Source organism: Helicobacter heilmannii (genome assembly GCF_001283065.1).
GTDB lineage: Bacteria > Campylobacterota > Campylobacteria > Campylobacterales > Helicobacteraceae > Helicobacter > Helicobacter heilmannii.
On the sequence record NZ_CDMK01000001.1, the window covers coordinates 301,163 to 358,833 of the forward strand.

The following is a 57,671-nucleotide window of genomic DNA, read 5'->3' on the forward strand; positions in this document are numbered from 1 at the left end:
ACTTTGCGGCTGAAGTGGCGGCACAAATGAAATAAACGCAGCAATGCGATCACACAATAAGGAGACTCATGAGCTCTTATCTTTTCACCTCTGAGTCGGTTACAGAGGGGCATCCGGACAAAATGGCCGATCAAATCAGCGATGCCGTCTTGGATTACATCATTGAGCGGGACAAAAACGCCCGTGTGGCATGTGAAACCTTGTTGGCCAACGGGTTTTGTGTCATCACGGGCGAGCTAAAAACCAATATCTACGCCCCCATGCAAGAGATTGCAAGAGGAGTGGTTAAAGACATTGGCTACACCGATGCGCTCTATGGCTTTGATTACCGCAGCGCAGCGGTGCTCAATGGGATTGGCGAACAAAGTCCGGACATTAATCAGGGTGTGGACCGCTTGGATGGCGAAGTGGGAGCGGGCGATCAGGGGATCATGTTTGGTTATGCCTGCGATGAGACCCCACAGCACATGCCCCTGGCCATTAGCTTAGCGCACGCCATCACTTTAGGGCTTGCCAATGCCAGGAAAAGCGCAGTCCTGCCCTTTTTACGCCCTGATGGCAAGGCGCAGGTTACCATCCGTTACGAGGGCTATGAGCCCGTGGGCATCGACACAATTGTAGTTTCCACCCAACACTCCCCCGAGATTGACCAAAAGCACTTACGAGAAGCGGTGATCGAAGAGGTCGTTTATAAGGTCCTACCCAAAGAGTTTTTAAACAACAACATCAAATACCACATCAACCCCACCGGTAAGTTTGTCATCGGCGGACCCCAGGGAGATGCAGGGCTTACAGGGCGTAAGATCATCGTGGACACCTATGGGGGTTCTTGCCCACATGGGGGGGGGGCGTTTAGCGGCAAAGACCCCTCCAAGGTGGATCGCAGTGCCGCCTACATGGCACGCTACATTGCCAAAAACTTGGTGGCTAGCGGGGTGTGCAAACGCGCCACAGTGCAATTAGCCTATGCGATCGGTATTGTGGACCCCGTGTCGGTCTACATCGACGCTCAGCACACCAGCATCCATAGCCCCCAAGCCCTCGAGGCATGTGTGCGTGCCCTCTTTAAACTCACCCCAAAAGGGATCATCGAAAGTTTGGGTTTACTGCGCCCTATTTATCGCAAAACCGCCACTTACGGGCACTTTGGACGCGAAGAATTTAGTTGGGAAAAGACCGACAAAGCTACAGCGATCGCTGATTTCTTAAGCAAATAACCAAAGTCCTTAGATTTTAAGGAGTGGTGGAGTGTAGGGGGATCGAACCCCTGACCTCAACGCTGCCAGCGTTGCGCTCTCCCAGCTGAGCTAACACCCCAAAAGCAGGCATTCTAGCACAACTTTTATAAAAATGCAAGTCTAGCCATTGAGTTCTTTGTAGTGTTTTTGGTACTCGGCTTGCATGTCCTGTTCTAATTTGGTGTACCAATCGGTACTTAAATCGGGGGTGAAGGCGGGCATGAGCACCATACGCAGATGTGTGGTGTGCGATTCGATGGGCTTAGTGTTGAAAATCTTGCGGGTATTGAGTAAGAGTATGGGCTGTATTTTCAAATACAATTTCTCCGCCAACACTCTAGCCCCCGGCTTGAAGGGCAAAAACTTTTCATTCCCCCGCCCCCGCGTCCCCTCTGGAAAGATCACCAGGGGGCGGTCTTGATCTAATTTTTCTTTGGCAATTTTAAGCAAGGATGCAAGTCCACGGCGGTCTTCTCTGTCGATTAAAATCATTTCGGGGGTTTTGAGCGCATAGCCGTAGTAGGGGATGTCGCCTAATTCTTTCTTAGCTACCCAGCAGATGTTGCGGGGGTGGTAGGCTTCTAGGCAAATGATGTCGATGATGCTTTGGTGGTTTAAGACGATTAAATTGGCACTCAAGTCAAACTCCCCGATCTTCTCTAGGGGAGAGCCCATGAGCGAAAAGAAAGAGCGGCACCATTTACGCGTCTGTCTAGAGTTGTTGTGTTTACGGGTTAAAAAGTTCATCAAAATGATGAATCCCAGCCCCAAGCCCACGACCAAAAGCGCATAAATACCCCGAATTCTACTCCACATCTTCCTTCCTCACCCAACCGATTTTTTCATCATCTGTCATGATTTTGTAATATTTGGCATGCTCGCCTATGATTTTGATATGCAAGGCGTTTGCGGGGCTTGCCAATAAAGTGGAATTTTGTGTGGGCAAGATTTTGATCGCCGCCCCTGCCCTTAGAACCCCTGTGCGGTAGGTGGAAAGCACATTCCATAACAAGACCCCCAAGAGCACCACTGCCACGACTAAGGCCATGTTTTTGTAGCGGGTGAAAAAATAGCACACTAAAGCCACCACCACCAAGCCCATTAAAAAGATATTGGAAAAGAGCAGTAGATTATTCTTGGGTTTTAAATTGCTCTGGGTACTCACGCTCTCCTCAATGGGGATGAGCGAAAAATGCAGCTCTTTAAACTGCGCCTCCTGCAAAGAAAAGTAGTTGAAGGAAATGTTTTGCATGCTCTTTGGCAAAATGCAGTAATACACTCCGCTGGCATCCTCGCCCAAATGGCTGCTCTCAAAGCCTTGCTTGAAGCCCCCGGGGATTTTAAAGTCTTCTAAATTCGCCCCCTTGGCTTGCAATTCAAAGACTAAAATATTGTGGGCAGTGTCGTATTCCTTGACCTTGTAGCCAGTGATGCCAAAGTCTGTTGCCACCACGCCCGTGTAATTGGGGTGTGCTGAAAGATCCACCACCTGTAAAGGGATCGCCGGTGCACTGGATTTATCCAAGTAGCCTTGATCTTGTACAAAGGCACTCACTTTCAGGGCAGGGATGGTTGCTTTTGTGCCCAAGACTTTATACTCATAGGCCACGCTGTAGCTGTCTGTGCCCGAAGCAATCCAGTTTGGGGTGAAATTTAACCGCTTGAGCTCTTTTGGATCGGGCAGGCTCTCCAGCTCTGCGCCTAAGAACTTTGCTCCAGAAAAGAGTATTAAATTGTATTGCACACTGATTTTTTGCCCAACATACACGGGTTTGCTGGCTAAATCCTGTAGGTTTGTTACTTTGACATACACGACCTTGGCCCGCACATCCTCGCCCTGCAGACCCACTAGGAAAAATAGAAGGCCTAGAAGATAATGCGCTAACCGGGCCCTCACAAGCATCTACTTATGTGCGCTCTCTTTGTTGGGGGCGGTCAGGATATCCCAAACTTTTAGGGTATCTATGGCGGTTTTAAGCTGGATGTCGGCGTTGATGTCCTTTTGGGTGATGGGCTTGCTCTCTTTGTCCTCCACCTTTTTGCCATGCTCATGTTTTTTACTCTCGGACTTGCTGCTCAGCGACTGCAACTCTTGTTGCAAGTGGTGTTTTAGGTCCGCTTCTTTGATGCTGAACTTGCTCTCATCTTGGGGAACATTGCCGGGGTAAACCACAATGTCTGGTTTGATGCCTACGGCCTGGATGGTACGCCCACTGGGCAAGTAATAACGGGCGATGGTGATCTTGATCGCCTCGTCTCTGCCCACGGGGAAGGTGGTTTGCACGCTGCCCTTGCCAAAGGTGCTTTCCCCGATGATGACCGCCCGTTTATGGTCTTGCAGAGCCCCCGAAACGATCTCACTCGCACTAGCCGTGCCGGCATTGACCAACACAGCAATGGGCAGATTGGGGTAGGGGGCCTTGCCATTGGCGCGGTACTCGATGTCCTCGGCTTTGACCCGCCCTTTTTGCGACACGATGATGCCGTGCTTGATAAAGAGATTAGACAAGTCGATGGCTTGGTTTAAAAGACCGCCCGGATTGGAGCGCAGATCGAGCACGATACCCTGTAGGTTTTTGGCTTTGCTAAGCTCTGTAAGCACGCCTTTGACCACATTGCGGTCAAAGGAATTGACCCGTACATACAAGTAGTGTGTACCCTCGATCTTTTTGGCGTGTACGGATTTGATTTTGATGATGTCGCGCAGCATTTTCACCACAATGGGTTTAGATTCGTTTTTGCGCACCAAAGTGAGCTCAATGGGGGTTTTTGGTTTACCACGCATGAGATTGACGGCATTGTCGATGCTCATGTTGAGCGTACTCTCTTGGTTGATTTTTAAGATCACATCCCCAGCCTTGATCCCAGCCTTAAAGGCGGGGGTGTCGTCCAGCGGCGCGATCACGGTGAGCGCGCCATCACGGATGCCCACCGTGATGCCAAGTCCGCCAAACTCACCCTCGGTTTGGGCACGAAAATCCCTAAACTTTTTGGGTGTCAAATAGGAGGAGTGCGCGTCTAAATTTGTCATCAATCCATCGATGGCCTTGTCCACAATGTCATTGATGCTGACCTGATCCACATAATAGTGCTCCACCTCTTCCACCACATTCGAGAATTTTTTTAAGGCATTGAGCCGCTCCTGGGTGGTGGGTTTGTTGTTCTTTTTAAAGATTTTGCCATGGGAGCCGTTTTGCGCCACTTCATCTTGTGGTAGGTTGTGCGCCACCAACCACATGCCTAGAATAGACGACACAAGTCCCGTTAAAAAATACTTATTCATCATGCCCCTTGTTTTTCATTCACATTAAAAAGTCCCATTTTATCGAAAAACAGACAATTTTACTAAAATATAGACATAAACAAATAAAACACCTCTAAAACATCCTAAACTGGTAGGTTTAGTCCAAACTTAAAGCCTGCTGTGGTTGGTTACTTTGTGTAGCGTTCTTGTTTTTTCTAGGGTTCTGCTGCGCCCTTAGCACCACTCTAGCGGGATTTACAATTATAATCTCTAGTGGTAGAGCAGATCCTAGCAAGGGCTAGGCAGGGTTTTACTCGATTGCAGACAAGTCAAGGAGGCAATATGCAAGACAGATACGAACTACAACAAGACCAAAATTTTGGCATTAGGTCCAATTTCTCTGTTCTGACCTATGTTTGCGGGCCATTGATGTTGTTTGCGACCTCTATGGATGCATTCGAATATAGGTTTGGCGGGCGCGCCGAGCAAACCTCACAAATTGGGTTTAATGAACGGGCGATGGACCGCAGAAGAGGGCTTTATCCCATGCAACAATACGCCACCGTGTCCGGGTATTTGGATTTAAGCATGAGCTTTTTGCCCAAGAAATCCGCCCATGTGCTGAAAGGTGGGATCGGGGGCATGGTCGGGGGCGTTTTCTACGACAGCACCAAAAACCTCGATCGGGGCAGCCAAATCTTCAACTATTTTGGTTACTACAATGGATATCTAGACGGCAACCACAACTCCATCGCCACCGATGACGACAACCTAAAGGACAGCTTCATTCGAAAAAACTCGCGCACCTACATTTGGAGCGATGCATTTTTGGAGTACCAATACAAGAATTACTTTGGGATCAAGGGTGGCCGCTACACCTCTACAATGCCCTACAGAAGTGGGAAAACCCAAGGCTTTGAGGTCTTTGGGCAATACAAACACGCCCGCTTGGTGTGGTTTAGCTCGTGGGGGCGTGCGATCGCCAGCGGTGGATTTCTAATCAACTGGTATGCCCCTAGAACCTCTTACAGCGGGGGCTATGTGAAAAACGCCCAAGGGGGTTGGACCCCTGTAGGCTACAAGCTCTCTTACGGTACACATGCTGTGAGACTCATTTACAACCAACATAAATTATTGGCGGAGTTCTTCTACTACTTCTCGCCCAAGACTTTCAACGCCCCGGGCTTTACGCTCGGCTGGGACACCAACCCTAATTTTGACGGCAAGGGTTTTAAATCAGACACCCACATCACGGCGATCTTTCCCGTATATGAGCCTTGGATGGTCTTTGGTTCAACGGGGGCGGTGAAGTATAAATACGGCACGCCCATCACCCAAACCGGCCAAAGCCTCATCTTGCGCCAACGCTTCGACTACAATAACTTCTACCTTGTGGGGACTTTTTACAAGAACTTTGGCAACCCCAACACCTATGTGGGCAACATGGGTAACCCGGCGGGTGTGCTTTTGGGGGGTAATAGCATCTATGTGGGCACGGCGGGTACGGCTTTAAAAGCCAATGCTGTAACAGGGGCGATCGCCTATGGAGCCACGCATTTTAATAAAAAGTTCACATGGCGGATGCAATGGCAGTGGACAAGCGCACCCGTGGCATGGGAGGGCCGCTACATGCTCACCCTAGGCTACAACTTCAACCAATACCTCAAAGCAACGGTCGACCTTGCATACTATGGGGTGCACACCAACAAGGGCTACCAAGCCGGCTTGAACAATCAAATCTGTATAACTTATTGTAGCGGTGGCTATCAGGATAGAAGTGCCCTTTACACAAACATCATGGTTTCGTTTTAGACGGACAAGCAAAGGGGATACGGAGGTTTGAGATCGGGGGGGCTTAAGCAAATTTTTGCTATCCTTAGCGTACAAGGGTAAATATTCTTAGATATTTGCTTGAAAATTTTAGATTTGAGGAGAGTTGATGGATAAAATAACAATAACCTTGACAAAATCCCCACAAAGCCTTTCTTCTCTAATCATGGTCATTCTTTGCGGAAGGAGGATGATGCGCGCAATGCTCTTTTGCGCGAGGCGTACCTTCAGGGTAACACAATAACCCCACCGAGTTGGTCTCACAAGTTTCTACAACGAGGGTTCTTGGGTGTGCTCTATCCAAGGACTTCACGATAGCAAAAGGATTTAAAATGAAAAAAGTTGTGTTACTCTCTAAGAGTTTAGTGGCCTATTTTGGTCTTCTGTCCCAAGCTTCCTCCATGGATTGGAAACATTTTGACCTACGGCAATTAGAGCAGTTTGCCAAGTTCAAGGCCGGGGTCGAGTCGTTTTCTAAGATTGGGTTCAATAACAAACCTATCAACACCAATAAGGGCCTTTATCCGACAGAAACCTTTGTAACCATTGTGGGGTATTTGCAAATGGACCTTCCTGAAATGATGCCTAAGCTGGCTCGGGCAAATGGCCACCATATGTCAGGGAGTCTAGGGGGCTTTGGGGGCGGTTTGCTTTATGATGGCACTAAAGACCTCATCAACGAAGCAACAGGCAAACCCTATGGGAGCATGGCGTGGAACTACTTTGGTTACTGGGGTGGGCTCGTGGGGCAAAAGCCTTGGGCGCAGTGCTGGTATGGGGCAGGGGGAGGAAGCCAAGCATCCTACGCAGGCAAAAGTGCAGCCCAGTTACAAGCCATGTCGAATGCCACAAGCATTGGGGGGGTAAACACGGCAGATTGTGTGCAAGGCTATGCCAATAATGCCCGTAACTATGTGATCTACAACGCCTACATCGACTACTCCTACAAGAACATTTTTAGATTCAGAGGCGGACGTTATGAATCGCCAGCCGACTACATGAGTGGTTACACCCAGGGGCTGGACATGACCTTAAATCTAAACCATTTTAAGTTTTGGTGGTTTAGCTCCTTTGGGCGGGGCTTTGCTTACAACGAGTGGCTGTATAACTTCTACTCGCCCAAAACCTACACTCTCGCCAATGGTAAAAAGATCAACCCCGGGGTGCATGCCTTTTACATCACTTGGGAGTATAAGGGTTTTAGTGTTGTGCCCTTTGTTTATTTTTCACCCAACAACGAATACAGCCCGTGCTTTACCCTCATGTATGACAGTAATCCCAAGTTTCAGGGGATTGGCTGGCGTTCACAGACCGATATCACGGTGCTCAACCCCATCTACGCTAAACGCTTTTGGAACACCTACCAATTTGGGATGATTGCGCACGAGACCGCGCACAGCTTGATGATCAAGCAGCGTTTTGATTACAATAACTATAACTTTGGAGGCGGGATTTACAAAAACTTTGGCAACGCCAACTGGATGATCGGCTACCACGGGAACCGCTTGGGCTTTGACTTTTGGGATAACACGGTCTACGCCAACACCATCAACTCCCTCTCTTACATGATGGACTCGAATGCCTTCACCGCTTTTCTCTTTGGTGGGGGTGTGTATAAAAAATGGCTTTGGGGTTTGATCGGCCGTTTGACCTATGGTCCCCGTGCGGATGAACAGGTTTTTGCGTTTAACCTCGGTTACGAGTTTTCTAAGCATTTTTATGCCGACATTAAAATAGAATACTATAACCAAATCATGCATCGAGGTTATAAAATTGGTTGGAACGGGCCTTTCTTACCCGATCAGCCCGCCACTGACCAAGACAGAAGCCATATCTTTACTGAGATTAAAGTGAAGATTTAATCCCGCTAGGTGCAGTTTTTGGTTTTGCGAAGTTTTGAGCCAAGTTGAGGTATGACAGATGAGCCAGATGAGCCGTACAGGCTTGCTCTTTTATGTGTGCTGTGTGTGCCCCTTGGAGGCTTTTGACTATAAATTCAGTGGGACGAGCGAGTCGGTCTCTAAGGTGGGCTTTAACCACGCGCCGATCAATTCTAAAAAGGGCATCTTCCCCACAGAGAGTTTTGTAACACTCACGCTTAAAGCCCAGGTGGACGCGAGTTTATGGGAAAACGAAAGGAATAAAATCAGTACCGGGATCGGCGGGGGAATCGGCGGGCTGGCCTACGATTCGACCAAGACTTTGATCGACCAGAGCACGGGGCAACTTTACGGCTCTAAAATGTTTTTCTACTTTGGACGCTATTGGGGTTTTTTAGACAATGCCCCATGGGTGAAGTCCAACATTGAATCCACCCGGCGCGCCCGCCCCTATGTACTCTACAACGCTTATTTGCGCTACGACTACAACCACGCCCTGACCATCATCGCCGGACGCTACTTGTCTAAAACGATTTTTTTGAGTGGCTACACCGAAGGCTTTGAGGCCTCCTATAAATTCCGCCCTTATTTTAAGTTGCGCTGGTTTAGCTCCTTTGGTAGGGCTTTGGCGGTGGGCGAGTTCATCCGCCCATGGTACGCCCCCATCACGACTAAGAACAAGCAGGGCAAGGTGGTGGATTTGGGCATCCACGCGGTGGGGCTAAACTTTGACACCAAGAAGTTTTCAGCCGTGGGCTTTGTGTATTTCTCTCCAAATACCTACACCACCCCGGGTGTGAAGCTGCATTACAACACCAACCCCGACTTTGATGGTCTAGGCTTTAAATCCCTAACTGAAATGACCCTTATCTTCCCTATTTACGCCCCCCACCTTTACAACACCTGGTACCGTGGCTCTAAGCTGGGGCGGGGCGGGGCGAGTTTATATGTCCGCCAACGCTTTGACTATAACCAGTATAACTTTGGCGCAGGGTATTTCCAAAATATTGGTAACGCCAATGCTCGAATCAACTGGTATGGTAGCCCGATTGGCATCGACTACCGCGACAACAGCGTTTACGGTGGGCTCATGGATAACATGATTTCACCTAATGCGGTGACGGGTTTTGTCTTTATGGGGGGGGTGTATAAAAAGCTCTTTTGGGGGCTTGTGGGGCGCTTGACCTTCTCGCCTAGGGCGAATGAGCAAAGCGTGGCGTGGAACCTAGGAATCAAGTGGAATCGTTACTTTTCTACTAACATTAAGCTGGAATACAACGAAGTCGACACCCATAAGGGCTACAACATTACCGACTGGTACACAAGAGACCCGAGCACGCCAGCCACGCACCAAGACCGCAGTTACTTAATGACCGCCATTAAAGCGCAATTTTAGTGAAAATTTGTAACATTTATAAAGATACTCTGCACACTCTGTCTAAAAATGGGTGTGACATCGCTCAAAGCTGTGCTAAAAGCTTTAGAGACTAAATCTAAAGGGTTGCCTTGACTACACGCTTGACTACACGCAAATTAAGCCATCTCCTCTCTTTTTTGGCTTTGCTCACAAATCCCCTCAAAGCCTTTGACATTAAATTCTCGGGACGTTTAGACAGCTTTTCTAAGATAGGTTTCAACAATTCCAAGATCAACACCAAGTATGGCATCTTCCCCACAGAGAGCTTTGTGGATGTCGTGGGCTTTGCCCAAATGAAAGTGGGGCTACTGCCCAAACACACCACAGATCACGAGCTCAGTTTCAGTTTAGGCGGAGCGATGGCGGGCATTCCCTACGATTCCACCAAATATTTGAGGGATCAAGACGGGCAAGTTTATGGCTCTGTGGTGCACAATTTCATCGGGGGCTGGCATGGGTATTTTTTTAACAAATACCTCACCCAATTATCCGGGGCTTACCACGCCCGCCCCTATGTGCTCGACACCGCTTTTTTGCAATACGATTATAAACACAAGTTTGGCTTTAAAATCGGGCGCTATGAGGCGAATATTGATTTTATGAGCGGGTCCAACCAGGGCTTTGAGTTTTACTACCGCCCGATTAAAAATCTCAAATTTTGGTGGTGGAGCTCTTATGGGCGGGGTTTGGCGTTTAACTCGTGGATTTATCAGTTCTACGCTTCAACCGCCTATGAAAAACGAAATGGGCAGTGGGCTAACTTTGGCTGGCATGGGATCACCGCCACTTATGATTATAAGAAACTAAGCGCGCAGGCGTTTTTTTACTTCTCGCCCAAGACCTACAACGCTCCGGGTTTTAAGCTCATCTACGACACAAACAAAAACTTCCAACTTGTGGGTTTTCGCTCCCAAACATTTTTAATGGTTACAATTCCCGTTTACGATTCGGGCTGGTACAACCCGCTCACTAAAACCTACAGCATTTGGGACGCAGCACAACACGGCTCGCTCGTGGGTAAATATGGAGTCACTCTAAACATCCGCCAAGCCTTTTGGTGGGACCGCTGGGCGGTTATTTTAGGGCTTTATAACACCTTTGGCAACCCAGACGCTTATTTAGGAAGCCACACCATGCCTATGGGGAACAACACCTCTTATGTTAACGACTATGTGAGCTCGAGCATCATCGGGTTTGACTTTTGGGACAACACGGCTTATGACGGGCTGGCTGATGCCGTCACCAACGCCAACACCACGACCGTCTACGGCTCCGTGGGCAGCATTTATAAAAAATTCGCATGGCACATCTTTGGACGCGTGAGCAACGCCAACCACAACGTTCAAGGGCACATTGGGCGCAGCAACGAATACTCCGCAGCCCTAAGTTTAGACTACGCTTTCACCCGTTCGGTGTTCTTGCACTTCAAGATCGAATACTACGGGGTGCAAATGCATCAGGGCTACCAAGTGGGCTACTTTGGCGCCCCCCAATTTAACAATCCCGACTTTAGGGCGAATTATCAAGACCGCAGCCACATCATGACCAACATCACTTTAAAATTTTAGACTTAGTGTGAATAAAATATTTGTAATAATATTCTATGTATTACCCAAAAATTTAAGCTAAATTGTGTCTGTTTAAGAAAAAAAATACACAAACTATATTAAAATGCGCCTACACAATCATGGTCTCGGGCATGGCTCGGCTAGAGTTTTACGGACGTGTTCTGTGTAGTTCTCTAACACTTTAGGGTTACTAGATACCTGCGATATTGAAGGCGACACCAATGAATGAAGAAAAACAACAAAAAAGGTTACGAGGCATGAAAAAGATCAAAGACACCAAATGGGGTAAGCTGGTAAAGGGGGTGCGTAAACTGCGCAACACGCTCACACCTGCCCTGCTGGCTTCCTCTTCTTTGGGGATTTGCGGTTTGGACGCGATCACCTACGAAGTGCACGGGGATCTGATCAACTTCTCAAAAGTGGGGTTCAACAACTCCCCCATTAACCCAATCAAGGGGCTTTACCCAACCGGTACCTTTGTGGAGTTGACGGGTAAATTAGAAAGCACCGTGCATTTAGGCAAGGGCTGGAGTGTGAGTTTAGGCGGGGCGCTAGGGGGCATGCCCTATGACAACACCCGTTACGACACATACGCCAAAATCCCCGCTTCTGAAATTCCTCAGGCGTGGAAAAATGGTTGTGGTGCTAATTACAATGGTCCAGATAGTGCCAACGGCTTTTGTGTGCCTTTTTGGGATCCAGGTAAGAACCCCGCATACGGTTCCTACCAATGGGCGATGGATCATGGCGGCGTAGCCGACCCTCGCGGTATCGGGTATATGTTTATGGGTGAGTGGAACGGGCTCTTCCCTAACTACTACCCGGCCAGTGCCTACACCCCCGGGCAGTCTCGTAGGTATGAAATCTATAAGGCGAATGTCCAGTACAAAAGCGACAAAATTTGGATCATCGCCGGGCGCTACGACACCACACAGGTCAAAGACATCGACTGGTTTTACCAATTGACTCAAGGTTTCTACGGCATGTTTAAACTCACGAATAAGCTGACCTTCCAAGTGTTCAGCTCCTGGGGCCGTGGTATTGCTGACGGCCAATGGATGTTCCCCATCTATCGTGAAAAACCTTGGGGCGAACATAAAGTCGGGTTCATTTACCAAGTGAACAAACACTTCTCCATCCACCCCCATGTGTGGTTTGCACCAGAAGTTTTCACCGCTCCTGAGATCAAAATGTATTACGACACCAACCCCGAATTTAGTGGCCGCGGTTTCCGCTCACAAACCACTTTCTACGGGATGTATGTTTACCAGTGGAATAACGCTATGTACGGCCGTTATGCCCCCGCAAGGTATAACACCTGGGACCCCTTCCTAGATGGCGGTAAATGGCGCGGTTTACAAGGTCCTGGCGGGGCGACCATCTTGATTAAAGAGCGCCTAGACTTTAACAACTACAATGTGGGTTTTGGTATCTACGACAACATCGGTAACCCGAACCCCAACATCGGTACCTATGGTAACCCCGTGGCGATCGATGGTGTCGAACAATGGACGGGTGGTATCTACTCACTAGGGTTTGCGTCTATCAACAACATCACCGACGCCGATGCTTTCACAGTTTATGCGAAAACCGGCGCGGTGTATGGCAAGTTTGACTGGGAATTGGCCGAAAGGTACACCACAGCTCCTCGTGCGGACGGTCAGGCTCTAGCCCTCTATCTTGACTACCAGTTTGGCAAACACATCAAAGCCGGGATCAAACTTGAATGGTTCTTCCAAGTCATCCGCGCAGGCTACAACCCAGGTGTGGGCTTTTTGAGCTACATGGGGCAACCTTTGAGCTTGAACACAGGTGTGTTCTCAGCCGCGGGCTTTGCGCAAGGTCCGCAAAACACAGGGGGCATTGCCCACACTGTTTGGCAAGATCGAAGCCACTTGATGACCCACATCAGCTACAGCTTCTAAGTCTTATTTTTTGCCTTAAGGGGTGTCCCCTTAAGGTATTCTTGTTATAATACCCCGCCTTAGTTTTCATAAATCTATCTCGAGCAGGTCGCCATGCAAGTTCAATTTAGAGGGAACCGCACCGCCCATAAGTGGCTTGTTTGCATGCTCCTTGTTTTAGAACGCGTTTTAGCCTTTGACATGAGCATCAGTGGGAAGCTGAGCAGTTATACACTCTATGGCTTCAACAACAAACGCTACGACCCCTCCAAGTTCATTTACCCGACCGGTAGCTACACCTCGCTTTTAGCCGAAATGAATGTCAGCATGGACCTTTATAAGGGTTTGCACGCCGAGGTGGGTGGCATGCTCTCCGCCCTGCCCTACGACTCCACTGCCTATCAAGGCAACGACATCCAACCCGGACAACCCGGCGGTCCAGGAGATTTTTATAACCACGATGGCGGGATTTATTGGGAATACATCGGGTGGTATGCCGGCCATAGCGGTTTGCATGTGCAAAAACCGCGCTACGCGATGGTAAACAACGCCTACATCAGTTACGACTATAAGGGCATTTTTGGCATCAAGGGGGGGCGTTATGAGCTTTCCGATTACGATTGGTTCACCTCCTTTAGCCAAGGCGTGGAAGGCTATGTCAAATACAAGGACTATAAACTGCGGGTGCTCTACTCGGATGCAAGGGCATCTGCGTCTAGCGACTGGTTTTGGCCTTTTGGGCGTTACTACACCAGCGGCAAGCCCCTGATGATCGCCGAGTTTAGATACCAAAAAGGCCACTGGAAGGTCAACCCCTATTTTTACTCTATCTTTGGGCGCATGAATGCCCCCGGGATCAACATCACCTACGACACCAACCCCCATTTTAGGGATAAGGGTTTTCGCTGGGTGGGCACTTTTGTAGGGTTCTTCCCCTTCTTCCCCCCCTCTGGCCGGGGCTATGACATGATTTTGTTTGGGCAAGAAAAAATGGGCAAGGCGGGCCAGACCCTCTTTTTCCGCTCTCGTTTTTATTACAATAAATGGATCTTTGGCGGTAGCATTTATAAAAATATCGGCAATGCCAATGGCGACATTGGGATTTACGGCGACCCTTTGGGTTACAACATGTGGACCAATACGATCTACGATGCCGAGATCAACAACATTGTGGGCAAAGACGCGCTCAATGGGTTTTTATACTTCGGTTCGCACTTCCACGGCTTTACTTGGAAGGTTCTAGGCCGTTTAACGGGCTCGCCTCGGGCCAACGAGCAAAGCGTGGCACTTTTTCTAAGTTATTTTTTGAGCCGCTACAACTTAAAATTTGATTTGAAACTGGAGTATTACAACAACATTACCAAAAAAGGCTATTGTCTTGGTTTTGGCTATGGTCCCACGCCCAATACTTGTGGATCATGGGACCCCGCGACCAACAACTTCGCCCCTCGTCTGACCCGCAACATCGACTCAGACCGTAGCCACTTGATGTTCACTGTTACCTACGGGTTTCAGCTCCTCTAAGGCAGTAAAGACACTAAAAGATCTGGTGTTTCACTGACATAAGCCATGGCATTGGAGTAGCTCAAGGCCTCGATCGCCCCCGCCCCGTAGGCGTTGTTTTTGTAGGGCGTGAAGATGCCGTTTTCTAACCACCCTAAGACTAAATGCGTTCGTTTGCCCTTAAGCTTTAAGGGGCTGTTTAACTGCACTTTGATGAGGGGTTCTTGCGTGGCAGAGCCCGCTTGTTTTAAAAGAGCGGGGCGCACCAGGGCTAGAAAGGTCAGCACACAGCTTAAAGGGTTGCCTGGCATGCCAAAGATGCGCTGATCCCCCACACTGGCACATAAAAGGGGTTTGCCCGGCTTGACATCCACCCCGTGGTAGTGGATTTTTGCGCCTATTTGGGTCAACGACTCTTTAAAATGGTCCTTATCACCCACACTCACCCCCGCGCTGCTAAGGAGCACATCGTAAGCTAAGGCGTTTTTCAGGCGAGTCACTTGTGCTTGCAAGTCGTCTTGCAAATGCCCCAAATGCACAGCCTCAAAACCCAAATGGCGCAAAAGTGCCACCAACACAACGCCGTTTGTGTCATAAACTTGGTGCTTGTGAGCTGCGCTGCCTAAAGGCACAACCTCATCCCCACTGCTAAAAACCCCCACTTTTAATTGTTGATACACGCTAAGGGTGGTGGCCCCTTGAGAGGCGAGCAGAGCGATGTCCCCGATTTTTAAGCGCGTGCCTTGTTTTAAGAGCAAATCCCCCGCCTTGATATTTTCTCCCTCATAGCGGATATTCGCGCCCTTGTTAAAGCCCAGCGGAGCGTATGCGTGGGTGGCACTGTATTCTTGCATTTGCTCAATGGGCACCACCACATCTATGCCAGTAGGCACCAGTGCACCGGTCATGATTTTCACACACACTCCAGCGGGCAAAGTCTCTAGGGGGCTGCCCGCATAAATGCTCTTGGCAATGGGCACGCTTTTGCCTAAATCCTCCAAACGAAAACCAAAGCCATCCATCGCCGAATTCGTGGCTTTGGGCAAAGGGTCTTTGGCGTAAAAATCTTGGGCTAAAATGCGCCCGTGCGCTAGAGACAACGCCACCTCTTGCACTTTCAGGGGGATTTGGGGCAAATTCAAACCAATCTCTAAGGCCTCTTGAAAAGAAATTAAATCCATGAAACACCTTCTAAAATAAAGTTGTGATCGCCTCAAAGGCTTTTAAAAGTTCATCCTTGAAGCGGTGCATGAGCGCGCCTAAAACCAAGATCAGCCCCGCTAAGGCGATGGCGATCTTAAGCGGAAAGCCCACGGCAAGCAAGTTAAACTGCGGGTGGGTTTTCATGATCATGCCAAAGACAATGTCGCTAAACATCACCACGGCCAACACGGGAAAGGCCATGCTAAAGCCCACGACAAACAAATGCCCTAGGGCTTGCACGCTCGCCTTGACGATGTGGTTGGTGAGTACAAAGCCACCTAAAGGGACTTGCTCTAGGCTGTGCTGCACCCATAAGATCACCAAGTGGTGCATGGAGGTTTGCAGCATGGTTAAAATAGCTAGAAGCAAGACTACTTGTCCCACCACCGCCTTTTGGGCCCCCGAGACGGGGTCGTAGGCACTGGCCATGGTTAGCCCCATAGAAAAGCTGATTGTGTCCGTGGCAAAGGCGATGGCGTTAAAGATGACATGCAAAAAGAAAGAGGCACACAGCCCCAAAAATGCCTCTGCACAGCAGGCGATTAAAAAATCCTCGGCCCCCAAAAATACGGGACTAGGGGGCATGGAGGGGTAAAAGACCAGAGTTAAAAAAAAGCTCAAAGCCCCACGCACAGACACCGGGATCAAATTATTGTCAAAAAAGGGAAAGAGCGCAACCACCCCGCTTAAGCGCAAAAAGAGCAGTAAAAAACCCTGCACATGGCGATCGCTCATATAGGCTAACCAATCCAACATAGGCGGCATTATAGCGCAGCAAGATTTTTATTAGGCTTTTAATGCTAGAATGGGCGTTTTAAATTTTAGTTGATAGAAAAAAGAAGGATTGCTATGCGTAGATTGTTCTGTGCTTTGAGTTTGTGTGTGGGGTTTGTGGGGGCGGTTGAGAGTAAGGCGGGGCAGGCGGTGGCAGACCTCATTGACAAACAGATCCACAAAAAAGTCAATGTTTTGGAGGTGAAGTCCTTGAAGTCTAATAAAGACTTTCAGGTGGTGGTGGTCGAAGACCCCGACACGAAATATAAAATCCCCTTGTTGGTGAATAAAAACGGGGACTTGGTGATTGGTCTGACCAATATCTTTTTTAGTAAGAGCAAACAAGACACCGAATTTATTCAAGAGCTTTACCACAACACTCAAAGCTACAACTTCGCCCAACAAAACAGCGCGGCTTTAAATGCCCTTTTTGAAGGCTTGCCCAAGGGCTACGCCATCGATCTAAAATCCACCACCCCCGGGGTGAAAAAGAACCTCTACATCATCTCCGATCCCATGTGCCCGCACTGCCACCACGAATTGGAGCAGATCGACAAACGCTTGAAAGAAGCCAATGTGCATATGGTGCTTGTGGGCTTTTTAGGGCATGAAGCCATGCTCAAAGCCGCCGACATTTTAAAACAAGTCAAAAAAGCCCGCAACACCAAGGAGAAAGTGAGCTTGTTGCAAAAAGTCTATGCCTACAATTACAAACCCTCCGATGTCCCCGATGACAAAGTCCAAGAGGTGGAAAAGGTTACTAAAACAATTGAGGACACCAAGTTAGTCAAGGGCGTGCCCTTCATCTATGACTACCATAAAGCGGCCGGCAAGTAGTCTAGGGTGCAGGCAGTTTGTTTAGGACTGCTCGGCTATAGCCCCCCCAAAAAATATAAACTAGGGTGAAGAGCCCTAGCAAGCCCTGATACCACAAGAAGCCCAGCACCTCCAAAAAGCCGACTTGATCGTTGGCAAAGTTGAGCAAAATCAGCATTTGCGCCCCATAGGGGATCAACCCTTGAAACACACATGAGAAAATATCTAAGACCACCGCGCTCTCGCGCCGATCTACTCCAAATTTTAGGCTAATTTTCTTGCTAATTTCCCCCACAATCACAATCGCCACGGTGTTGTTTGCCACCGCTACATCCACCAAGCTCACCAACGCCGCGATGCCCACCTTCGCGCTCTTTGGGCTCTTGATATAACCCTCGATCTTGGAGATGATCCACGCCACCCCGCCCTCTTTATCCACCATGTAAGCAAGCCCGCCCGTAAGCAAAGAGAGCAAAAAAATCTCTTGCATGCTTGAAAAACCCTTATAAACTTCTTGCCCTAAAGAGAGCCAAGTAAAATGCCCTGCATACAGCCCGATCCCGCCTGAAAGCGCGATCCCGCTAAAGAGTACTAAGAAGACATTGACCCCCAAGAGTGCCAACACCAACACAAAAACATAGGGCAGGGTTTTGATGATTTCGTAGCTGTGGGGGTGGATGGGCGCGGGGTGGGTGGGTTGAAACAACAGCAAAATCAAGGTCAGTGCGCTAGCGGGCAGGGCGATGTAGAGATTGATTTTAAACTTGTCCTGCATATTCACATCTTGCGTACGGGTACTCGCGATCGTGGTGTCGGAGATGATAGACAAATTGTCACCAAACATCGCCCCTCCCATTAAAGCTGCCAACACTAACGCCAAAGACAAATGCCCTTCCTCAGCTAACCCTACGGCAATGGGCCCGAGTGCCACAATCGCCCCCACGCTCGTGCCAATGGCTAAAGAAATGAAGGATGCCATGGCAAAAATCCCGGCGGCTAGAAACTGCGCGGGGATGTAGGTGATGCCTAAATTCACACTCGCCTCTACCCCGCCCATCGCCTTGCTCACCACGGCAAACGCCCCGGCCAGTAGGTAAATCACGCACATGGTCATGATGTTCTTATCCCCACAGCCGGTTAAAAAATCGTTGAATTTTTTATCTAAACTTCCTTTAAAGAGCGCAAAGGCGGCCGCCACGCCTACCATCGCCGCCACGGGCCCGGGCAACTTATAAAAGCCCATTTTCACCCCGCTAAGCTCCAAATAAAACCCTGTGCCTAGATAAATCCCAATGAAAATCCCAAAGGGGATCAACGCATAAAAACGCGGGGTACTTTCCGGCTCATTCGTCATAAAAATCCTTTAATTGTTTGCTGATCGCTTCTAGTCGTTCTTTGGCTGTGTTGTGGTTAGCCATAAAATCCTTGTGAGCGTGTTCGTTCGTGTGGTTTGTAACGCAGAAGATGCCAAAACTGGGGATTTGGTAAGCCTTGGCCACGCACAACACGCTAAAAAACTCCATGTTTTCTAAGAGAATGCCCGCGTGGCACATGGCATGAGAAAATCCACGGTCTGTATGTATATAATTGCTGCTATTGACAAGGGCTTTAGGCAGGTTTAAGGTTGGCATCTCTTGCGCTTGCACGCCATTGTTTAAGGGAGTGTAGCTGTGCTCTAGGGTGAAACTCTCTTCAATCTGCGTGGCTTGGTGGCTTGCAAATAGACTTAAAAAAGGGGTTTTGGGGTCATAACTGCCAGCCGTACCTACAAATACAAGCACTTCAGGCTTTTCAAGCAAGCACAGACGGCTTAAATTGAGCGCACTTTGCACTAAACCCACACCCACACTCTTAGCCCAAGCAAAACTCTCTGTGTTACCAGCACACACAAACACACAAACCCCTTTTTAATGAAATCGAGCCCTTAAGCTAGCCCATGTTAAAATAGCTAAAAGTTTTTAAAGTGAAATTATGGCACTTTTGGGGCAGCATTTTCTGCACGACCCACACTATTTAGAGCAGATCTTGCAATCCATCCCCCACGCCCACTTTGCCGATACCGTGCAAGTCGTGGAAATAGGGGTTGGCTTGGGAGATTTGACAAGCCGACTGCTTAGCAGGTTAGAGCCACCCAAAAGTTTGTTAGCCTACGAGGTGGATACCCGTTTAGCCCAAAGGTTAAGACCGGTTTTAGGGGTACTGGCGGGGCGTTTAGACTTGGTTGTGGGCGATGTGATGCAAAACAAAGGGTTTACGAATGGAGAAAAGAAACAAATTGGGGGGCTTGAGGTTTCTCAATGCGCTTTTTTACACCCCAAGCCCTATTTTTTGGTCTCCAACTTACCCTACTACATCGCCACACCGATCATCACAAAATGTCTTAGAGATGCCCTTTGCATGGGGATGGTGGTGATGGTGCAAAAGGAAGTGGCGTTGAAATTTTGCGCCACGACAAATGAGAGCGATTACGGGGCTTTGAGCGTTTTAGCTTCTAGCGTGTGCCTTGAGCGCACATTGTTGTTTGAAGTCCCCCCGCATGCCTTCAACCCGCCCCCAAAGGTGCAATCTGCCGTGATGCGCCTGCTCAAAGCCCCCGCCAGCCAGGCCAAGAGAGGGTCCATGCCACTTGCTTTTTTAGAGAGCGTGCTTAAAATCTGTTTTCAAGCGAATCGAAAAACCCTTTTTAACAACCTTAAAAAAACCTACCCCGTGGCGCAAATCCAAGAGTTTTTCACCCAAAGAGGGCTTGAGCTTTCCGCCCGCCCCCACCAAGTGGCTTTAGCTCACTATGTCAGTTTGGCGCAATTCTTTCACAATTTTACACACAGGACAACCCATGGAGAATAATCCCTTTAAAGACAACCCAGCAGAGGGCCATCACGAAAACAAGCAAAATCATCAGAATCACCAAAACGAAACTCCTCCCAACGAACACAAAGAAACCCAGGAACCCCCCCAAGGTCATGCGCCCCAAAACCATAAAAAGCCCCATAAAAACCGCTTCAACAACCGCATCAAGCAGGGCAGGGGCGCGCTGAGTAAAAACAATAACCCCCAACAAGAGCAAAGCGGGGCAAAAAGCATCACCAAAGCCAACGAGCGGGGCAATTTGGGTTTTCATAAAGAGCTCAAACAGGGTGTGGAGGCCAACCATAAAATTCATATCAACCACCTAAACCCCCACTATAAACTAGATTTAAATGTCAAGGCGCGGGTGAAAATCACGCCTCTTGGTGGCCTTGGTGAGATCGGGGGCAATATGATGGTGATTGAAACCATGAACCAAGCCATCATCATTGATGTCGGGATGAGCTTTCCTAGCGAGGACATGTATGGTGTGGACATTTTGATCCCAGACTTTAGCTATTTACACAGCATTAAGGAGAAGATCGTAGGGGTTTTGATCACCCACGCTCACGAGGACCACATCGGGGCAGTGCCTTATCTCTTCAAAGAATTGCAATTTCCCCTTTATGGCACGCCCCTAAGCCTTGGCATGATTGGCAATAAATTTGATGAACATGGGCTAAAAAAATTCAAAAGCTATTTTAAAATCGTGCAGAAACGCCAGCCGATCCAAATTGGGGAGTTTCTCGTGGAGTGGATTCACATCACACACTCCATCATAGACGCGAGTGCGCTCGCAATCCAAACCAAGGTGGGTACGATCATCCACACAGGCGATTTTAAGATTGACCACACCCCCGTAGACAACATCCCCACCGATCTCTACCGATTAGCGCACTATGGCGAGCAGGGGGTCATGCTGCTTTTGAGTGATAGCACCAACTCTTATAAGCCGGGCATTACGCCCAGTGAAAGCAGTGTGGGGCCCGTGTTTGAAAACCTCTTTAAAAACGCCAAGGGGCGGGTGATCATGAGCACCTTCTCTTCAAACATCCACCGCGTGTATCAAGCCATCCAACATGCCCTAAACCACAACCGCAAGGTTGCCGTGATCGGCCGCTCTATGGAGAAAAACCTAGACATCGCCAGAGAACTAGGCTATATCCATTTGCCTTCAAAAACCTTCATTGAAGCGCACGAGGTGGAGAAACACCCCGACCATGAGGTGTTTATTGTTACGACCGGCTCGCAGGGAGAAACGATGAGCGCGCTTTATCGCATGGCCACAGATGAGCACCGCCACATCAGCATTAAGCCTAGCGACCTCATCATCATCTCGGCTAAAGCGATCCCGGGCAACGAGGCGAGCGTTTCAAGCATTTTAAACCTTTTAATGAAAAAGGACGCACAGGTCGTGCACCACGCCTTTGATGTGCATGTGAGCGGACACGCTGCTCAAGAGGAACAAAAGCTCATGCTGCGCCTCATCAAACCTAAATTTTTTTTGCCCGTACACGGTGAGTACAACCATGTCGCTAGGCACAAGGAAACGGCAATCTCTTGTGGCATCCCTGAAAAGAACATCTATCTCATGGAGGATGGCGACCAAGTGGAGGTGAACCCTAATTTCATGCGCAAGACCAAGAGCATTAAAAGCGGGAAAAGCTATGTGGACAACACGAACAACACCAGCATCGCCGAAAAGATCGTGCAAGAGCGCCAAGAAATCGCCAGCGCGGGACTATTAAGCGCGGTGCTTTTCATCTCCAAAGAGGGGCAGGATTTAATGCCCGCTTCCAAGCTCACAAGCCTTGGGATTGTGGATATGCAAGAGGAAAGGGCGTTTTTAAAAGAGTTGCACGGGTCGCTGAGTCTTCACATCAAGGCCTTGCGCCAAGACACTTTGAGTAATCATAAATACCTCGATGAAAATGTCCGCAACTTTTTAAGAAAAGCCCTATTCAAGCACACCAAGAAATACCCGGCGATCGTAAGCCATGTGTTTGTGAGCTAAAGATGAAGGCATGGGTTTTGGGCTTAGTGGTGACGGCCAGTTTGAGCGCGGCGGAGATGAAAATGCACACAATTTACTTAGCGGGGGGGTGTTTTTGGGGTTTGGAGGCGTATATGGAGCGCATTTATGGGGTGAAGGACGCGGTGGTGGGCTATGCCAATGGCAAAAGCGAGACCACCAACTACCAAGAACTACACAACACCGACCACGCTGAAACCGTAAAGGTGGAGTTTGACCCCTCTAAAATCAGTTTAGATAAACTCTTGCTCTACTACTTTAAAGTGGTCGATCCCACGAGTTTAAACCAGCAGGGCAACGACAAGGGGCGGCAATACCGCACGGGCATTTACTACATAGACAAGGCCGATGAGCCCGTGATCGCCAAGGCTTTAGCGCATTTGCAAAGCAATTACAAAGAGAAAATCAGGATCGAGTTAGAGCCTTTAAAAAACTTCGTGGTGGCAGAGGAATACCACCAAGATTACTTGAAGAAAAACCCCAGGGGCTATTGCCACATCGATCTAAAAAAAGCCGATGAAGTGATCATCGACCCCAACGATTACCACAAGCCCACACAAGAGCAACTTAAAAAGAGGCTTACCGACCTACAATATAAAGTTACCCAGGAGAGCCACACCGAACACCCCTTTGACAATGCATACAACAAGCTCGACAAGCCGGGCATTTATGTGGACATCACCACCGGCGAGCCCTTGTTTCTCTCCACAGATAAATTTGATAGTGGTTGCGGATGGCCCGCCTTCTCTAAACCCATTGCAAAGGATGTCGTGAACTATGCCAAGGACACGAGCCATGACATGCTGCGCATGGAGGTGAAAAGCCGCGTGGGGCACGCACATTTAGGGCATGTCTTTGAAGATGGACCCAAAGAGCTAGGGGGACTGCGCTATTGCATTAACAGCGCAGCCTTAAAGTTCATCCCCCTAGAGGACATGGAAAAAGAGGGCTATGGGGCTTTAATCCCCGTGCTTAAAAAAGCCCTGCTAAAAAAAGAGGTGCGTCAATAATGGACTACGCCCGCCTTGCCACCCAGAGCCTAGATTTAGCCATTGAGGCGCTGCAAAACGCCAAGAGTGGCTTAAGCCAAGAGCGGCTTTTACCCATTGTCAAGCTACTGGGCAACGCCCCTCTTGTGGTGGTGATGGGGGTGGGTAAGAGCGCACACATTGGGCGCAAAATCGCTGCTACGCTCACCAGTACAGGCACCAAGGCGGTGTTCTTGCACCCCACAGAGGCCGTGCATGGGGACATGGGCATTGTGGGCGAAAAAGACGCGATCTTAGCGATCAGCTATGGAGGGGAGAGCGTGGAGCTCTTAGAGGCCCTGCGCTATATTAAATGCACGGGGGTGGTGGCGATGAGTAAACATAAAAATAGCTCATTAGCCAAGAGGGCAGACCACCACTTGGAGCTTAAAATTAGCAAAGAAGCTTGCGGGTTTAATTTAGTCCCAACCACCTCCACCACCCTAAGCCTAGCCCTAGGTGATGTCTTGGCGGTGTGTTTGATGGCGTATAAAAATTTTAGCAAAGAGGATTTTGCCAAGAGCCACCCGGGGGGGTTACTGGGTAAAAAAATGCATTTAAGGGTGAAAGACATTTACCGCACCACTAACTTACCTCTAGTTAATGCCAATTGTTGCTTGCATGAGGCCTTGTTGGAGGCAACCGCTAAGGGGCTGGGCAATGCGCTTTTGGTGGATGGAGGGGGGCATTTGGTGGGGGTTTTAAGCGATGGGGACATCCGCCGCGCCTTGTTACACCCAGAGGGTTTTGATCTCAATGCCCCAGCCAAAAACTACGCCACCTTAAAGCCCAAAACCACCACCGACTTAGACATGCTTGTGGTGGAGGCACTAGAGCTCATTGAGCAAACCCAAATCTCACTCTTAGTGGTGTGTGATAGTAAAAATCAAGTCTTGGGGGTTTTGCACCTACACACTCTACTGAGTCTAGGTTTAGGGAGCTAAAGTGTTTGAGAAGTTAGAACTCATCATCAAAGACATCGAAAATGCCAAAGAGGAAGTGGAGCTCTTGCTAAGGATCGCCCATTTGAGTTTGAGCGATTTTATTTTGATGAAGCGGGGGAGTTTGGACATCCCCCCCACTTTGGACATGGCATTTTATACACAGATTGGCGAAAGAGTGGAGGAACTAAAAGATGCCATCAACGCCCTCAACAAATACAAACGAGAAATGTTGGTTTTTTAAAGGAATTTTATGTGCGGAATTGTGGGCTACTTGGGGCTTGGTGAGAAAAAAGAGCTGTTGATCCATGGCTTGGAGGAGTTGGAATATCGGGGCTATGACAGCGCGGGGCTAGCGGTGCTCAGTGCTCATAAGCCCATCTTGCATCTCTTTAAAGTGAGCGGTAAGGTGCAGGCCCTGCAAGAAAAGGCGCGCGATTTTAAATCCAGCGGGTTAGGTGTGGGCATCGCGCACACCCGTTGGGCAACGCATGGCAAACCCACAGAGGCCAACGCCCACCCGCATGCTTACCACTCAAGTGCTGTGGTGCATAATGGCATCATTGAAAACTTCGCCCCCTTAAAAGCCCAGTTGCAAGCCAAGGGGCATATTTTTTCTAGCCAAACCGATAGCGAGGTTGTCGCCCATTTGTTTGAGGACGCACTAAGCCACGAAACAACCATCAACGCTAAAAGTGCGCTCAAAGCCTTTAAAAGCACCATCGCCCAGTTGGAGGGGGCGTATGCGATCTTGCTCATCTGCGATAAACTCCCCACCTGCATTTTTTACGCCAAACAAGGCTCGCCTCTGCTCATTGCCACAGGTGAAAATGGGATTTATCTAGCCAGCGCGCCCAGCGCATTAGTGGGTAAAGCTAGCCACATGGTGCGTTTAACCGATGGAGCACTTGGGGTGCTTCAGGCGGATAAACCCCTGTGCTTAGAAAAGCTGGGCAAATTAGACGAAGTCCCCACAAACAGCCAGCAGGGCGATAAAGAGGGCTTTAAAACCTATATGGAGAAAGAGATTTACGAGCAGGGCAAGGTTTTAACCCTGCTTGGGCGCTTAAGCCCCAAGGGCGTTAGCCTAGAGTTGCCAGAAGGGTTTTTAGAGGGTGTGAGCTGTGTGAGCATCAGCGCGTGCGGGACGAGTTACCACGCTGGACTTGTGGGTAAATACTTGATTGAGAGTTTAGCCGGGCTAAAGGTGCAGGTGGAGCTAGCCAGTGAATACCGCTACGCCCAGCCCGCCACGCTAAAGGGCGAGCTCTTCATCGCTATCTCACAAAGCGGGGAGAGTGCGGACACCCTAGAAGCACTCAAACTTGCCAAGGCTCTAGGCTTAAAGACACTAGGCATTTGCAACACCCAAAGCTCGAGCATGGGCGCGCTTGTTGAGGCCATGCTCTTAACCCACGCGGGGTTAGAGCGCTCTGTGGCCTCCACGAAAGCATTTGCTAGCCAAGTCTTGGTGCTGTGGCTCTTGGCTTTAGAACTTGCCCACTTAAGGGGGACTTTAGAGCCCAAGGAGCAAGAGGCGCACCTACAAGCCCTAAACACCAGTTTAGGGGCGATGCAAGAAGCCCTAAAGGCACATGCCCAAGTGAAGAAACTGAGCCAAGAAATCACTAAACGGGATTTAAAGGGGTATTTTTTCATAGGGCGGGGGGTGTTTTACCCGCTTGTGTTAGAGGGCGCGCTCAAGCTCAAAGAGATCGCCTATGTGCATGCCCAGGGGTATGCAAGCGCAGAGATGAAACACGGGCCCATCGCTTTGGCTGATAGTACCCTGCTAAGCACGACTCTACTGCCTAAAAACCTGCTCTTTGCCAAGAATTTAAGCAATGTGGAGGAGTTAAGTGCCCGCGATTCGCTCATCTTCGCCCTAAGCCCCCTAGAGGTCGCGCCCGCCACCTTTTACTTAAGAACCCCGCCCTACCCGCATTACATGAACGAGTTTTTCTACATGCTGGTGCTCTTACAGCTCTTTGCCCTAGAGATGGCGCAACTTAAGGGGCTGGATGTAGATAAGCCTCGCAATTTAGCTAAAAGTGTCACCGTTGAGTGAAAATATCCCCATTTACATCATCCATTTAGAAAGCTCCTCTAGAGACATTGCGCCCTTGCTGTGGCACTTAAACTATCTTTTAGAAAAAACCCCGCATAAGGGCTTTTCTATCAAGGTGTTTAACGCCATCCACGGGCACACCGACTACCAAAACAAGGGCATCACCCACACCCACACCCACCCCGTCTTCAACGACTTTAGCCCGCATTTACCCGACTTCAAAGAGGGTTTAAGCCTCATGCGCCTTGCCTTAAAAAGCCGGGTGAATTTTCAGAGTTTCGGGCAGTTGGGTTGCTTTGCCAGCCATTATTTGCTATGGCAAGAGTGCGTGAGATTGCAAAAACCCATTATTGTGCTTGAAGACGATGTACTCCCCACCTTTGACTTTTTTGAAAAATGCGCGCTGGCTTTAGAGAGTCTGCAAGGCAATAAAACCCAAATGGTGCGCCTTTTTGCCCTCTACTTTAAACGCCACCGCCTGAAAAAATCTAAGGGGCATTACTTTGATCAGCTCTTTAGCCCTGTGGGGGGCATGGGCACCCAGGGCTATATCTTAAGCCCTCTTGGGGCGCAAAAACTCTTAAAGAGTTGCCCCAAGCAGTGGGTTTTGCCCGTGGATACCTATATTGATGCCTACTACACACATAAAGTGCCCTGCCTCACTTTAAAAGGCCCCGCCCTCTTTGTGGATGAACTTGCCTCGCAAGTCCCACACGCTAGCATCGATTATTTCAAGGGCAAACTAAAACTCTTCTCCTATCTTGTGCGTGTGTGCAACTACGCGCTCAAGTGTCGGCTCTTTGTGCAACACTTGCTCTTTTCATTTTTAGCCCGCAAGGCCTAACAGCCAATGCTTAGGCGGGCAGAGAGCATGAAGTCCTCTTTGGCTGGGGTGCCTTGGGTTTTAAAGCGGGTGGGGACGGGGCTGGGGTAAAAGTCTAAATGCTGGATATGGCATTCTTTCTTGAATTGTTTGCCCATCCAGCTTGCTTGTTCTTGGGCTTTTTTAATCAAGTCTTGGCGCAATGCGCCCCAGTCGATCTCTTCAATTTGAGGGTAAAGGGCAGGGGTGCTGGGTAAAATCAGCCCGCTTTTATTGGTGGTTTTAAAGATTTCTTCCTTGAGGGTGTCGTAATCGCTGCGTTTGTTGGCGGGGATTTTGCAATCCATCACGCCCTGCAGACTATATCCGCTGATCTCTTGCTTAGACCCAAAGGCATAGTAGGGGTGCACACTGTAAGTGGCTTGTTGGCATAAATGGCTCTTTTGGGCAAGTGCATTGATCTCCTGAAAGCCCTCTTTGATTGCCTTATCTTGCTCAGGGCTTAGGGTTTGGCTTTTTAACAGCTCTTGGCTTGCGCCAAAGACAAAATGCGCGCTGTAGGTTTTGGGGGTCAAGACCTGTGTACTTTTGATTTGCATGCTGATACTGCTCTCTTCTCTTTTATGATGCTGGCCTAAAATGAAGCGTTCAAAACTAAGGCCACCAATGAACACGGCTAGAAAAAACACAACAATTAATGTACCTTTGATATACCTCATTTTTTTCCTTTACTTTTGAGAGATTTGGACCTCATCTAAACTTTTAAGTTGCTTTGTAATTTGCTCCACCTCTTCTAGGCTGTAGTGGTCTTTGATATGTTTGACAATCTCTTGAACAAGGGGTAAATTTTCAGCAGGGACTTTTTCTAGGGAGATGTTGTCCGTCTTATTGGTCAACACACTGCGGTGGACATGCATTTTGAGCACAATCCACTCAATGTGGCGCATCACATGGTTTAAGCCCACCTCTAACTCTTGGTTGTTGTCCGCACTTTTATGGCTGTCCTTCACAAACTCTTCAAGCACCTTTAAAAACTCCGCAAAATGCGTGTTGATGTCCATACTCAAACGGGTCACCTCCACGAAGGCGGTGGCGAGATTGTTGATTTCTTCTTCAAACCCGCTAAAGCCGCTTTTAATGTTGCTCACCTCTTTAGCCACCCTTTCGGCGAGTTTGCGGATTTCATCGGCGACCACGGCAAAGCCCCGTCCATGTTCCCCACTTCTGGCCGCCTCAATGGCCGCATTGAGTGAGAGCATGTTAGTCTGCTCAGCGATGTCGCTGATGACATTGGTCACTTGCATGATGAAGTCCATGTTATTTTTGAGCTCGTCCATGGCTGTATTGATGTTTTCACAGCTGGCGTTAAAGTTGTCTAAATCGGTGTGGATACCATGGATCTCCTTTTGGCTTTTTAAAGAGCTTTGCTCGATATTTTGGGCAAGCTCTTTGTTCTCTACGCATTGCTTGACCCGATTGGATAGCTCAGCGAGTACCTCCAAAATGCCCTTAGCCCCCCCACCCATTTCTGCCAAATGCAGCACAATTTCACTATTATTTGTTTTAATGATCCCTTCCACATGGGATTTGGCATGGGCGGCGTATTGCTTGAAAATCCCCCGATACCCCTCCTCAAAAACATTTCGATAATCCTTACCCTCTTTGGCCGCCTCTACACACGCATCCATTTCTCTAAACACCGACTCTACCTGGTCTAAAAAGTCGTTTAAGTCGTGCATGGCCTGGCTACAGGGGCTTTCTTCATCAATGCCAGTCAAGCGGCACTCCAAATAACCATCTCTAATCTTGGCAGTAAATTCTTTGAGCTTGTCTAAAGAGGTGTCCTGACTTTTGAACCATTTACACATACATGCATCCTTTAGAGGTGCTGGAGTTGGTTGACCCACTGGTCATAATTGCAATGTTGGGCGGCTAAAAACTCTTGAAACACCCGTTCGCTCTCCCTCACTCCGCCCTTATGTTCAGCTTCTAGCAAGCGGACATAAAGAGGGATGACCACCTCTAGGGCTTTTTTATTGGGGGCGCGGCGCACGGAATAATAGCCGATGGTGTTGTTTTGTTCATCGATGGAAGCGGTGACATTGGCAAAGACCCAGTAAAAATGCCCATCAAAGGTCTTGTTTTTGATATAGGCAAAAAGCTCTCTTTGTTTGATGATGGTTTTCCACATGAGTTTAAAGATCAAGGCGGGCATGTCTGGGTGGCGGACAATGTTATGCGGCTTGTGTAAAATATCCTTTTCACGGCAGTTCAAAATTTCTAAAAAAGGTTTATTGGCGTAGGTGATGTTGCTCTTCGTGTCTGTTTTAGTCACTAAGAAATAATCTTTATCGACCAACTTCTCCATAACTCCCCTTTCAAAAAATGTAACATTAAACTAAAACATTAATATTCTAACATTGATTCTATCTAAAATTGATTATCGTTAGGTTTTAACAACCCCCCCTCCACTAAAAACCGCGAAGGTTCATAGACGGCCTTTTTGATTTTATCCTCCTTGGCGTAGGACAAATATAAATGGTCTTTGGCACGGGTGACCGCCACATAAAACAGCCGCCGCTCCTCCTCTAAGCTCCCGCCTTGTTTGGCCAGCTTGGTGTTAGGAAAGCGCCCCTCCATTAGGTCGATCACATACACCGTGTTAAACTCCAGCCCCTTACTCGCATGTACGCTTAAAAGCTGCACCCCGCTGCCACTAGCCATCTCTTTAGAGCCTAGCACCATCGCGTGCAAGAAGTCGCGCAAACCCTTATAACTTGCGGCAAGCTGCACCAACAAATCCACCCTTTGCTTGATCTTGGCTAGGGCACTCTCGCATAGCTTTTCATCCACCCGCCCATCCTTAAGTTTAGCGCGCTCTCTAGCTAGGCTCTTAGCGATTGCACCAAACCACGCTGACCTGGCGATGTGCGCGAGGCTATGCGCGGGCAGCCTTGGACTATGGGTTTTGCACAGCGTGTAGAGCTGGTCCAAAAAGCTGGCAGCGGCTTGGCTGAGCTTGGGGTGGGTTAAAAGGGGGTGGCCTTTAAAGGCAGGGCTCACTTGATGGGTGGGGGTGGCTAGGGGCAGAATGGATGCAAACAAGCCCATTTGGGGGCGTTTAGCCTGTGGGTAGGGGTTTTTGTTGTTGGGCTTTAGCAAGCCCTGCAAGCTGTTGCCATCGCCTAAAATTTGCAGGGCCAAATAAAGGTCTCTAGCCAAAGCGTTTCCAATCCCGCTGCCATAGCTTAGCACTTGCATGGTCGCCATCATGTCCTTAGAGTAGCTCAAAAAAGCGCAGGTGTCTAAGAGCAATTTCACCTCTTTGGTGTCAAAAAACCCCACCCCCCCCTTGCGCCTTGAGGGCACACCTAACTCTCTTAAGGCGGCTTCACACCCCTCAGCACTGGAGTTGTTTCTAAACAAAATCGCCACATCTTCAAACCCTCCGCGCTTGGCGATGTGCGCCGCGATGCCCTTGTATTGCGCAAACAGCTCGCTATATTGCAATAAAGTGGGGATGGAGGGGTTGGTGGCCTTCACCACTTCTAATTGCTTGGGGTAAATACGCGGATTGTTCGCGATCACTTTATTGGCAAGGCTTAAAATCGCCCGGCTAGAGCGGTAGTTTTTTTGCAGGGTGAAGACTTGGGCTTGTTGGTACTTAGTGGTGAAGTTGCTGATGATAGAGATGTCCGCCCCATTGAAGGCGTAAATGCTTTGATCGTAATCGCCCACACAAAATAAGCTTTGGGGGCGCAAAGCATCTAAAACCGCATCTTGTAAAGGGTTAGTGTCTTGGTACTCATCGCACAGCACCTCTATAAAGGCGGGCGGCTTGTTTGCCATCGTGTCCTTGTAGCGCAACAACAAGTCGTTGTAATCTAGGTAGTTTTGTTCGCGCTTGAGTTCGTTAAAAAGCTCTAGGGCGCATTCGTAACGCTCAATGTAGTCGGCTTGTTTGGCGTTGCGCTGTGTCAGCCACTGGGCAAAACTCTCTTGACTTTGGGCGTTGATGTAATAAGAATGCAGGTCGTATAAATGGTTTGCTCCATAGGCATCGTCTTCTTTGATTTTGTGGTCCTGCTCTAAAATGCTTTTGAGCAGAGTTTGCATTTCTCTAGGTTGCTTGAGGCATAAGGTGGGGTCAGTGGCTTTTAAGTAGCGGTAGGCTACGGCATGGAAAGTCCCGGCTTCAATGTCTGCGGCTTTGCTGGTGTGCTTAGCAAGTCTGGCCTTCATCTCTTGGCTAGCTTTGTTGGTGAAGGTAAGTAAGAGGATTTGCTTAGGATCAACGCCGCTTTCAAGCAAATGTAAAATCCGCCCCACAATGGTGGAAGTCTTGCCCGTGCCCGCCGAGGCGATGACGAGATTCGCCCCTAGGGGGGCTTTGGTGGCTTGCAGTTGCTCTGCGTTTAAACCCACTAAGTCAGCTCTTTGATTTTGTCTAAAATTGCTGTAGCGCGTAGCTTTAAGAAGTCTTGGTAACTCTCCAGTACTTTAGGGTCGCTTATGTCGATTAAATGGGTTTTGAGACTGTCTTGCAAGTGGGGGTTCTTGGCTTGAAACTCGGGGATATAGATTTTTGGGGGTTTGTCTTTGATCTCTTGGTTAAGCTGTGCGCTTAAAAATGCCATGTTGGCGATTGCGTCGGGGTTTTGCTTGGGAGCAGTGTGCCTTAAATGGTTTTTGGGGAAGAAGTGGTGTAAGTTGCGCTTTTTAGTGCGCTCCATGTCCTCGCTTGCAAAAAAATTATCCAACATCACTTTACTATTGTTGTCAAAGTTGCAAGGCTCAAGGCTTGCCAAAACGCATAAAACCGCCTTATGTAAAGTGTTACGGGAGCTAAATTTCTCAACCACTAAGAAATCAGGTGCAAGGCTTAGGGGCAATTCCTTGGCTAAGTTAAGGGGCTTTTGGGCATAAATGTCTGCCACAAAGTCTAATTGTTTCAGCAAGTCGGTGCTTTTGTTGCTGCCAAAAAACATCCCCCTAAATAAGAGCTGCCTTAGATGTTTGAGTTGCGTAGCGTTGGGGCTTTTACTCCCACTCAAGGCATAAAAACAAGCCATGAGCAAAAAAGAATGGATGGAGGGCAAGAAGTCAAAAGAGGGGATTTTAAAATCGTGCTTAAGCAAATGGGCGGCGTGGGCAAAAGCGGAGGCTAAAGACTCCCAATTTTCCCACACCTTTTTAGCATCCAATTTTAAAATTGTGGTTTTTGCAATCCTTTTTTTAGGGGTTGGACTGTTCTGGTGTAAAAAATAGGACATCAATTGCATCACCGCCATGGGTTGATCAAAGTCATAATTTAAACGGCCCAAGTCAGCACGCAAACCCTTCATGGACTCTTGCAAATCAAAGCCGGGATCGGTGATGATGGTTTGGCTTTCATCTGCTGTGGGGGCTATGTAAAATTTGGCGCATATCATGGCAAAAATGGAAAACTTTGTCCCTCCCGTATTGACCCTTGCAAACATTTCAATGGCCGTATCCAGTGGGGCGTTGGTCACTTCAATCACGGGCAAGCGGTATTTAACAATTTTCTTTTTAAATTCCTCAAAGTACTCTGTGGCTTTGGCACTGAGCTTGTATTTTTGTTGCACACCCACAATACTTAAGCTGATCAAATCATACACGCTCACCGCCACTTCGCCAGTTGCAGCTTTTGAATCGCGTACAAAACAAAAGTCTTTATCCTCGTCCGCCTCTAGCCTTATCATGATTTCTTGGTAATCGTCCATCACCCGTGGGTTACGCCGCACTTGCAAGCCCTGATACACTACAAATAAAGCACTCATGCGCTGTTGTCCATCCAGCACATAGCAAATTTCTCCAGACTTGGGTTCCCTTAAAAAAATATTCCCAATCTCCTTACTTGCTTGTAGCCGTTCTTTTGTCTTCCACACCAAGAAACTCCCCGTAGGAAAACCCCGAACAAGACTATCAATAAACTTAGCCACCTGCTCTTTTTTCCACACAAAATCCCTTTGGAAATGGGGGATTTTGTACTCCCCCTCAAGCAAACAATGGATCAATTCGTGGCAATCTTTTTCGCTGTAGTTGCAAAAAAAATCTTCACAATTTAGCATGCCCTACTTCTTTAAATTGATCGCTTCTTTCACCAAGTCATCGCCTGTAGTGAAGGCTTTGGCGTTCATAGAATAACCCCTCTGCATTAAAATTAAATTTGTAAGGGAGCGTCCGGCATTGACATTGCTCGTTTCTAGATATTTGTGCATGACCTTGCCGAATTTCAACTTGCCATCATCGCGGTCCCAGCCTAAAATGGGGTTACCGCTCAAAGGGGAAGCCCGCCCATTCCTTGTAACATTGGTGATGTCAAAAAGATTGCTCCCCACTTTACGCAAGCCCTGATCATTGGTGAACGCCGCGATGCCCACCCTCCCCATGGTTTCAATCGCCCCATTGCTAAAGGCCAAGTGGATCACCCCATTGTCATCGATGCGCATGTTTTGCAACAAGCCTTTAGGTTTGCCATCTTGGGAGATTTGGTAGATTTTAGAGTCTTCATAGGGTACATCGCTGGATTGGTAGTCCTCGCTCTTGGCAAGGTTGTAGGTCAAGGGACTGCCCTTAAAATTTAGGGTAATGGGCTTGGCTTGCATTTTGCCGTCTTTGTCAAAGGTGATCGTTTGGCGCACGCTTTGCGGGGTGATGGGGAGTTTTGAGCGCATTTCTAAAATCGAACTCTCTACATCCCATTTTTCTGTGGTGGGGGGGGTTGCCATCGGGTCTTTGGAATTGGTCATAAAAAAATCGCTTTTAAGCAAATACTTATCCCCACCCTTATCGTAAATCTCGGCGGTGGTGCTGTAAAAGGGGATGCGGATGCCCACAGAATCGCGGGTTTCGCCTTTTTTAAGGATCATCCCGCTGGCTGTCCAGCCCAATTTGTCCGCCATAGGTCCTCCGATAAAAAGCGTGGCTTCGGGGTCTGTGGGGTTTTTAATCTGTAGCATGAGGGGGGATTTGAGCTGATCTGGCTTGCTCTTGGCGATCGTTAAATCTAAGTTGGCTTTGGTTTTTAAGAGATTTTTTAGATCGCCCAAAGTATGAAACTCGTTTTTTTCAGGCCCGCCCGTGCCGTATTTGAAGGTCAGATCCTGCGCCATGTCGCCCTTGACCATCATGATCTCCAAATTGCGGTGCATGGCTAAATCCAGCGGCTCATTGTCGTCATTGGCCAAAGCGTTCGCGTCTTGGTTTAAAAACCGTTCGTTGATGATTTCGCCGTCTTTGTTTAAAAAATACTCTTCAGCGGGGCGGACATGGTTTTTGGCGTTTAAATTGATGCTCATGTCTACCTTCGTGGTCAACACGGGTTGGTATTGCACATCTCTGGGCAGATATAGGGTGCTAAGCTTCCCGCTTTTTAAAATTTTAGCCTCTTCATCGGGGTTGCCCGCCACCAACACCCCATTTTTAATCTTGTGTAAATCCACCCCATAGACATAGTAACCATGCGCATTGACAATGTAGCCATCTGCATCCCTTAAGAAGTTGCCATCCCTTGTAAAAAAGTTCTCTTGCGCTTGTTTATAGCCATCCTTATTGATCTCTAAGCTTCCGTTTTTATTCGGACCCACGATGAACCACCCGCTCCCCTGATAGGCCATGTTAAACTCGCTGTCGCTGGGCATATACTCGCCATCCTTGTCTAAAATGGCGTTGCTCCCCTTAGTCACTCCAAAGTTGCGATCATCGGCGGTTACATTGGTCGAGCCCAAAGTGTCTAAATGGGCAGAAAAAAGAGATTTAAACTCAGGGATGTTCTCTCGATAGCCCACGGTGTTGATGTTGGCGATGTTGTTAGACAGGCTATCTATGCCAAATTGGTGTGTCTTGATGCCGGAATAGGCATTGAGTAAGGTGTCGTTCATGCAAAACTCTTAGAAGTTGGGTTAGTGTGCGTACTGGCTTGCTCTAAAGGATTAGGGCGGTGCGTGTGTGGCGCAATGCTGGCCGCGTTAGTTGTGCTGGCTAGGCTGGGGCGTGGCCCTTGGGTGTGGGTGGCGGGCACATTTAGCGGACTGTTATTGGTGCTGTGGGGCATAGAACTTAGGGGGTGGTTTAGCCCGCTATTTTGCGCTGTGTGTGGGCTATGAAACCCATTTGGCGCGTGGGCGGTGTTTGGGCTGTGGGTTTGGGCGGTGGCTTGTGGCATGGTCGGGTGGCTTTGCGTATTTAGCGGGCTGTGCGCTTGGTTTAGCCCGTGATTTTGTGTTGCGTTTTGTGCTGCGTGGGGGGCGTTTAGTGGGCTGTGCTTTAGGTTCTGGGTGTTTAGCTGTGGGCTGTGTGAACTTTGGGTCTGGCTGGCAGTGGCGGTTTTAGCAAGACCGGGCAGGTTTAAATTTGTGGGTTTGGCCGCTTGTGTGGGGGCGGTGGGCTTGGGGGTGGCTTTTTCGGGCACAAAATGCACGGCGTTTTCTCTTTGTTCTTTCTCCCGTCTGGTGGTGTTCTTGTCGTAAAACTCTAGGGCACTATCCATGGGCAAGACCATTTCGCCCATGCGCAACATCGGTTTGCCCTTTTCAAACACCACGCTTTGCACCTCGCCCCTGCCGATGCGGGTGTGTAGATATTTGTTGCTTGTGGGATCTAAATTGTATTCAGCAAAGACCTCATAAGTACCCGGGGCGACTGGCTTGCCCTGATCGTTTAAGCCGTCCCACTCAAAGCGCACATACCCCCCCTGCCCCTCCTTGCTTTTGAGTGAGAGGGTGCGGACTAATTGCTTGTTCTTGTCAAAGATTTGCACCCCCGTGTTGCCCTCGCTGTTTTTAATGGGTTCATCAAAGTAGAGCGAAAACTCCACCTTGCCCTTAGTAACATTGATGCCCTTGACATCGGTTTCGGCGATCTTGCCAATCATGGACACGCTATTAAACCCACTCGCCTGTGTCATCGCTAGGTTGCTCTTTAGAGTGTTGTCCACGCCCTGATCTAGGTGGTCTAGAGTGTCTTTGAGCTTGCCTTGAAAGTCCTTTAAGGATTTGTTGGTGTCCCTCGTAGATTGCATGGCATCGGCGACTTCTTTCATCGCCTTTTGGTTCTCCTCTTGCATCTCCACTTGCGAGAGTTGGGCGGTTTGGCTGATGATTTTATCCGTTTCCATCGGGGCGGTCGGGTCTTGGTTTTTGAGTTGCTCCAAAAAGAGTTTCATGAAAGCATCTTTGTCTAAGCCATTGGCGATCTTAGACTCGTGCTTTTTTTTCTCCATCGCCGCCTTTTGCCCCGTAACCTCGGCTAAATCAATGGGCATGCCATCCTCCAAAACCTAAGAATTAAGCCCACATTATACACTAAGAAACCCTAAAGCTTGTAGAATATAAAAATAGAAATCAAAGCGCATTTTGCCCCATTTTACTTTACAATACGGCTTAAAGGCAATACAAGGCAGAAAATGTTGATTCTTTACAGCACCGAGCAATACCACCCCTTGCAAACGGGGCTTGCCAGCGCAGATTACGGGCTCACCTACGCCCTAGCCAAGGCGGGGCATAAGGTCTATTGCATCACCAGTAACATTTATAGGGACAAGCCCATCCATAGAAACGGGGCAAAGCACAAGGTTAAAAGCGGGGCATTAGAGCGCATGGCCCTAGAAATCGCTCCAAATCTCTTTGTCCTCGAATTTGCAATTGTCCCGGGCAAATTTTACGGGGCGTGGGAGGGCGAAGTGCAAGACTACCAAGACTTCGTGAAAAATTTTGCGTGTGATCTACTCATCACTTCGGCGATCTTGACTTGGACAAGCGACTGTGTCTTTGACCTGCTCTCCCAATGCCACGCCAAAAAGAAAATTTTAAGATTGCATGGCGAGCGGGACTTGATGCAAGGCTATCCTAAATCGCTCAAATTTGCCCTCAAAGATTGGATCAGGCGTTTATGCTACAGCCCCGAGCATTACAAGATGTATTCCTATATCCCGTGGCTTAGAGCCAAACTCAAGCAACAGATCAAGATCTACGATTGTGTGTTTTTCTTGCATAAGCGTAGCCACGCCCACGACTTTCTACTGCCCTATTGCAAGCGGGTGGAAATGTTGCCCAATGGGGTGTTTGAAAAGGACATTTGCCCGCCAAAAACCCTGGAAAGCGCGCTAAAATCCCACAACCCACAACCCACAACCCACAACCCACAACCCACAACCCACAACCCACAACCCACAACCCACAACCCACAACCCACAACCCACAACCCACCCTTTTGAACTCTCCTTACTTGCTCAATGTTTCCAATTACTACCAAGAAAAGGGGCAGGACTTTGTGCTTCAAGCCTACTACCTTAGCCAAACAACAATCCCCCTTGTCTTTGTCGGCTCTTTAGAGCAGGGGACCACTTTAAGCGATTTAAAGCAACTCAAAGATCAGCTAGATCGCACCTATGGGGCTAAAGAAGTGCATTTTCTCTACCAAGTGGAGCGCGCCCGTGTGTTGGAGCTGTTTAAAAACGCCACGCTGTTTTTGCACGCCAGTCTTGAAGAGTGCTTCCCGATGGTGATTTTAGAGAGCATGCAATATGGTGTGCCCTTCCTGTGCACCGATGTGGGCAATGTGCGGGAGCTATGCGCCCAATTAATCGTGCGCACCCCCCAAGAAATGGCAGAGAAAATCGATGCTCTTCTAAGCGATCCTACCCACTACAATGCCACCGCAAAAGAGCTGCACACAAGAATCCAAGAGTACACCTACGAGCGCATCATCGAGCAGCTCTTGCAGGTGTAGGTCAAGGGGTTTTAAGCTCCACATTCCACACTTAAAGTTCAAATTTTGATGAGTGCTCATGGTGGAGCGATGAAAATGAGGGCAATTTTGGCGGGCACTATACGCCCGCTCCCTATCTTGGCTCAAATCCTTTTAAGCGCTTCTAAGCTAGAACAGGTCTTAGAGCTGGGAACAAAGCATTGCTTTTGATGAAGCCTATCTTAACCACTTGGGTTTTTCTCTCCAAGAGAGCCACAAACTCACCAAAAGCCAAATCATTGATCTTGCGTCCCAAAGTCTAGCCATAGCCTTCAGGTTTAAATCTTCAATGAAAGTAGTGGTGTACTAGCTAAACCATGGGCAAGCTTGTAGAAAAAGTCTGTTCTCAGATTTTTGATTTTTCTATAGCAACCTAGCAAGCCTTCATCTAGCTTTTAGGCGGTTATCAAGCACGCCACTTCANNCTGCTTGTAGGCGATTAACATGAGGATATTATACACAACATCAGTGATATTTGAGAGCATGCGCCTTAATCCGCCTAGCTAAAGCTAGGAGGTTTAGGGCGCGGTTGCTAAAGTTGCATCAAATTGGGCTTGTTGTTTGGCAGATTCTCTAGCCTGTGCCTGCATTTGCTCTCTGAAGTGCTCTTTAGCTAGGGCTTGTTGGGCCTAGGGCACTTATACCGCTAAAAGTACTATTCACGCTGTTTTGTGCACTCAAGAAGGTGTTTTGTAGGGTGTTGTGCGATTTGTATGGGCTTGGCCCGCTTGCATCATCAAAGCTAAAGCCCCCGCCCAGTGCCTATATCTTCTCGCATTGAACTTCTTTAGGCTTTGGGGGGGGAGTGGACCAAGAGATCACACACACGCCCCCAGCCCCTACGGTAACTTGAATGTTATTGGTGCTTCTGATCAAATACCAGCCCGAGTGCGTGAAACCCATACGCCCCGGGCCATCTACACCCCCATCTCCCCCATTCACACTTAAATAACCCCCAAAACTCGTTACACCCCCCCGATTAGGGCCACTATCTTGGCCTACCCAGCCTTGCGCAAACACAAAGTAATACACATCAGCAAAGGGGGGGTAAAGACTCTACTAGTTGTGAAGGTGCGGTTTTGAAAGTCAAATCCGTAATCATTCTGTCGTTTCTCAATGCACGCCATTTGGGTTTTAAGTGCGGCGATCTCTTGCCCAGTTGGGTTAGATTCGCCCACCAGCTCACCAAGCAATGTGACTTTAAATGTCCTAAGGTCTTCTCTAGCGTTTTGTAATTGGGTGGGGATGTCGCCATATCTGCTTCTTACTTCGATTTCCACTTGTTCTAATTTGGCCATGGCTGCTTCATTATAGGCTTGCAGCTTCTCTTGGCGGTTTTGGTTATAGGTGGCAAGTTTAGTGTGTTGTTGGCATTGTAAGCTTCTAGCTTTTCTTAGACATTTTGGTTATAGCTATCTAGCTTAGCCACATCGTTAGCATCGTAGGCTTGTAGTTTTTCTGTGGCGTTGTTGTCGTAAACATCTAGTTTCTCTTCGTAGTTTTGGTTATAGGCTTGTAAATTATGCTCTAAATTGCTCTTAGTGGCTTGTAAAGCTTGCTCAAGTCTAAAAGCTTGGCATCTGTGGTGGCTATGGTGCTTCTAGCTAGAGCCTGCAAGAGATCACGGATTTTCACCATCTCTTTCAACTGGTGCTCCATACTGCTTAGCTTTAAGCCCATGTCGTTGGTGAAGCTGTCGATGTTTTGTTGAGCTTGTAGCAGTTGAGCTGTGGTGGTCTGCTCAATGTGGGTTTGGATCGCTTCAATCTCAACTGTGATCTTCTCTTGCAAATGCGCTAAATCGGTGCTAATATCCCTTTCTCTGGTGTTTAGGCTGTTTAAAGCCGTTTGCAAATTTTCTCTAAGCGTGCCCAAACTATCTGCGGCCAACTCTCTGAGCTCTTGGATTATGGCTTAGGGCTTTGCTCATTGTTTCAAGCAGAGTGGTTTTAAGCGGGTCTAGGCCTTTTAGTTTGTCTAGCAACACTTGCACTTGCCCTTTAAACACCAAGACCCTATCGGCCTCCTGTTTAGCCTTGCTGATGAGCTGTTAGATCAAATCGATTTGTTTTAAAGCCAATTGGAAGCTTTGCCCAATTTGGTTATTGTTGCGGATCACCACGGCATTAAAGTCGTTAAAGTAGTTGTTATAGTCGGCAACTAGGTTTTTAATGGTTGTGATTTGGGCTTTGATATAGGTGGCCTGGGCGCGCACTGAGCTGTCCATGATGCTTAGATTATCATAATAATTCTTCACGGCCTGAAAGCTAGAAAGACCCTAGAAATGCCCTGTAAACTCAAATAGATTTGCTCTTTCCAGTTGTCATCCTTGTTTAACGCTTCTTCTAGTTGCGCTAACAAGCCAGTATCTAAATTCAGCACTGGGCTAGGCCCGACTTTTGGGGCGGCCTCTTCAATCTCTGCTGGCTGTGGGGTTGGGGGCAGCTCTTGTAAGTCCTCTCTAGGTTTAAATCCAGCACCAATTTAGCCCGCAAGGCAACTTCTTTAGCCCGCTTCAACACTTCTTTACTTGTGTGCAGGGCTTCTTTAGCCTTATTGATGTTCTCTTGTTGCTCTGCTGTAAACTCTGCTATTTCTTGTGTATCTTCTGCTTCTGCTACTTCTTCTGTAGACTCTGCTTCTTCTTGTGGGGCTGGGACTTGTTGTTCATCATCATTTAGCATGCAAACTCCTTGCTTAAGATTAAAGACTTTCTCAAGGCTAACCAAGATGTCTAGACTTTGGCTAGCCGATCCATTTTGACCTTGAGAGCGGAAAGTTACGCGGTAAGTACCCGGACTAGACTCTTTAAAGAGCATGCAATTACCGGCATAAACGCGCCCATTGCACTCAAAGCTACTATGCACATTAGCGATTGTGCTTGTAGCCCAAATCCTAATAGGGTGCTCGGGCAAGGTCTCCAAACTTTGCGCATAAATTTGTACTTCTAAAGCCATGCCATTAAAGGGCACTAAATTTTGCAACTCTTGGCCTATTTGGCTAATTCGTTTTCTAAGGGGCTAGTGCCGTGGTTCAAATCAATGCGGTTGATGGTGCTAATGATATTGGCAGAATGTGCAGCAATGGCGGATTCATTGCTTGATTGCCCACCACCTGTAAAAAGCTGACATAGGCATTAGCACGGTTGATAGTGGCATTGTCCTTGAGGCTTTTTAGCATGTGCTCTCACATCGGATTAGGGTGTTTAGCATTTGGGCTTCAGTGGCTTCTAGTTGGTGTTTAGCATTGATCGCATCGATCTCTAGTTTGGCTTTAAGTTGGGCATTTTCAAGGCTTAATTTGGCTTGTTCTAAATTGATTTGCAATTCTTGCAAATATAACTTTTCATACTTAATTGCCCCTTGCATACAAAGGTCATTGAGCTCTTTGCTACTGAAGTTTTGGGTTTGCAAAGCTTCTCTTAGGCCTAAGAAGTTTCGGATAAAGCGGTTGAAATTCATAGACCAACCCCAAGCTTGCTATAAGAGGGGCACTGGACAGTGTCGGAACTCTTTTTTCGCTTTTGGGTATCCAACTCTCTTTAAATCTAAAGTGAAGCTACACACGAACAACTCTGCTTTGGCAATTTTGGACCCGAGAGTAAAGGCCGTTTAATACATGGCTAAAAGATGTTTAGCTTCGTGGTAGAGATTCTTTAAGACCCCGATTTTACTACAATTGCTCTCATCTGTGGAGATTTCTAAGAGCAAAGAGAGAACCCCATAAACCACAGCTTGACTAGCAATGAAGGGCAGGGGCAAAAACTCATCTACAGAGTGCACAGGTTCATAAGCGCAGTAGACCACGCTTAAGACCCCCTGGCTTGCTGGGCTTATGCTGATTAAATTGCCCTGGCACCAACAAGCTAAGCTCTGTCGCATTATCTAGGTCCACGCGGTTAAACAGGATTGTTAAACTTAGTCTCCAGCACAGAGAGCAAATAAGGGCACTTCATGAGAAGCACTTATTAGGGGTGATGTCTCTGGTTGTTGGGCTTTGTTTAGTTTAAACTCTACGATGAGTTGGGCCACTATGGTGTTGATGGTGTCGATGATCTCAGCATCGCTAAAGCGCAAATTCTAGTAATTTTGGTCTTTGAGTCTAGAGCGGATATCCTTTAACACAGAATTGACGCTAAATATTTAAAAACTCCAACCCACCAATTCCCCCTCTACAAATTCGAAATAAGGGGGGCTAGAGTGCACGCTGTGCACGCTGTTGAACTCAGCGATGCACAAGAACTCAAAGATTAATTCTTCTTGCTTTTTAGAAGCTTCTTTAGGCATTTTGAAGGTGGTTAAATACTGATCTAAAAGCCGGATATCTAGATCGTTAAAGTCAACTTGTTTGGGGTAATCCTTGTAGTAAAGCACGCCTTCACCCGGACAAACGCTAAACTTCTCATCTGTGTTGAAGGTGTAGAAATCCCCGGGGCATTAATCTCAAGCTCTAATTGCAAATGAGTGCCATTGTATTCGGGTTAAAGTTCCCAATGCGCTTTGATGGCATCAAATTTATTATGCAGCTCAACAACCATGGGCTTGTCAAAGTGCACCCATCGTTTAGAGCCCATCTTAAGCCCTCTCCATAGGGTTAAGGTTGTAAAGCTGTACACTTTCACCAATAGTCTTATTTGCGCTTAAGCACTCATTCTCGCGAGCATTGTAGTGGCACACTTCTTCAAATTGCCTTTGGGCGAGTTTCATTTGTTTGTCGGCTTGTTGGAGCTGTTTGTCAGTCGCCCAAATGCCCACATCTAAATTAGCTAGCCCCAAACCAATGCTAAGCCCTTGTAAACCCACTCCCCCCCCAAGCCATCGCATTAGAGTCTACTCCCCTAAACTGGAGCCTAAATTACCTGAATTACTAGAGAAGGCCTGCATCCCATTTTCAAGGGTGGGTAGGCAGTTGTGGTGGTGTTTAAGGGTTATAGTGGTATCCCCAGTTTGTGCCTTGTCTCTGCTGCTTTGGAGCCATAGACTCCTAAATTCCTAAAATTTTCAAACACAATTTTGCGTGTGCCTACAATGCCCATACAAACTTCCTAGAGATGCGTTTATCAAGTATAAGAAACAAGACCGCCATAAAGTCAAGCCTCCATACACTCTACTACCGTTAAAGTCGAAGCCAAAAGAAACTTGCAGGTTTTGGTACTTGCCCCCTCCCATTTTCCCCCTTAAGAGCTCTTCATCAAATCCAGCAACGCATCTTTGCTGAAGCTTGGGGTGTTTAAGGTGGGGGGTTTTTTGAAGACTTGTTTTTGGCTCACACTCTCTTGGATTGTGCCTAGGGCTTGCTTGATTTGCTCAGTGCTCTCTTGCAAGGCTGCTTTTAAATCTGCTCCCTCTTCTAGCAAATCTAGGGGGCTTGGGGCACTTAGCTCAAGCACGCTTTCGCCTAGATTGATGCTAAGGATGCTGTTAAAAAGGGCTTTGCCCATGAATTGCGCCTTTTGCACCACTTCTTGCACGCTTTCAACGCTCAATGTCTCTAACTTTAGGATTTTTTGGCAAGCGATTTGCAGGGTTTGCAACGCCCCTATGCCCTCATTGATCCCCTTGATTTCGTGGTTAAACTTCTCAATTTTATACGCCTTGTGCTGGGTGTCTAGCATGTCTAAAGACTGCGTGTCTATCTCCCCTAAGTGTTTTTGCAGAGTCTGTAAAATGTCTTGTTTTAACATGTCCATCCTTTGTAGCAAGATACATCCTACAAGCATTTTTTATTCCTTAACACTTGGGGGGTTTTTAGGTATAATGCGGGTCATTTTAAATAGGATTGTCGATGAGATTGATTTTACTGTTGCTCTTATATGTGTCTTTAAATGCCGCTTCTATCCAAATCGTTAAGAAAGAAAGCTCCAAATCCGCCCCCACCCTGCTTTTAATGGGGGGCATCCAAGGCGATGAGCCGGGGGGGTTTAACGCCACGGACATTTTTTTAATGCACTACAAGATTTTGTCTGGGAATGTGTGGGTGGTGCCCGTGCTTAACCGCTACTCCATGCTGCGCAACCATCGAGGGGTGTATGGGGATTTAAACCGCAAGTTTGCCTACTTGAGCCGCAAAGACCCAGAATACCCCTTAATCCAGTCTATTAAAAAAACCATCACTGCCAAAAAAGTGGATGTGATTTTGCACCTGCACGATGGCAGTGGCTTTTACCGCCCCCGCTACATCAGCCCCCTGCTTAACCCAAGACGTTGGGGCAACTCGTCCATTATCGATCAAGACGAACTGCCCGCCGTGCCATTTGGGCATTTAAAAAAAGTATCGCAAGCCATCATTGCCAATATCAATAAATCCTTGCTAAAACCCATCCACCGCTACTATATCCGCAACACCCACACCGCACAGGGCAATATAGAAATGGAGAAGGCACTGACTTACTTTGCCATCAAGCATAAAAAGCCCGCCTTTGCCAACGAGGCGAGCAAAGAGCTGCCCCTGCCTACACGGGTGTATTACCACTTGCTTGCCATTGAGGGCTTATTAAAAGAGCTGGGCATCAACTACAGCAAGGATTTTGATTTGAGCCCCGAGAGCCTTTATAAACTCATCAATGACCCAAGTCTAAGCGTGGTGCTCAACAACAACACCCTATTGCCACTATATGGCCTAAGAGGGCATTTAAACTTCTTCCCCCTGCCCAAAAACACCCCCTTAGAGCAAATCCCTCTAAGCTCTAAAAGCTATATTTTAGGCTTGCTCCCCCGCCATAAGCAAGTGTGGCTCAAATACGGCAATAAATTGATGACCCGCCTACACCCCCTGTATTTGCCCTTTGATGATAGCTTAAAGAGTGTCAAGCTAGAAATTGATGGCAAGTTACAAGAGAGTGCACCGGCTAAAATGGTAGAGGTGCGTAAATCCTTTAAAATCATGCCACAAGAGGGCTATCGGGTGAATGTGATCGGTTACACACATAGGGGGGCAAAAGATGAAGCCGGCTTTAAAATCACCCATAAAGACCTAGACAAACGCTATTCTATAGACACAGAGGGGCACATTTTCCGCATTGAGTTTTATAAGGGCAATGCCTTCAGCGGCATGATGTTAGCGCGCTTTTTATGACCCTTGCCTTTTGTATCCTTAAAACATTAAAAGCCTTAAAACTCATAGACAACGCCCCGCCTTTATGGTGGCCAAATGCCGGGAGTGTTGAGATTGTGCTAGGCGCAATCCTCACCCAACGCACCAAATTTAGCCATGTCCAAAAGAGTTTAGAACAGCTTAAAAGCGCAGGACTTTTAGAGCAAGACCCCACTAAGAGTCTAGAAAATCTAGCCCACACCCCCCCCACCACGCTTGCTCCACTCATTGCTCCTAGCGGGTTTTACAACCAAAAGGCAGGGTACTTAAACACCCTTAGCCAAAATATCCTAAAGGACTTCAACAGCTTTGAAACCTTTAAAGCCGAGGTGAGCCGGGAGTGGCTGTTAGCCCAAAAGGGCGTGGGTTTTGAGAGTGCTGATAGTATTTTAAATTATGCCTGCTTGCGCCCCGTCTTTGTCGTGGATGCCTACACGCATAAACTCTTAGCCACTCTAGGGCTAGAGATGGAGGACTACCACGCCTTGCAAGAGTTTTTTACAAAAGGGCTAGAGCAGGACCTGCCCCAAGTTTTAGCACTTTATGAGAACAAACTAGAGCTAGCGAGCATTTACGCAAGATTGCATGGCAAGATTGTGGCTTGCATGCAAGCAAAAATTGCGCTTAAACCCTACTTAAAGGATTGCGATGATCTTTATTGATGCATGTTTTAGAAAAGAAACCCCCTACACCCCCATTTGGATGATGCGCCAAGCGGGGCGGTATTTAAGCGAATACCAAGAGGTGCGCAAAAAAGCCAAAAACTTCTTAGATTTATGCGCCGATGTCAAATTAGCCACAGAGGTTACCCTGCAACCCATTGAGATTTTAGATGTGGATGCCGCCATACTCTTTAGCGATATTTTGCTCTTGCCCCATAAAATGGGCTTGCCCCTAGAGTTTATCCCTAGCTTTGGCCCCAAATTCACCCAAACCATCCAAAGCCTAGAGGATGTTAAAGCCCTAAAAGCACAGGCTTATAAGGATTTGGGCTTTGTTTATGAGATTGTCGCTAGTGTGCGCTCACGGCTTGACAAATCTAAAGCACTGATTGGTTTTAGCGGCGCGCCTTGGACTTTAGCGACCTATATGTTAGAGGGGCAGGGGAGCAAGACCTACAGCCTCTCTAAAAAAATCCTTTATAGTCAGTCCGCAGTAGCGCACGCCTTGCTAGAAGCATTGAGTGTTGAAATCATTGCTTATTTGGATATGCAAGCACAAGCGGGGGCTAATGCGCTCATGCTCTTTGACTCGTGGGCGGGGGCGTTGGAGTTGGAGGCGTATTTGGAATTTGGATGGAGCTATATAGAAAAAATCACCAAAGCCCTTAAAGCCAAGCACCCTAAAATCCCCTTGATTGTTTTTCCTAAGGGCGTGGGGGCGTATTTGGGGTATTTAAGGGGAGATTTTGAGGTCTTTGGGTGTGGTTGGGGCGTGCCTTTATCCTTAGCTAAAGAGGTGCTAGGCGATCGCTATGTTCTGCAGGGCAACTTAGAACCCGCAAGGCTCTATAGTCAAGGAGCGATGTGTGAGGGCGTGAAGCGCATTTTCAAGGTGATGGGTAAAAAAGTGGGCTTTATTTTTAATTTGGGGCATGGGATGTTGCCCGACTTGCCCCGCGCTCACGCCACCCAGCTCGTGCGCTTGGTGCGCGAGATGAGCCAACGCTAGAGCGCGCTAGACCCTAGAAAGTAAACACATAGTTAATATACCATGAGTAGTGGCGCATGATGGCGATATGTGGTCCAAGTTTTTGAGGGATCATGGGGAATTTGATGCCCGCTTGGATCGCTGAGTGTGTGCCGATTCTCACGCGTCCGCCCGCATTAAAGAGGAATTGAAAGCCAGTGTGCGAGCCCATGTTGCCAAATTGCCAAGTGTTGCCCGCAAGTTGGATACCGCCCACAAGACCAAAAGAGAAGGGGCTGGTGGCGATCAAGTTCACAATCATATCTGCAGCACCGCCGTAGGTGTAAAGGTTATCTTTATCCCTGTTGCTAGTGCCGTATTGTGCGCTGTTGTTCCAATCAAAAAAACCATAGACCTGACCCCCAAACCATTTATTGGCAAAGCCCACGCCCCCAAGTTGGATACCCAAACCATAAAGAGGTGAACCGGTGGTTAGCCCATCTTTATAAATGTCGTTGCTCACTGTATACTTGCCTTGTTGGTAACCAAGACCCATGAAAAAGCCATTTTTTTCATCTGCTTGGGCGACAGACACCGCACTAGTAGCCATCAAGCTAGAGAGAGCTAATCCCTTCATCGTGCGTTTGAAACCAGAAACCATAAGAACTCCTTATAAAAGTTAATGCGGACACACAAGCTAAGAGTGTTCCACTTTTGCTCCAAAAACAAGCGGGGCTAGAATCGGTAAAAACGGTAAATATTGAGTAAACAAGTTTTTTTTAAATGCTACGGAGGACTTTAGAAAAGCTTGGACGGAAAAGCGGATGGCTCCAGATGTAGGATTCGAACCTACGACCAAGCGGTTAACAGCCGCCTACTCTACCGCTGAGCTAATCTGGAACAATTTAAATAACTTAAATAATAAAAACCTTATTCTAGCATTTTTTTTAGGACTTGTCAATAGGTCAGCCCAAAAATATTTTTAATTTTTTAAAGCCCTTTTATGTCTGCACTCAATGGCACTTTTGAGCCACAATGCCGGCCTGCCCGTGATGCAAAAGCACCCAATCTGTCCGATGGCATAACGAGTGCCCAAAGAGCAAATGGTCCCCTTTGACTTGTAAATAAAGGGAGTTGTGGGGAGTTTATTTGCAACCATGCTCTTAAAATGCCTTCCCAAATATGTCCCCATTTGTGTTGCCAGTTGCGCTGTGGGCGGAGTGGGGCGGTTGTGTGTATCCTTAAAAAGCGCACAATCGCCCAGCACAAACACCCCCCGCTTTTCTAACCCCACAGGCTCTAAAAAGCTATTCACCTCCACACGGCTACGCACACTTTGAAACAAGGGCGAGTTTTCTATCACTGCACTGCCCCTCACCCCACAAGTCCAAAAGATGAAATCCGCCTCTACTTGCTCTTGTTGCCCCCCCGCCTCCACAATGACCCCTTTTTCTAAACACTTTAGGATTTTTGCCCCCACTTTTAGGCGCACCCCCAGCTGTTGCAAATATTCTTGTGCCTTGTTGGCGAGTTTAGGCGAGAACATGGGTAAAATCTTAGGCATCGCCTCTAGGCAGGTGAGATTGACCCTGCCTTTAAAGGCATCCGCCAAGGCCCCAACCAGCTCCACCCCGCTAAAGCCAGCCCCGCACACCACAATCTCCAAGGGCTTCTTGCTTGACAGAGCACTTTGCAGTTGTTGGTGCAGGGCATGGCATTGTTGGTAGTTGTTGAGGCTATGCGTGTGCTCTTTGACTCCCGGCACGCCAAAGCTCTCAGGCGCAAAGCCCAGCCCTATCACCAATTTGGTGTAGGCGTATTCTTGTTTGCGCCCCACCACCACCCCCTCTTTGATCTCTAGCACCTCATCTTGCACAAGGCGCACCTCTTTTGGCAAGATCTCCGTGAGGTTCAGGACATGGCAACCGGGCATGCCCGCCACAACATCGTGCAACAAGACCTGCACGCTGTGCTGGTAGGTCTTAGACACGAGCGTGAAAGAGTGGGCTTGCAAAACCTCCTTAGGCAAGGCCTTGATAAACGCTAAACTCGCATACCCAGCCCCCAAAATTAAAATCTCTTGCACCCGACACCCCTACCATTTGATCTTGACAACGGGTTTAATGAAGTTGGCGGGCTTGTCTTTCATCCACGCGAGAGCTTGGGCGATCTCCTCAAACTTGCCCTCTAAATGGTGTGTGATGATGGGTTTGACGCTCAGTTTTTGGGTTTGGAGCAATCTGGCAAGCTTTTCCATGCGATAACGCCCCCCGGGGGTTAAGCCGCCTTTAATCGTCTTATGCCCCATGCCCACATTCCACGCCACGCGTGCGATAGGCAAGACCTCCCCACTGCCAAAATAATTAACATTAGACACCACCCCGCCATTAATCAAACAAGCGCACGCCTCGCTTAAAATGCCCGTGCCCCCCCCAGCGATCAAAATTTTATCCGCCCCCACACCCTTAGTGAGCTCTAAGATTTGCTCTGCCATCGGGGCTTTGCTAAAGTCCACAAAATGAGTCGCCCCATAGTGCTTGTGCGCCACTTCGTATCTAAAAGGCACGCAATCCACGGCGTAAATCTCGCTCGCCCCCATGAGATTTGCCCCCGCTAGTGCCATCAATCCCACAGGACCTAGTCCCACCACCGCCACCCGATCGCCCGGTTTAATCTCAGCTTGCTCGGCGCAATGAAAGCCCGTGGTGATCATGTCACTAAGCATCACTGCATCGGTGATCTCCACCCCCTCTGGCAAATGCCCCAAATTGCCGTCCGCGTCATTGATGTGGATTTTCTCGGCAAACACCCCGTCTTTAAAGTTAGAAAACTTCCAGCCAGAAAGCGCGCCGTGGTCGTGTTGGGCGTAACCCCTTTGTGCCCCTAAAGAGCTCCAATCGGGCGTGATTGCCGGGATAATGACTAAGTCTCCTTCTTTAAAATCCTGCACCAAATGCCCCACCTGCAAGACCTCCCCCACACCCTCATGCCCTAAGAACATGTCAACACGCTCGCCAATGCCCCCCTCATAGCAGGTATGTAAATCCGAAGTGCAGGGCGCAACCGCCAGCGGGCGCACAAAGGCATCGTGTGGCCCCAACTCCAGCTTTTGACGCACGGGCACCACACACTCCAAAGATTCTTTCTCAATGATCCCCACCTTACCAATGCCTAACATCGCAAAACCCTTCACCATAAAGACCTCCATTATTGGTTTCAAACAAGAGATTATAGCAGTTTAAGGTAAAGGGCTGTGGACACACTGCCTTTTAAAGCATAAAAATCTAAGTACTAGCCTTTGATCGTCTTTTTGATTCTTGTTACTGCCTTTTGCAATTCTTTAAAAACATCTGTGCCATGTTTGAGGTTGATGGGGAATTTTTCGGGTGCTTGTTCGTTTTCAGCGTGTTCTAAGGTGATTGTCGCCGTTTGGCTGTCTGCAAAAATTGCAAAACCATTGATCGAAAATTGGCGTACTTGTTTGCCATTTTCGTATTCCTCGCTGATTTGATACAAGGACATATCCATGTTTTGCTTGCAACAACAATACAAGGCATAGCCCAAAAGATCAAAGGCTTTTTCTGAATATTTTTTCGTGGGCAAGAGGTGGGCTTGCAACACTTGTTGTGTATCCTTATCTTTTAAAAAATAAATCCGCCCACACTCTTTACCCTCTTCTTTGTTGATCCAATCAAATAAATCTTTTTGTTGGAGCAAGAGTTGCTCCCACCACGCCCTCTCTGTCAGCGTCCAAGAAATCTCCACCAGTTGTTGTTCCCGATTTGATGTGTAATTCTTAATGATGCCCTGCATTTTATGGGCTAAATCACCTTTTGGCACACTCAAGAGATTGTCTAAGAGTTTATGGAGGGCATTTTTAGGGTATTTTTGGGGCTCAAAGGGTTCTTTTTCAAATAATCTAAAGACAATTTGGCGGTGGCGGAACATCCCCATTCTATGGCGGTTGCCAAAAAACTGATTGGTGGCATCGATGCTGTAATCCCCAAAACACAACAACGCCCTTTGCAATAAGCTCAACGGGCATGCCTTCTTAGTAAAAAACTCGTTAAAAATTTCCATTGTCAGCGTGGCGTAATCTGTAAATTTTTGTAGGTTGTCTTTGCCATCCACCCGGCTAAAGTCTAGCAAAAAGCCCACATAGCCCACCAAATACGCATGTTTGCTTGTTTTATTTAAAATCCCCTCCCACGCCCTATCTGTACAAATCAGACGAGCTTTCCTTTGCTCGAGTGTAAAGACTTTTTGGTGAAAGAAGGTGTCTAAAGGTTTAGTTTGAGACAAGAAGGCATAGAAACCCTCCTTGCAAGAAACCCCTACAGCGATGGCTTTAAACAAGTCGAAGAATCCGTGCAGATCGTCATTGCTGTCTAAAAGATGGTTTTCGACAAAATGCTTACACACACGGGCATATTCTTGCAAGTTTGCCTCCAAGCACGCCTGCTTGTCGATTTGAGCCAAGGCTAAGAGGGCAAAGAAATAGGCAACCTTTTTATGTTCTAATTTGGTTTCTTGGGCACATCGATCTTTGCTATCCTTTCTTTGTACTTCAAAAAAACTAGGACCATTGATGGACAAGAAACCCAATTCTTGGCATTGTGGCAACAGCTCTTGAATCGTGCAATCCAACACCTTTAAATTTTCCTCATTTTGTAAAAACCGATATGTGTGGTCAATGGTGCGCTCTGTATCCAAAAATTGTTCTATGGTTCCCTCTTCTTTTTCTAGCTTCTCTAGAGCAAAAAAGGCATTTGCGTAATGCAAAAAATGAAAAAAACGCTGGTCAAATCGATCGGGTTTTTTGGAATCAAAAAAATAATCGCTCCAATCGTTGTCAAGCACATTGAGCCATTGTTGATCGATAGGGGCTTGCTCTATAAAAGCTTTGAGTTGTTCAAACTTGCTGAGTAATTTTCCCCTCGCATTGAGCTTGATGTACAGATCATCGCCCAAACCAAATTTCTTCATGTTGATCACACTAAAAGAAATGCCCCTCAGTTTCTCAATATAATTTTCTAGGACTTGTGGGCTTTTTTGATCCAAAGCATCGTAGAGCAGATCGAGCATGTGGACAATGGCTTTGATGGTGGGGTCGTTTTCGCGATCTTTGGCATCCCCAAAAGTGCCTTCCTTGTCCTCAATCATTTCGCTAGGCTTGATCTCTAGACTAAATTCCTCCTCTTCTGCCAAAAGTTTTTCACAAAATTCTTTAGAGCTTTCCCTGGTGTGGTAGGTGAAATGGCTTAGCACTTCTTTAATGTCTTCTAACCGTCCCGCTTTCTTAAACAAGAGAAAATGTAAAAGCCATAGCGTGGTGATGCGCTGTTGCCCATCGATGAGCTTAAACACCTCTGCATCTTGATACCCATAGACCAAATCAAGATGCAGGGTCTGCTTTTTGTCTTCTAAAACTTGAAACAGCGCATTTAAAAACTTTGTGGCAATGTCTTTTTGCGATTTTCTCCCTTGTGCATAATCTCGCTGGAGCATGGGTACTTCTATGCATTTGATCTTTTGCAAGTCTTCAGACTCCAAAAATTTGAAATCCAAAAATTCTAAGAAGGTGATCGGTGCTTTCATTGTTCCTCCTCGCTATGCCCATCAGGGGCAACCTTATGCAAATATTTTTTCATCTCCTCTAGGTAGTCCTCTTGATCTTTTTTTGTAAAAATAGAAGTCTCGCGCTTTTCCTTGGAAAATTCCTTTCTAAACACCTCTCTTGTACCAATGGGGATGAGTTTTTGTTCATCATCGAGTTTGGCAATCGCGGCTTGTTTGTTTTTAAAAATGAGGTTGCCTAGAGCACTGTTTGAATTTTTATCCAACAAAGTGAGGTTTTGCAAACCATGTAAATCCTCATCTGCAAGAAATGCATCGTCTATGTCGTCTAACAACCGCCTTTTTTCTAATGTTCTTGCAAATTTCTCCAAAGAGGGCGGTTTTTTAAAAAAATTGTCAATGTTTGTCTTGAGTTTGCCCTCATCAAGGTGTTTTCTTATCTCTTTGAGCCAATCGATGATCTCTTGCTGCTTAGCCTCATCTAAATGCTCTAATTCCTTTTTAGACACAACACTTTCTGAGTTTTGGGCATAAATGTGCTCTAAACTCCATTGCTCCAAAACAAAGCGGTTAAACTGGAAATAACCAAAATTCTTTTCAATGGAATACTCTATATTAAAGAGCAAGAGGAGGGCAAATAAATTTAATCTATCGCCCGTATTGCTATAGCTCAATTCATCCATCTTGTCGATCGCAGAACGCATGTTTGTCTTGATGGTGTTCAAAAGTTCTGCAGCAAACTCATTTTTCTTTTTATGCAGATTCCACACAGCGTATAGCTCAGAGATAGGAAACCCTCTTTGGACCAAAAACCCTAGGTAGTGAAAAATTTGTTTATCCTCCTTCTTACCATTCTTTTCTTTCCTTGACGCAAAACCTTTCAAATTATCGATCGCTTTCTCAAGCTTAGACCACTCCTCTGCCATCTCTTTATTTTTGTATTTGGTGTAGAAATAATCAAAGAGTGTGCATTTTTCTGTGCTAGGCACAATGGCTTTAAGATAAACCCTAATTCTTTGCAAGTCATCAGAGAGAGAATATTTTTTAATTTTTTTGACTTTAGCCCCCTCTTTGTTTGGCTCCACCTCCTCCACTTCCTCCATGATGTCCTTAGCCTCGATGCGCTCTAGCACACAATAAATAAAATCTCCCTCATTCCTAGCCTCCTTCTCAGCCTCATACCACTTCTTAGCCCGCTTCTCTACCTCTCTTTCTGTCTGTGCCCCTTTGGGTTGTGCTAAAAACAAGGCTTTGATGTTCTCGGCTTCTGCTAGGGGGATTTTCCCGCTATTTAAGCGCACGAAGACTTCCTTTTCCTCATCGATGCTTTCATGCCAAAGCACCTGACAGCACCCAAGCAAGGTGTTTAAAAAATTTTGTTTCTCATCTTCGCTCTTGTTTTCAAAAAACTTTTCAATGCTACAATAAGCTTTCTTGAAATGGTGAAAATCAATGTTAAGACTTTCATTTTGTAGAGACGGCTTGTGGATATTTTGTAAAAACTCGGAGCTCTTTGCCCTTGTTGCATAATCAAGGCTAAACAAATTGGTATTACTGAGGTATTTTACGATTAAGAAAATCGTGGTGAGCCGTTGTTGTCCATCGATGACATTATATAACTCTTTGGACTCTTTAGACTTTTTAACCACAATGGGTTGCAGGCTATAAAATTCCTCTTGGTCCTTGTTTTCCTCCATGAAATCTACAATGTCGCTAAGTAGAGTTGTCACCTCTTTATCCCCCCAGCGATACCCCTTCTGATAAGCCGGGATTTTAAAAGAACGCCCTTTTAAACCACCGATAAAAAGCAAATGATCCATACCAACTCCACATACAAAGAATGGCGTATTCTAGCACATGTTTCTATGGGTGTGGGGGCATTTTCTCTGCCTAAACCCGGCTGCTGTGTTGCAGAGAGATTTAACCGTTCTTACAAACCTATAAAACCGCATAAAATCCTATAAAATCCTATCAATAGAAAAAAATTTTAGCGGTTTTTGTTGTATTCCTGTTTCCACCATGCTGGTTACTAAGCCATTCTTTGCAAAACAACCTAATAGAGCTGTCATGTCCGCAGGCGTAAATTCAGTGGGAACTCCACTTACTAAATGCTTCACTAGATTGACACTAGCGTTAAAATCTCTATCCACCACAACACCGCAAACACCGCACTTATAAACTCTATCATTTAGGCTTAAGTCTTTTTTGACACTGCCACAGCTGGAACAAGTCTTAGAGCTCGGGTAAAAAGTGTCCGCCCGTAAAATTTCCCGCCCATAATACTTTGCCTTGTAGTCTAAAAGCGTGTTAAAGGCAGATATGCTGACATCACTTAGGGCTTTAGCTAGTTTAGAGTTTTTAAGCATATTTTTGACTTTTAAACTCTCTAAACAAAGGGTTTTAGCGTGCCGCACTAGGGCGGTGCTTAAGTTTGTGTAAAAAGTTATTACGGGTGTTGGCTATACGGGTATGCAATCGATTCAGCCGCAAGCTGGCTTTAAGAAAATTAGCGGACTTCTTAATCCCGTCATTCTTGGTTTTCGAATGCCGTTTTTTGCTAAGTTGTCTGCTAAGTCTTTTAAGCCGTCTTGCGAGCCTATTTAAGGGCTTGGGGGCGAAAATCTGTAAGCCATTAGATAGACTAGCAAAAGCCTTTATTCCTGTGTCAATACCTAGAGTGTGGTTGTTTGCTATGGGCTTATGGGTGCGGTGAAACTCCTCTTGTGTGGTGTCTGTTTGGATTGAAACATAGAATTTATTGCCTCTTTGCGTGATGGTCGCCCCATTGATTTTGCCTTGCAATCTTAGCCTTTCAGTCATTTTGATTTTGGGCAGGTTGGGGATTTTAAGATAGTCTTTTGTGCTGCCTTGAATGATTTTTATTTGGTTGCCCCCAATGTAAAAGCTCCCCTGATATTCTCTTTTGCGTTTAAAACGGGGGTAACTGACTTTACCCAATTTTAAATCTTTAAAGAACTTTTGAAACGCTAGGTTTAAGTGGTTAAATGGCTGTGCTGTAGCGTATTTGGACACTTCATAGACAAAGGGAAACTTCTCTTTTTTGCAAGCGTTAAATTCTTTCTTTAGGGCAAAGTGGTTAGATTTTATGCCCTTTTCGTAGTTTCCTTCCACTTGGCTAGTCCCCAATTATAGGCAAGTCTAGCACACCCAAACGCCTTTTTAAAGTGGGTCTTTGCTTTGTTGTTGGGTTGTAATTCAATCTTGTGGCTTAGGGCAAACATTGCGGTTATTTTAGCAAATTTTGGGGTGTTTTTGGCGGTGATAATTATATAAAAAATTTGCATAGTTTTATAGAATTTTATAGATTTCATCTTGCTGTTTCTAGCCCCACTGACAACAGAACTTACCGCTGATTTAATCGCACTGCCCATGGCTTGACAAGTCGACTTTAAGCCACTTACCACGCTCAAAAAACTTAAGATGTTTGGGCAAGTTTTTGCCCCACAGCTTTAGCCTCCCATGTAGCCTAGCCACCCACAGCCATGCCCACTGGTCCAAAGATTGAGCCGATAACCATAAGCACACTCTTGCCCGCAGCCACGCCCACAATGCCCGCAAGGGTGGATAAAGAGTTTCTATGGAGCAGCGATCGCCTGCTGTCTATAACATTCCTTTTAACCGCTTTGTGATAGTATCACCCCTTAATCTTGACAATAATGGGGTTTTTAATATCCATGTTTAAACAGCTTTTTTGCGCTCCAAAAGAACTTCTCAACACCAAAGAAGCCAGCGTGTGGGCGAGTCACTATTTGGGCAAACATGTGAGTGCTAGCAATATTGCTTATCTCATCAACTATGGCAGGATTGCCAACCACGCCAAAGATTCTAAGCAAAATCTCATTGACATAGAAGAGTTGAAACTCTATTACGATCGCCTGCAACAACAAGACACACAAGAACCCCTTTCTTTTGCGCATTTTAAAGAGGCTGAAACCACAAAACATGTCCACCGCCTGCATCCCTATAAGGGAAAGTTTATCCCCCAGCTCGTGGAGTTCTTTCTAGATTCACACATAGATAGCTTGAAGAGCAAACAATGGTTTAGTGATGGGGATATTGTCCTTGATCCATTTTGTGGGAGTGGGACCACTTTAGCGGTGGCTAACACCCTTAATATACACGCTTTAGGTGTGGATATTTCTTGCTTTAATGCCATGTTGAGTAATGCCAAAGTGGGACAATACAATTTGGAGGCTTTAACCCGTGTGTTTGAAGGCTTAATCGATAAAGTAGAGTCTTTGCATGAAAAGAGCCCCATTAAAGAGTTTGAAAACGCCCTAGACACACACTTACAAAACTTTAACAACAGGCATTTTCCTAAAGACTTTAAACGCAAGGTTGTTTTAGGGCAGGTAGATGATCGCACCTATGGCGCGGAAAAGGCCAAAGAGTTTTTAGGGATTTATGAAGAATTGCTGCAACGCTTTGCAATCCACCTTTTAGATGGCACGCCAACGGGTTTTATCCAAAAATGGTATATCAGCCCCATTAAACAAGAATTGTTGTTTCTAAAAGAGGAAATAGACAAGAGGCACGAGGGCATGCGTGATATTTTATACATTGTCTTAAGCCGCACAGCAAGAAGTTGCAGAGCCACCACGCATGCAGACTTAGCCACCTTGAAAGATCCCGTAACGACAACTTATTATTGCAAAAAGCACGGCAAGATTTGCAGGCCCCTGTTTAGCTTGAGAAAATGGTTTTCCCATTACGCTAAAGACACTTTGAAGCGTTTAAGGGAATTTCAAACATTGCGGAGTGGTTGCTTTTCTTTATGTCTGCAGGCCGATGCTTGCAGTGTGGATTTAAGTGCGGAAGTTTCTAAGCACAATGAGAGCTTCGCCCGCTTGATCGATACGCAAAGAATCGCCGGTATTTTCAGCTCACCCCCCTATGTGGGGCTCATCGATTATCACGAACAGCATGCCTATGCCTATGAACTTTTTTCCCTAGAACGCCAAGATCACCTAGAAATCGGGGCGATGCAAGCCGGGCAGGGCAAGAGTGCTAGGGAGCAATATATACAGGGCATCGCCAATGTACTTAAAAACACCAAAAGATTTTTAAAGCCAAATTACAATGTTTTCTTGGTCGCCAATGATAAATTCAATCTCTACCCACGCATTGCTGAACTTGCGGGCATGCGTATTGTCAAATGCTACCACAGACCTGTGATTAACCGCAGCGAAAAGGACACAAGGGGTTATCAAGAAAGTATATTTCATTTGAAAGACAGTCAAAAATGTTAGCGCAACAAGAAGTCAAACAGCGCATCAAAAAACCTTTTAACCGCTGTCTTATATAAAAAGTTTCAAAGCTACCAGCCAGAAACAAGTGACATGCCCTTCCACACAAGACTTTTAGGCAAGGACAAAATGGCGTTGTATAGCTTTATCCATAGCTTAAGTACAAACTTTGGCTCAAGCATATTTGAACCCGTAGCAAAGGAGTTGGGGCGTGCAAATT

At 47.3% G+C, this 57,671-nt stretch carries 49 protein-coding genes, 2 tRNA genes and 2 pseudogenes (1 of these 53 cut by a window edge); 22 read left to right on the forward strand and 31 right to left on the reverse strand.

Annotation, left to right across the window (positions count from 1 at the left end):
* Positions 1-68 precede the first annotated feature (68 nt).
* Positions 69-1,217, forward strand: a complete 1,149-nt coding sequence (metK, locus tag AOG36_RS01520; protein WP_053825389.1) for a methionine adenosyltransferase — start codon at positions 69-71, stop codon at positions 1,215-1,217.
* A gap of 24 nt (positions 1,218-1,241) precedes the next feature.
* Here metK and AOG36_RS01525 read toward each other — a convergent pair.
* The 4 genes from AOG36_RS01525 to AOG36_RS01540 form a co-directional block, all read right to left on the reverse strand.
* Positions 1,242-1,317: transfer RNA gene (locus AOG36_RS01525), tRNA-Ala, on the reverse strand.
* 41 nt (positions 1,318-1,358) lie between these two features.
* Positions 1,359-2,054: a 1-acylglycerol-3-phosphate O-acyltransferase gene (locus tag AOG36_RS01530; protein WP_015106009.1), complete on the reverse strand. Its 696-nt coding sequence runs from the start codon at positions 2,052-2,054 to the stop codon at positions 1,359-1,361.
* Positions 2,044-3,135, reverse strand: coding sequence for a hypothetical protein (locus tag AOG36_RS01535; protein ID WP_231850668.1), 1,092 nt, complete (start codon positions 3,133-3,135; stop codon positions 2,044-2,046). The genes AOG36_RS01530 and AOG36_RS01535 overlap by 11 nt, the downstream gene beginning before the upstream one ends.
* A 6-nt stretch (positions 3,136-3,141) precedes the next feature.
* On the reverse strand, positions 3,142-4,521 hold the full coding sequence (locus AOG36_RS01540) for a S41 family peptidase (RefSeq protein WP_015106011.1): 1,380 nt from the start codon (positions 4,519-4,521) through the stop codon (positions 3,142-3,144).
* A gap of 390 nt (positions 4,522-4,911) precedes the next feature.
* Between AOG36_RS01540 and AOG36_RS01545 the strand changes: the two genes are divergently transcribed.
* The 6 genes from AOG36_RS01545 to AOG36_RS01570 all read left to right on the forward strand — a co-directional run bounded on the left by AOG36_RS01545 (position 4,912) and on the right by AOG36_RS01570 (position 14,605).
* Entirely contained in the window at positions 4,912-6,294 is a 1,383-nt protein-coding gene (locus AOG36_RS01545; RefSeq protein WP_053825537.1) for an outer membrane family protein, read from the forward strand.
* Between the two features lie 419 nt (positions 6,295-6,713).
* Positions 6,714-8,174 (forward strand): outer membrane family protein, encoded by a 1,461-nt coding sequence (locus tag AOG36_RS01550; protein ID WP_231630348.1) that lies wholly within the window; start codon positions 6,714-6,716, stop codon positions 8,172-8,174.
* A 58-nt stretch (positions 8,175-8,232) separates the two neighbouring features.
* Complete coding sequence (locus AOG36_RS01555; protein WP_015106014.1) at positions 8,233-9,588, forward strand: outer membrane family protein; 1,356 nt, start codon at positions 8,233-8,235, stop codon at positions 9,586-9,588.
* Between the two features lie 110 nt (positions 9,589-9,698).
* Positions 9,699-11,177: an outer membrane family protein gene (locus tag AOG36_RS01560; protein ID WP_015106015.1), complete on the forward strand. Its 1,479-nt coding sequence runs from the start codon at positions 9,699-9,701 to the stop codon at positions 11,175-11,177.
* 257 nt (positions 11,178-11,434) lie between these two features.
* Entirely contained in the window at positions 11,435-13,102 is a 1,668-nt protein-coding gene (locus AOG36_RS01565) for an outer membrane family protein (RefSeq protein WP_247598574.1), read from the forward strand.
* A 144-nt stretch (positions 13,103-13,246) separates the two neighbouring features.
* Positions 13,247-14,605 carry an outer membrane family protein gene (locus AOG36_RS01570; RefSeq protein ID WP_015106019.1) on the forward strand — a complete coding sequence of 453 codons (1,359 nt, stop codon included), beginning with the start codon at positions 13,247-13,249 and terminating at the stop codon, positions 14,603-14,605.
* Here AOG36_RS01570 and AOG36_RS01575 read toward each other — a convergent pair.
* Together AOG36_RS01575 and fliR are read right to left on the reverse strand one after the other, a co-directional pair.
* Positions 14,602-15,765, reverse strand: a complete 1,164-nt coding sequence (locus tag AOG36_RS01575) for a molybdopterin molybdotransferase MoeA (protein ID WP_015106020.1) — start codon at positions 15,763-15,765, stop codon at positions 14,602-14,604. The genes AOG36_RS01570 and AOG36_RS01575 overlap by 4 nt on opposite strands.
* Before the next feature lie 10 nt (positions 15,766-15,775).
* Positions 15,776-16,543, reverse strand: a complete 768-nt coding sequence (gene fliR / locus AOG36_RS01580; RefSeq protein WP_015106021.1) for a flagellar biosynthetic protein FliR — start codon at positions 16,541-16,543, stop codon at positions 15,776-15,778.
* A 93-nt stretch (positions 16,544-16,636) separates the two neighbouring features.
* On the opposite strand from fliR, the gene AOG36_RS01585 reads away from it, so the two are divergent.
* Entirely contained in the window at positions 16,637-17,398 is a 762-nt protein-coding gene (locus tag AOG36_RS01585) for a DsbA family protein (protein WP_015106022.1), read from the forward strand.
* Position 17,399: 1 nt separating this feature from the next.
* Here the strand turns inward: AOG36_RS01585 and AOG36_RS01590 are convergent, their stop codons facing one another.
* Entirely contained in the window at positions 17,400-18,731 is a 1,332-nt protein-coding gene (locus tag AOG36_RS01590) for a Na+/H+ antiporter NhaC family protein (RefSeq protein ID WP_015106023.1), read from the reverse strand.
* On the reverse strand, positions 18,721-19,272 hold the full coding sequence (locus AOG36_RS01595; protein ID WP_015106024.1) for a nucleoside phosphorylase-I family protein: 552 nt from the start codon (positions 19,270-19,272) through the stop codon (positions 18,721-18,723). Before AOG36_RS01595 ends, AOG36_RS01590 begins: the two co-directional genes overlap by 11 nt.
* A gap of 76 nt (positions 19,273-19,348) precedes the next feature.
* On the opposite strand from AOG36_RS01595, the gene rsmA reads away from it, so the two are divergent.
* From rsmA to AOG36_RS01630, 7 genes are read left to right on the forward strand one after another with little or no spacing between them, the layout of a single operon-like run.
* Positions 19,349-20,224 (forward strand): 16S rRNA (adenine(1518)-N(6)/adenine(1519)-N(6))-dimethyltransferase RsmA, encoded by an 876-nt coding sequence (gene rsmA, locus AOG36_RS01600; RefSeq protein ID WP_015106025.1) that lies wholly within the window; start codon positions 19,349-19,351, stop codon positions 20,222-20,224.
* Positions 20,214-22,238 (forward strand): ribonuclease J, encoded by a 2,025-nt coding sequence (locus AOG36_RS01605; protein ID WP_015106026.1) that lies wholly within the window; start codon positions 20,214-20,216, stop codon positions 22,236-22,238. Before rsmA ends, AOG36_RS01605 begins: the two co-directional genes overlap by 11 nt.
* A gap of 56 nt (positions 22,239-22,294) precedes the next feature.
* Positions 22,295-23,266, forward strand: coding sequence for a peptide-methionine (R)-S-oxide reductase MsrB (gene msrB, locus AOG36_RS01610; protein ID WP_231850697.1), 972 nt, complete (start codon positions 22,295-22,297; stop codon positions 23,264-23,266).
* Entirely contained in the window at positions 23,266-24,228 is a 963-nt protein-coding gene (locus AOG36_RS01615) for a KpsF/GutQ family sugar-phosphate isomerase (protein ID WP_053825392.1), read from the forward strand. The genes msrB and AOG36_RS01615 overlap by 1 nt, the downstream gene beginning before the upstream one ends.
* Position 24,229: 1 nt before the next feature.
* Entirely contained in the window at positions 24,230-24,469 is a 240-nt protein-coding gene (locus AOG36_RS01620) for a DUF2443 family protein (RefSeq protein WP_015106029.1), read from the forward strand.
* A 9-nt stretch (positions 24,470-24,478) separates the two neighbouring features.
* Positions 24,479-26,293 carry a glutamine--fructose-6-phosphate transaminase (isomerizing) gene (gene glmS, locus AOG36_RS01625; RefSeq protein WP_015106030.1) on the forward strand — a complete coding sequence of 605 codons (1,815 nt, stop codon included), beginning with the start codon at positions 24,479-24,481 and terminating at the stop codon, positions 26,291-26,293.
* Entirely contained in the window at positions 26,277-27,137 is an 861-nt protein-coding gene (locus tag AOG36_RS01630) for a glycosyltransferase family 25 protein (protein WP_015106031.1), read from the forward strand. The genes glmS and AOG36_RS01630 overlap by 17 nt, the downstream gene beginning before the upstream one ends.
* Here AOG36_RS01630 and AOG36_RS01635 read toward each other — a convergent pair.
* From AOG36_RS01635 to flgD, 7 genes are all read right to left on the reverse strand, one after another.
* Complete coding sequence (locus AOG36_RS01635) at positions 27,134-27,835, reverse strand: hypothetical protein (protein ID WP_053825393.1); 702 nt, start codon at positions 27,833-27,835, stop codon at positions 27,134-27,136. The two genes, AOG36_RS01630 and AOG36_RS01635, sit on opposite strands and share 4 nt — an antisense overlap.
* A 9-nt stretch (positions 27,836-27,844) precedes the next feature.
* A complete protein-coding gene (locus AOG36_RS01640; protein ID WP_015106033.1) occupies positions 27,845-28,984 on the reverse strand; it encodes a methyl-accepting chemotaxis protein in 1,140 nt (379 codons plus the stop codon).
* A gap of 11 nt (positions 28,985-28,995) precedes the next feature.
* On the reverse strand, positions 28,996-29,484 hold the full coding sequence (locus AOG36_RS01645) for a PAS domain-containing protein (protein WP_015106034.1): 489 nt from the start codon (positions 29,482-29,484) through the stop codon (positions 28,996-28,998).
* A gap of 62 nt (positions 29,485-29,546) precedes the next feature.
* Positions 29,547-31,541, reverse strand: coding sequence for an ATP-dependent helicase (locus AOG36_RS01650; RefSeq protein WP_015106035.1), 1,995 nt, complete (start codon positions 31,539-31,541; stop codon positions 29,547-29,549).
* Entirely contained in the window at positions 31,541-33,208 is a 1,668-nt protein-coding gene (locus tag AOG36_RS01655) for a DUF262 domain-containing protein (RefSeq protein WP_015106036.1), read from the reverse strand. The genes AOG36_RS01650 and AOG36_RS01655 overlap by 1 nt, the downstream gene beginning before the upstream one ends.
* Positions 33,209-33,211: 3 nt before the next feature.
* The gene (locus AOG36_RS01660) at positions 33,212-35,020 is read right to left on the reverse strand and encodes a flagellar hook-basal body complex protein (RefSeq protein WP_015106037.1); all 1,809 of its coding nucleotides are present in this window, start codon (positions 35,018-35,020) and stop codon (positions 33,212-33,214) included.
* Positions 35,017-36,402 carry a flagellar hook assembly protein FlgD gene (gene flgD / locus AOG36_RS09300; protein WP_015106038.1) on the reverse strand — a complete coding sequence of 462 codons (1,386 nt, stop codon included), beginning with the start codon at positions 36,400-36,402 and terminating at the stop codon, positions 35,017-35,019. The genes AOG36_RS01660 and flgD overlap by 4 nt, the downstream gene beginning before the upstream one ends.
* 141 nt (positions 36,403-36,543) lie before the next feature.
* On the opposite strand from flgD, the gene AOG36_RS08475 reads away from it, so the two are divergent.
* Positions 36,544-37,353 carry a hypothetical protein gene (locus AOG36_RS08475; protein ID WP_156294626.1) on the forward strand — a complete coding sequence of 270 codons (810 nt, stop codon included), beginning with the start codon at positions 36,544-36,546 and terminating at the stop codon, positions 37,351-37,353.
* Complete coding sequence (locus tag AOG36_RS01670) at positions 37,248-37,868, forward strand: glycosyltransferase family 4 protein (RefSeq protein ID WP_202903436.1); 621 nt, start codon at positions 37,248-37,250, stop codon at positions 37,866-37,868. The genes AOG36_RS08475 and AOG36_RS01670 overlap by 106 nt, the downstream gene beginning before the upstream one ends.
* A 1,016-nt stretch (positions 37,869-38,884) precedes the next feature.
* Here the strand turns inward: AOG36_RS01670 and AOG36_RS01675 are convergent.
* The 9 genes from AOG36_RS01675 to AOG36_RS01710 form a co-directional block, all read right to left on the reverse strand.
* Positions 38,885-39,184, reverse strand: a complete 300-nt coding sequence (locus AOG36_RS01675; RefSeq protein WP_015106044.1) for a hypothetical protein — start codon at positions 39,182-39,184, stop codon at positions 38,885-38,887.
* 229 nt (positions 39,185-39,413) lie between these two features.
* Positions 39,414-39,776: a hypothetical protein gene (locus AOG36_RS01680; protein ID WP_053825394.1), complete on the reverse strand. Its 363-nt coding sequence runs from the start codon at positions 39,774-39,776 to the stop codon at positions 39,414-39,416.
* Between the two features lie 160 nt (positions 39,777-39,936).
* On the reverse strand, positions 39,937-40,143 hold the full coding sequence (locus AOG36_RS01685; protein ID WP_053825395.1) for a hypothetical protein: 207 nt from the start codon (positions 40,141-40,143) through the stop codon (positions 39,937-39,939).
* A 118-nt stretch (positions 40,144-40,261) separates the two neighbouring features.
* Entirely contained in the window at positions 40,262-40,870 is a 609-nt protein-coding gene (locus AOG36_RS08750; protein WP_015106049.1) for a hypothetical protein, read from the reverse strand.
* A 189-nt stretch (positions 40,871-41,059) separates the two neighbouring features.
* Positions 41,060-41,347 carry a hypothetical protein gene (locus AOG36_RS08755; protein ID WP_015106050.1) on the reverse strand — a complete coding sequence of 96 codons (288 nt, stop codon included), beginning with the start codon at positions 41,345-41,347 and terminating at the stop codon, positions 41,060-41,062.
* 150 nt (positions 41,348-41,497) lie between these two features.
* The gene (locus AOG36_RS01695; protein ID WP_053825396.1) at positions 41,498-41,767 is read right to left on the reverse strand and encodes a hypothetical protein; all 270 of its coding nucleotides are present in this window, start codon (positions 41,765-41,767) and stop codon (positions 41,498-41,500) included.
* A gap of 261 nt (positions 41,768-42,028) precedes the next feature.
* Positions 42,029-42,259 (reverse strand): hypothetical protein, encoded by a 231-nt coding sequence (locus tag AOG36_RS01700; RefSeq protein ID WP_015106053.1) that lies wholly within the window; start codon positions 42,257-42,259, stop codon positions 42,029-42,031.
* 201 nt (positions 42,260-42,460) lie between these two features.
* Positions 42,461-42,709, reverse strand: coding sequence for a hypothetical protein (locus tag AOG36_RS01705; protein ID WP_015106055.1), 249 nt, complete (start codon positions 42,707-42,709; stop codon positions 42,461-42,463).
* A 353-nt stretch (positions 42,710-43,062) separates the two neighbouring features.
* A complete protein-coding gene (locus tag AOG36_RS01710) occupies positions 43,063-43,569 on the reverse strand; it encodes a flagellar FLiS export co-chaperone (protein WP_015106056.1) in 507 nt (168 codons plus the stop codon).
* A 101-nt stretch (positions 43,570-43,670) separates the two neighbouring features.
* On the opposite strand from AOG36_RS01710, the gene AOG36_RS01715 reads away from it, so the two are divergent.
* From AOG36_RS01715 to hemE, 3 genes are read left to right on the forward strand one after another with little or no spacing between them, the layout of a single operon-like run.
* On the forward strand, positions 43,671-44,960 hold the full coding sequence (locus tag AOG36_RS01715) for a M99 family carboxypeptidase catalytic domain-containing protein (RefSeq protein ID WP_015106057.1): 1,290 nt from the start codon (positions 43,671-43,673) through the stop codon (positions 44,958-44,960).
* A complete protein-coding gene (locus AOG36_RS01720; RefSeq protein WP_015106058.1) occupies positions 44,957-45,640 on the forward strand; it encodes a 3-methyladenine DNA glycosylase in 684 nt (227 codons plus the stop codon). Before AOG36_RS01715 ends, AOG36_RS01720 begins: the two co-directional genes overlap by 4 nt.
* Positions 45,627-46,649, forward strand: coding sequence for a uroporphyrinogen decarboxylase (gene hemE, locus AOG36_RS01725; RefSeq protein WP_053825397.1), 1,023 nt, complete (start codon positions 45,627-45,629; stop codon positions 46,647-46,649). Before AOG36_RS01720 ends, hemE begins: the two co-directional genes overlap by 14 nt.
* 13 nt (positions 46,650-46,662) lie before the next feature.
* On the opposite strand, the gene AOG36_RS01730 is transcribed toward hemE, so the two are convergent.
* The 7 genes and pseudogenes from AOG36_RS01730 to AOG36_RS08760 all read right to left on the reverse strand — a co-directional run bounded on the left by AOG36_RS01730 (position 46,663) and on the right by AOG36_RS08760 (position 55,426).
* Positions 46,663-47,268: an outer membrane protein gene (locus tag AOG36_RS01730; RefSeq protein ID WP_053825398.1), complete on the reverse strand. Its 606-nt coding sequence runs from the start codon at positions 47,266-47,268 to the stop codon at positions 46,663-46,665.
* Between the two features lie 164 nt (positions 47,269-47,432).
* A tRNA-Asn gene (locus AOG36_RS01735) sits at positions 47,433-47,507 on the reverse strand.
* Between the two features lie 82 nt (positions 47,508-47,589).
* The gene (locus tag AOG36_RS01740; RefSeq protein WP_053825399.1) at positions 47,590-48,693 is read right to left on the reverse strand and encodes an NAD(P)/FAD-dependent oxidoreductase; all 1,104 of its coding nucleotides are present in this window, start codon (positions 48,691-48,693) and stop codon (positions 47,590-47,592) included.
* Positions 48,694-48,702: 9 nt separating this feature from the next.
* Positions 48,703-49,803 (reverse strand): zinc-binding dehydrogenase, encoded by a 1,101-nt coding sequence (locus tag AOG36_RS01745; protein WP_015106062.1) that lies wholly within the window; start codon positions 49,801-49,803, stop codon positions 48,703-48,705.
* Positions 49,804-49,898: 95 nt separating this feature from the next.
* A complete protein-coding gene (locus tag AOG36_RS01750) occupies positions 49,899-52,205 on the reverse strand; it encodes a DUF262 domain-containing protein (protein ID WP_015106063.1) in 2,307 nt (768 codons plus the stop codon).
* Positions 52,202-54,004: a DUF262 domain-containing protein gene (locus AOG36_RS01755; protein ID WP_015106064.1), complete on the reverse strand. Its 1,803-nt coding sequence runs from the start codon at positions 54,002-54,004 to the stop codon at positions 52,202-52,204. Before AOG36_RS01755 ends, AOG36_RS01750 begins: the two co-directional genes overlap by 4 nt.
* Positions 54,005-54,142: 138 nt before the next feature.
* Positions 54,143-55,426 (reverse strand): annotated as a pseudogene (locus AOG36_RS08760) (RNA-guided endonuclease InsQ/TnpB family protein).
* 453 nt (positions 55,427-55,879) lie between these two features.
* On the opposite strand from AOG36_RS08760, the gene AOG36_RS01770 reads away from it, so the two are divergent.
* On the forward strand, positions 55,880-57,454 hold the full coding sequence (locus tag AOG36_RS01770) for a DNA methyltransferase (RefSeq protein ID WP_015106070.1): 1,575 nt from the start codon (positions 55,880-55,882) through the stop codon (positions 57,452-57,454).
* 45 nt (positions 57,455-57,499) lie between these two features.
* Positions 57,500-57,671: pseudogene (locus AOG36_RS01775) on the forward strand (TdeIII family type II restriction endonuclease); its annotated part runs 566 nt beyond the window's last position; the annotation flags it as partial.

Coding starts and splice junctions, on each gene's coding strand:
- fliR (WP_015106021.1), bottom strand. CDS start 16,543: ATGTTGGATTGGTTAGCCTATATGAGCGATCGCCATGTGCAGGGTTTT.
- AOG36_RS01635 (WP_053825393.1), bottom strand. CDS start 27,835: ATGAGGTATATCAAAGGTACATTAATTGTTGTGTTTTTTCTAGCCGTG.
- AOG36_RS01615 (WP_053825392.1), top strand. CDS start 23,266: ATGGACTACGCCCGCCTTGCCACCCAGAGCCTAGATTTAGCCATTGAG.
- glmS (WP_015106030.1), top strand. CDS start 24,479: ATGTGCGGAATTGTGGGCTACTTGGGGCTTGGTGAGAAAAAAGAGCTG.
- AOG36_RS01745 (WP_015106062.1), bottom strand. CDS start 49,803: ATGGTGAAGGGTTTTGCGATGTTAGGCATTGGTAAGGTGGGGATCATT.
- AOG36_RS01640 (WP_015106033.1), bottom strand. CDS start 28,984: ATGTGTAAATGGTTCAAAAGTCAGGACACCTCTTTAGACAAGCTCAAA.
- flgD (WP_015106038.1), bottom strand. CDS start 36,402: ATGCCCATTGATTTAGCCGAGGTTACGGGGCAAAAGGCGGCGATGGAG.
- AOG36_RS01675 (WP_015106044.1), bottom strand. CDS start 39,184: ATGGCCAAATTAGAACAAGTGGAAATCGAAGTAAGAAGCAGATATGGC.
- AOG36_RS01660 (WP_015106037.1), bottom strand. CDS start 35,020: ATGAACGACACCTTACTCAATGCCTATTCCGGCATCAAGACACACCAA.
- AOG36_RS01565 (WP_247598574.1), top strand. CDS start 11,435: ATGAAAAAGATCAAAGACACCAAATGGGGTAAGCTGGTAAAGGGGGTG.
- AOG36_RS01590 (WP_015106023.1), bottom strand. CDS start 18,731: ATGACGAATGAGCCGGAAAGTACCCCGCGTTTTTATGCGTTGATCCCC.
- AOG36_RS01645 (WP_015106034.1), bottom strand. CDS start 29,484: ATGGAGAAGTTGGTCGATAAAGATTATTTCTTAGTGACTAAAACAGAC.
- hemE (WP_053825397.1), top strand. CDS start 45,627: ATGATCTTTATTGATGCATGTTTTAGAAAAGAAACCCCCTACACCCCC.
- AOG36_RS01655 (WP_015106036.1), bottom strand. CDS start 33,208: ATGCTAAATTGTGAAGATTTTTTTTGCAACTACAGCGAAAAAGATTGC.
- rsmA (WP_015106025.1), top strand. CDS start 19,349: ATGGCACTTTTGGGGCAGCATTTTCTGCACGACCCACACTATTTAGAG.
- msrB (WP_231850697.1), top strand. CDS start 22,295: ATGAAAATGCACACAATTTACTTAGCGGGGGGGTGTTTTTGGGGTTTG.
- AOG36_RS01715 (WP_015106057.1), top strand. CDS start 43,671: ATGAGATTGATTTTACTGTTGCTCTTATATGTGTCTTTAAATGCCGCT.
- AOG36_RS01540 (WP_015106011.1), bottom strand. CDS start 4,521: ATGAATAAGTATTTTTTAACGGGACTTGTGTCGTCTATTCTAGGCATG.
- AOG36_RS01550 (WP_231630348.1), top strand. CDS start 6,714: ATGGATTGGAAACATTTTGACCTACGGCAATTAGAGCAGTTTGCCAAG.
- AOG36_RS01770 (WP_015106070.1), top strand. CDS start 55,880: ATGTTTAAACAGCTTTTTTGCGCTCCAAAAGAACTTCTCAACACCAAA.
- AOG36_RS01750 (WP_015106063.1), bottom strand. CDS start 52,205: ATGAAAGCACCGATCACCTTCTTAGAATTTTTGGATTTCAAATTTTTG.
- AOG36_RS01705 (WP_015106055.1), bottom strand. CDS start 42,709: ATGCGATGGCTTGGGGGGGGAGTGGGTTTACAAGGGCTTAGCATTGGT.
- metK (WP_053825389.1), top strand. CDS start 69: ATGAGCTCTTATCTTTTCACCTCTGAGTCGGTTACAGAGGGGCATCCG.
- AOG36_RS01570 (WP_015106019.1), top strand. CDS start 13,247: ATGCTCCTTGTTTTAGAACGCGTTTTAGCCTTTGACATGAGCATCAGT.
- AOG36_RS01605 (WP_015106026.1), top strand. CDS start 20,214: ATGGAGAATAATCCCTTTAAAGACAACCCAGCAGAGGGCCATCACGAA.
- AOG36_RS01585 (WP_015106022.1), top strand. CDS start 16,637: ATGCGTAGATTGTTCTGTGCTTTGAGTTTGTGTGTGGGGTTTGTGGGG.
- AOG36_RS01530 (WP_015106009.1), bottom strand. CDS start 2,054: ATGTGGAGTAGAATTCGGGGTATTTATGCGCTTTTGGTCGTGGGCTTG.
- AOG36_RS01555 (WP_015106014.1), top strand. CDS start 8,233: ATGAGCCAGATGAGCCGTACAGGCTTGCTCTTTTATGTGTGCTGTGTG.
- AOG36_RS08475 (WP_156294626.1), top strand. CDS start 36,544: ATGTTGATTCTTTACAGCACCGAGCAATACCACCCCTTGCAAACGGGG.
- AOG36_RS01730 (WP_053825398.1), bottom strand. CDS start 47,268: ATGGTTTCTGGTTTCAAACGCACGATGAAGGGATTAGCTCTCTCTAGC.
- AOG36_RS01710 (WP_015106056.1), bottom strand. CDS start 43,569: ATGTTAAAACAAGACATTTTACAGACTCTGCAAAAACACTTAGGGGAG.
- AOG36_RS08755 (WP_015106050.1), bottom strand. CDS start 41,347: ATGAATTTCAACCGCTTTATCCGAAACTTCTTAGGCCTAAGAGAAGCT.
- AOG36_RS01695 (WP_053825396.1), bottom strand. CDS start 41,767: ATGCGACAGAGCTTAGCTTGTTGGTGCCAGGGCAATTTAATCAGCATA.
- AOG36_RS01755 (WP_015106064.1), bottom strand. CDS start 54,004: ATGGATCATTTGCTTTTTATCGGTGGTTTAAAAGGGCGTTCTTTTAAA.
- AOG36_RS01720 (WP_015106058.1), top strand. CDS start 44,957: ATGACCCTTGCCTTTTGTATCCTTAAAACATTAAAAGCCTTAAAACTC.
- AOG36_RS01545 (WP_053825537.1), top strand. CDS start 4,912: ATGTTGTTTGCGACCTCTATGGATGCATTCGAATATAGGTTTGGCGGG.
- AOG36_RS01575 (WP_015106020.1), bottom strand. CDS start 15,765: ATGGATTTAATTTCTTTTCAAGAGGCCTTAGAGATTGGTTTGAATTTG.